Annotated in this window: 33 protein-coding genes and 3 pseudogenes; 13 read left to right on the top strand and 23 right to left on the bottom strand. The window is 72.8% G+C overall.

Annotation, left to right across the window (positions count from 1 at the left end; genetic code table 11):
* Window positions 1-298: 298 nt before the first annotated feature.
* The 3 genes from ACIQ9G_RS32740 to thyX all read right to left on the bottom strand — a co-directional run bounded on the left by ACIQ9G_RS32740 (window position 299) and on the right by thyX (window position 4,001).
* Window positions 299-1,984: a ribonuclease J gene (locus ACIQ9G_RS32740; protein WP_403616934.1), complete on the bottom strand. Its 1,686-nt coding sequence runs from the start codon at window positions 1,982-1,984 to the stop codon at window positions 299-301.
* Between the two features lie 169 nt (window positions 1,985-2,153).
* Window positions 2,154-3,053 carry a 4-hydroxy-tetrahydrodipicolinate synthase gene (dapA, locus tag ACIQ9G_RS32735; protein WP_403616931.1) on the bottom strand — a complete coding sequence of 300 codons (900 nt, stop codon included), beginning with the start codon at window positions 3,051-3,053 and terminating at the stop codon, window positions 2,154-2,156.
* Between the two features lie 204 nt (window positions 3,054-3,257).
* Window positions 3,258-4,001, bottom strand: coding sequence for an FAD-dependent thymidylate synthase (thyX, locus tag ACIQ9G_RS32730; RefSeq protein ID WP_392196490.1), 744 nt, complete (start codon window positions 3,999-4,001; stop codon window positions 3,258-3,260).
* Window positions 4,002-4,150: 149 nt separating this feature from the next.
* Between thyX and ACIQ9G_RS32725 the strand changes: the two genes are divergently transcribed.
* A complete protein-coding gene (locus ACIQ9G_RS32725; RefSeq protein ID WP_403616929.1) occupies window positions 4,151-4,390 on the top strand; it encodes a hypothetical protein in 240 nt (79 codons plus the stop codon).
* Between the two features lie 145 nt (window positions 4,391-4,535).
* Window positions 4,536-5,090: a hypothetical protein gene (locus ACIQ9G_RS32720; RefSeq protein ID WP_403616927.1), complete on the top strand. Its 555-nt coding sequence runs from the start codon at window positions 4,536-4,538 to the stop codon at window positions 5,088-5,090.
* An 86-nt stretch (window positions 5,091-5,176) separates the two neighbouring features.
* Here the strand turns inward: ACIQ9G_RS32720 and ACIQ9G_RS32715 are convergent, their stop codons facing one another.
* The 5 genes from ACIQ9G_RS32715 to rpsO all read right to left on the bottom strand — a co-directional run bounded on the left by ACIQ9G_RS32715 (window position 5,177) and on the right by rpsO (window position 10,703).
* On the bottom strand, window positions 5,177-5,635 hold the full coding sequence (locus ACIQ9G_RS32715; protein ID WP_403616925.1) for a hypothetical protein: 459 nt from the start codon (window positions 5,633-5,635) through the stop codon (window positions 5,177-5,179).
* A 14-nt stretch (window positions 5,636-5,649) separates the two neighbouring features.
* Window positions 5,650-6,402 (bottom strand): 4-hydroxy-tetrahydrodipicolinate reductase, encoded by a 753-nt coding sequence (gene dapB, locus ACIQ9G_RS32710; protein WP_403616923.1) that lies wholly within the window; start codon window positions 6,400-6,402, stop codon window positions 5,650-5,652.
* A 23-nt stretch (window positions 6,403-6,425) separates the two neighbouring features.
* Window positions 6,426-7,805, bottom strand: a complete 1,380-nt coding sequence (locus ACIQ9G_RS32705) for a M16 family metallopeptidase (RefSeq protein ID WP_403616921.1) — start codon at window positions 7,803-7,805, stop codon at window positions 6,426-6,428.
* Window positions 7,802-10,021: a polyribonucleotide nucleotidyltransferase gene (locus tag ACIQ9G_RS32700; protein ID WP_392196467.1), complete on the bottom strand. Its 2,220-nt coding sequence runs from the start codon at window positions 10,019-10,021 to the stop codon at window positions 7,802-7,804. The genes ACIQ9G_RS32705 and ACIQ9G_RS32700 overlap by 4 nt, the downstream gene beginning before the upstream one ends.
* A 394-nt stretch (window positions 10,022-10,415) precedes the next feature.
* A complete protein-coding gene (rpsO, locus tag ACIQ9G_RS32695) occupies window positions 10,416-10,703 on the bottom strand; it encodes a 30S ribosomal protein S15 (protein ID WP_403616919.1) in 288 nt (95 codons plus the stop codon).
* Between the two features lie 283 nt (window positions 10,704-10,986).
* On the opposite strand from rpsO, the gene ACIQ9G_RS32690 reads away from it, so the two are divergent.
* Window positions 10,987-11,280 (top strand): DUF397 domain-containing protein, encoded by a 294-nt coding sequence (locus tag ACIQ9G_RS32690; protein WP_356193190.1) that lies wholly within the window; start codon window positions 10,987-10,989, stop codon window positions 11,278-11,280.
* Between the two features lie 94 nt (window positions 11,281-11,374).
* Here ACIQ9G_RS32690 and ACIQ9G_RS32685 read toward each other — a convergent pair whose 3' ends face one another.
* Window positions 11,375-12,868 carry a PQQ-binding-like beta-propeller repeat protein gene (locus ACIQ9G_RS32685; RefSeq protein ID WP_403616916.1) on the bottom strand — a complete coding sequence of 498 codons (1,494 nt, stop codon included), beginning with the start codon at window positions 12,866-12,868 and terminating at the stop codon, window positions 11,375-11,377.
* Between the two features lie 544 nt (window positions 12,869-13,412).
* Between ACIQ9G_RS32685 and ACIQ9G_RS32680 the strand changes: the two are divergent.
* Window positions 13,413-13,541: pseudogene (locus ACIQ9G_RS32680) on the top strand (SCO5717 family growth-regulating ATPase); the annotation flags it as partial.
* A gap of 71 nt (window positions 13,542-13,612) precedes the next feature.
* Here the strand turns inward: ACIQ9G_RS32680 and ACIQ9G_RS32675 are convergent.
* Window positions 13,613-13,810, bottom strand: a complete 198-nt coding sequence (locus tag ACIQ9G_RS32675; RefSeq protein ID WP_403616940.1) for a hypothetical protein — start codon at window positions 13,808-13,810, stop codon at window positions 13,613-13,615.
* Between the two features lie 187 nt (window positions 13,811-13,997).
* On the opposite strand from ACIQ9G_RS32675, the gene ACIQ9G_RS32670 reads away from it, so the two are divergent.
* The 6 genes from ACIQ9G_RS32670 to ACIQ9G_RS32645 all read left to right on the top strand — a co-directional run bounded on the left by ACIQ9G_RS32670 (window position 13,998) and on the right by ACIQ9G_RS32645 (window position 24,270).
* Entirely contained in the window at window positions 13,998-17,708 is a 3,711-nt protein-coding gene (locus ACIQ9G_RS32670; RefSeq protein ID WP_403616937.1) for an AAA family ATPase, read from the top strand.
* A gap of 332 nt (window positions 17,709-18,040) precedes the next feature.
* Entirely contained in the window at window positions 18,041-19,960 is a 1,920-nt protein-coding gene (locus ACIQ9G_RS32665) for an ABC transporter substrate-binding protein (RefSeq protein WP_403616914.1), read from the top strand.
* A 50-nt stretch (window positions 19,961-20,010) separates the two neighbouring features.
* Window positions 20,011-21,084 carry an ABC transporter permease gene (locus tag ACIQ9G_RS32660; RefSeq protein ID WP_403616913.1) on the top strand — a complete coding sequence of 358 codons (1,074 nt, stop codon included), beginning with the start codon at window positions 20,011-20,013 and terminating at the stop codon, window positions 21,082-21,084.
* On the top strand, window positions 21,081-21,998 hold the full coding sequence (locus tag ACIQ9G_RS32655) for an ABC transporter permease (RefSeq protein WP_403616910.1): 918 nt from the start codon (window positions 21,081-21,083) through the stop codon (window positions 21,996-21,998). Before ACIQ9G_RS32660 ends, ACIQ9G_RS32655 begins: the two co-directional genes overlap by 4 nt.
* Complete coding sequence (locus ACIQ9G_RS32650) at window positions 21,995-23,269, top strand: ABC transporter ATP-binding protein (protein ID WP_403616908.1); 1,275 nt, start codon at window positions 21,995-21,997, stop codon at window positions 23,267-23,269. The genes ACIQ9G_RS32655 and ACIQ9G_RS32650 overlap by 4 nt, the downstream gene beginning before the upstream one ends.
* Window positions 23,266-24,270 (top strand): ABC transporter ATP-binding protein, encoded by a 1,005-nt coding sequence (locus ACIQ9G_RS32645; RefSeq protein WP_403616905.1) that lies wholly within the window; start codon window positions 23,266-23,268, stop codon window positions 24,268-24,270. Before ACIQ9G_RS32650 ends, ACIQ9G_RS32645 begins: the two co-directional genes overlap by 4 nt.
* A 44-nt stretch (window positions 24,271-24,314) precedes the next feature.
* On the opposite strand, the gene ACIQ9G_RS32640 is transcribed toward ACIQ9G_RS32645, so the two are convergent.
* The 9 genes from ACIQ9G_RS32640 to rimP form a co-directional block, all read right to left on the bottom strand.
* Entirely contained in the window at window positions 24,315-25,271 is a 957-nt protein-coding gene (locus tag ACIQ9G_RS32640; protein WP_403616902.1) for a bifunctional riboflavin kinase/FAD synthetase, read from the bottom strand.
* 133 nt (window positions 25,272-25,404) lie between these two features.
* A complete protein-coding gene (locus ACIQ9G_RS32635; protein WP_403616899.1) occupies window positions 25,405-29,766 on the bottom strand; it encodes a serine protease in 4,362 nt (1,453 codons plus the stop codon).
* Between the two features lie 250 nt (window positions 29,767-30,016).
* Window positions 30,017-30,922, bottom strand: coding sequence for a tRNA pseudouridine(55) synthase TruB (truB, locus tag ACIQ9G_RS32630; RefSeq protein WP_403616897.1), 906 nt, complete (start codon window positions 30,920-30,922; stop codon window positions 30,017-30,019).
* A complete protein-coding gene (gene rbfA, locus ACIQ9G_RS32625; protein ID WP_402440356.1) occupies window positions 30,919-31,371 on the bottom strand; it encodes a 30S ribosome-binding factor RbfA in 453 nt (150 codons plus the stop codon). The genes truB and rbfA overlap by 4 nt, the downstream gene beginning before the upstream one ends.
* Before the next feature lie 82 nt (window positions 31,372-31,453).
* A complete protein-coding gene (locus ACIQ9G_RS32620; RefSeq protein ID WP_189880714.1) occupies window positions 31,454-31,747 on the bottom strand; it encodes a DUF503 domain-containing protein in 294 nt (97 codons plus the stop codon).
* Window positions 31,748-31,982: 235 nt separating this feature from the next.
* Window positions 31,983-35,042 carry a translation initiation factor IF-2 gene (infB, locus tag ACIQ9G_RS32615; protein WP_403616892.1) on the bottom strand — a complete coding sequence of 1,020 codons (3,060 nt, stop codon included), beginning with the start codon at window positions 35,040-35,042 and terminating at the stop codon, window positions 31,983-31,985.
* Between the two features lie 198 nt (window positions 35,043-35,240).
* Window positions 35,241-35,522, bottom strand: a complete 282-nt coding sequence (locus tag ACIQ9G_RS32610) for a YlxR family protein (protein WP_403616890.1) — start codon at window positions 35,520-35,522, stop codon at window positions 35,241-35,243.
* 135 nt (window positions 35,523-35,657) lie between these two features.
* A complete protein-coding gene (gene nusA, locus ACIQ9G_RS32605; protein WP_402440348.1) occupies window positions 35,658-36,644 on the bottom strand; it encodes a transcription termination factor NusA in 987 nt (328 codons plus the stop codon).
* 2 nt (window positions 36,645-36,646) lie between these two features.
* Window positions 36,647-37,144, bottom strand: coding sequence for a ribosome maturation factor RimP (gene rimP, locus ACIQ9G_RS32600; protein ID WP_403616886.1), 498 nt, complete (start codon window positions 37,142-37,144; stop codon window positions 36,647-36,649).
* A gap of 206 nt (window positions 37,145-37,350) precedes the next feature.
* Between rimP and ACIQ9G_RS32595 the strand changes: the two genes are divergently transcribed.
* From ACIQ9G_RS32595 to ACIQ9G_RS32585, 3 genes are all read left to right on the top strand, one after another.
* The gene (locus ACIQ9G_RS32595; protein WP_403616883.1) at window positions 37,351-37,950 is read left to right on the top strand and encodes a hypothetical protein; all 600 of its coding nucleotides are present in this window, start codon (window positions 37,351-37,353) and stop codon (window positions 37,948-37,950) included.
* A 31-nt stretch (window positions 37,951-37,981) separates the two neighbouring features.
* On the top strand, window positions 37,982-38,446 hold the full coding sequence (locus ACIQ9G_RS32590; protein WP_403616881.1) for a ferritin-like domain-containing protein: 465 nt from the start codon (window positions 37,982-37,984) through the stop codon (window positions 38,444-38,446).
* 112 nt (window positions 38,447-38,558) lie between these two features.
* Window positions 38,559-39,491 carry an aminoglycoside phosphotransferase family protein gene (locus ACIQ9G_RS32585; protein ID WP_403616878.1) on the top strand — a complete coding sequence of 311 codons (933 nt, stop codon included), beginning with the start codon at window positions 38,559-38,561 and terminating at the stop codon, window positions 39,489-39,491.
* A gap of 189 nt (window positions 39,492-39,680) precedes the next feature.
* On the opposite strand, the gene ACIQ9G_RS32580 is transcribed toward ACIQ9G_RS32585, so the two are convergent.
* The 4 genes and pseudogenes from ACIQ9G_RS32580 to ACIQ9G_RS32565 all read right to left on the bottom strand — a co-directional run.
* A complete protein-coding gene (locus ACIQ9G_RS32580) occupies window positions 39,681-41,387 on the bottom strand; it encodes a proline--tRNA ligase (RefSeq protein WP_403616875.1) in 1,707 nt (568 codons plus the stop codon).
* 104 nt (window positions 41,388-41,491) lie between these two features.
* Entirely contained in the window at window positions 41,492-42,061 is a 570-nt protein-coding gene (locus ACIQ9G_RS32575; RefSeq protein ID WP_403616872.1) for a GNAT family N-acetyltransferase, read from the bottom strand.
* A gap of 54 nt (window positions 42,062-42,115) precedes the next feature.
* A pseudogene (locus ACIQ9G_RS32570) lies at window positions 42,116-42,965 on the bottom strand (GNAT family N-acetyltransferase).
* Window positions 42,966-43,095: 130 nt separating this feature from the next.
* Window positions 43,096-43,249 (bottom strand): annotated as a pseudogene (locus tag ACIQ9G_RS32565) (4-hydroxy-3-methylbut-2-en-1-yl diphosphate synthase); the annotation flags it as partial.

Here is a 43,249-nt window from a genome sequence, read left to right as displayed (position 1 = left end):
GGGCTTTCCTCCGGGCGCTTCCCTTCGGTCTTGCGTTTCCGACTCTATCAGATCTTTCCGACCCGATTTCCTCGGTGCTTTCCAGGTTCCCGCTTTCGCGTTTCCCTTTCCGGCGGTTCCGACTTTATCAGAGGTTCTGAGCCGGTTTTCCCGCCCCTCCGGGAGCGTCCTCCGGAGCGCACGAGGCGTCCCGGGGTTCCCGTCCTGGCGGAGCCGTAAACGTACTGGAGCGGGGAGCCTCGATGCAAATCGAGGCTCCCCGCTCCTAGTTCAGGCGTACGAAGGATCGAACGCCGTGTCAGACCTCCACGACGACCGGGAGGATCATCGGCCGGCGCCGGTAGGTGTCCGACACCCACTTGCCCAGCGTGCGGCGGATGAGCTGCTGCAGCTGGTGGACCTCCGCGACGCCCTCCCGGCCCGACCGCTCCAGCGCTTCGGAGATCTTCGGGACGACGTCACCGAAGGCGGAGTCGTCGATGCCCGAGCCGCGGGCCTGGATGTGCGGACCGCCGGTGATCTTGCCCGTGGTGGAGTCCACCACCACGAAGACCGAGATGATGCCCTCGTCGCCGAGGATCTTCCGGTCCTTCAGGGCGGGCTCGCCGACATCGCCGACCGAGAGGCCGTCGACGTAGACGTAACCGGCCTGGACCTTGCCGGAGATCCTGGCCTTGCCCTCGACGAGGTCGACGGTCACACCGTCCTCGGCGATGACGATGCGGTCGTGCGGCACGCCGGTCATGGCGCCGAGTTCGGCGTTGGCGCGCAGGTGGCGCCACTCGCCGTGCACCGGCATCAGGTTCTTCGGGCGGCAGATGTTGTAGAAGTACAGCAGCTCGCCGGCCGAGGCGTGGCCCGAGACGTGCACCTTGGCGTTGCCCTTGTGGATGACGTTGGCGCCCCAGCGGGTCAGGCCGTTGATGACCCGGTACACCGCGTTCTCGTTGCCCGGGATGAGCGACGAGGCCAGGATCACCGTGTCGCCCTGGACGATGCGGATCTGGTGATCGCGGTTGGCCATGCGGGACAGAGCCGCCATCGGCTCGCCCTGCGAGCCCGTGCAGACCAGCACGATCTCGTGGTCGGGCAGGTCGTCCAGGGTCTTGACGTCCACCACCAGGCCCGGCGGGACCTTCAGGTAGCCGAGGTCGCGGGCGATGCCCATGTTGCGGACCATGGAGCGGCCGACGAAGGCGACCCGGCGGCCGTACTCGTGGGCCGCGTCCAGGATCTGCTGGATGCGGTGGACGTGGCTGGCGAAGCTCGCCACGATGATCCGCTTGCGCGCGCCGCCGAAGACCTGCCGCAGCACGTTGGAGATGTCGCGCTCGTGCGGGGTGAAGCCGGGCACCTCGGCGTTCGTGGAGTCGCTGAGGAGGAGGTCGATGCCCTCCTCGCTGAGCCGGGCGAACGCGTGCAGGTCGGTCAGCCGGCTGTCCAGCGGCAACTGGTCCATCTTGAAGTCGCCGGTGTGCACGGCCATGCCCGCGGGGGTGCGGATGGCGACGGCGAGGGCGTCCGGGATGGAGTGGTTGACGGCGACGAACTCGCAGTCGAAGGGGCCGACGCGCTCGCGGTTGCCCTCGGCCACCTCGAGCGTGTACGGGCGGATGCGGTGCTCCTGGAGCTTGGCCTCGATCAGGGCGAGGGTCAGCTTGGAGCCGATCAGCGGGATGTCCGGCTTCTCGCGGAGCAGGTACGGGACGCCGCCGATGTGGTCCTCGTGCCCGTGGGTGAGGACGATGCCCTCGATGTCGTCGAGACGGTCCCGGATCGACGTGAAGTCCGGCAGGATCAGATCGATTCCGGGCTGCTCCTCCTCGGGGAAGAGCACTCCGCAGTCGACGATCAGCAGGCGGCCGCCGTACTCGAAGACGGTCATGTTCCGGCCGATCTCGCCGAGGCCGCCGAGCGGGGTGACCCGCAGGCCTCCTTCGGGGAGCTTCGGGGGTGAACCGAGTTCAGGATGCGGATGACTCAAAAGACTCTCCTCAACCACGCACGCCACGTACCGGCGGGCACGTGGCGTGGGTGACGTTCGTGCATGAGCAGTTGTCGTTGTGGATCGCGGGCACCGGTGGTCCCGCCTCTTCAGTTGTGGAGCCCGGTGGGGAACCGGGCGGTGCGAGGGATCTCGCGAAGTCTTGTTGTCAGAGCTGTACCCCGCCTGCGGCAAGATCGATCTTGAGCTGCTCGGTCTCTTCGGGAGTGAGCTCGATCATGGGCGGCCGGAGCGGTCCGCCGGGCAGTCCGCTCAGGGCGAGCGCGGCCTTGGTGGTCATGACGCCCTGGGTGCGGAACATGCCGGTGTAGACGGGGAGCAGCTTCTGGTGGATCTCGGTGGCCTTCTGCACGTCGCCGGAGGTGTACGCCTCGACGAGGGCGCGCAGGTCCGGGGTGACGACGTGGCCGACGACCGACACGAAGCCGACCGCGCCGATGGAGAGCAGCGGCAGGTTCAGCATGTCGTCGCCGGAGTACCAGGCGAGGCCGGAGCGGGCGATGGCCCAGCCGGCGCGGCCGAGGTCGCCCTTGGCGTCCTTGTTGGCCACGATCCGCGGATGCTCGGCCAGGCGGACGAGCGTCTCGGTGTTGATGGGCACGCCGCTGCGGCCCGGGATGTCGTACAGCATGACGGGCAGCCCGGTGGCGTCCGCGATGGCCGTGAAGTGCCGGTACAGGCCCTCCTGCGGGGGCTTGTTGTAGTACGGCGTGACGGTCAGCAGGCCGTGGGCGCCGGTCTTCTCGGCGGCGCGGGCCAGCTCGATGCTGTGCTGGGTGTCGTTGGTGCCGACGCCGGCCACGATGTGCGCGCGGTCTCCGACGGCCTCCAGGACCGCCCGTACGAGGTCCGCTTTCTCCGCGTCACTGGTGGTGGGGGACTCGCCGGTGGTGCCGTTGATCACCAGGCCGTCGTTGCCTGCGTCCACCAGGTGGGTGGCGAGCCGCTGCGCGCCGTCGAGGTCGAGTGCGCCGTCCGCCGTGAAGGGCGTGACCATGGCGGTGAGGACCCGCCCGAAGGGGGTCTGCGGAGTCGAGGTCGGAGCCATGGGTAACACGCTACTCGCTGCTCACTGCGGGGTCTGCCCTCGGGTCGGGCGACAAGTCGTGACAAGGATGGAGCCCGGCACTGCCTGCTCGGGGGTTCAAGCAGTGCCGGACCCGTTTGATCAGGCTAGATGAACTTCACTAAATGCCGCAATACGGACACTTCGCGCGGCTGACCCGTACATCTGTACCGGCCCGGAAAGCACTTACGGCGCGACCCGTCCGTTGGCGTTGAAAGCGGCGTAGGTGAGCGGCATGAGCTCGGCCCACGCGGCCTCCATCCGCTCGCCGACCATCTCGATCTCCCGCTGCGGGAAGGACGGCACCTGGGCCAGCTCGTGCTGGGTGCGCAGGCCGAGGAAGTGCATCAGCGAGCGGGCGTTGCAGGTGGCGTACATCGACGAGTACAGGCCCACCGGGAGGACCGAACGGGCGACCTCGCGGGCGACGCCGGCTTCGAGCATCCGGCGGTAGGTCCGGTAGGCGTCGCGGTAGGAGTCCTCCATGGCCCGCCCCACGAGCTCGTGCTGCTCGGGGGTGCCCTCCACGAAGACGTACTTGCCCGGGCGGCCCTCCTGCACCAGCTTGCGGGACTCGCCCGGCACGTAGAAGACCGGCTGGAGCTCCCGGTAGCGGCCGGACTCCTCGTTGTAGGACCAGCCCACGCGGTGCCGCATGAACTCGCGGAAGACGAAGATCGGCGCGCTGATGAAGAAGGTCATCGAGTTGTGCTCGAAGGGGCTGCCGTGGCGGTCCCGCATCAGGTAGTTGATCAGGCCCTTCGAGCGCTCCGGGTCCTTGTTCAGCTCGTCCAGGGACTGCTCACCGACCGTGGAGACGCGGGCCGCGAACAGCACGTCGGAGTCGGCCGCGCTGTGTTTCACCAGTTCGACGGTGACGTCGCTACGGAGATCGATCTTGAAGTCGTCGTCGGGGGTCACGGTTCGCAGGGCCTTCCGGTCTCGTCGCTTGAGGACGCCACTCTACGTTCGGCGCCGGGCCGCGATGAAGTCGGTGAAAGGGGGCACCCCGGTGGTCCTTCGTTCGTCTGTATCGGTGAGAATGACTCGTTCGATCCGTGAAGGGAGAAGCACCCCAGATGTCCCGTCGGCGTGAGCCCGTCCCGTTCGCCTTCGTCTCCGAGGCCGACAGGTTCCGCAGCAATGTCACCCCGCCGCCCCGCGAGCGGGCGTCCGTCGGCCGCATAGCCGGTCGCTGCCTGTTGGGCCTCACCATCGTCGCCGGTCTCGTGGGGTCTCTGATCCTCGGGATGCCGGCTCTGTCGATCAGTCACTCCCCCGCCCAGACACCGCAGTCCCAGGCGTCCCCCGGGCACTGAGCGGGCCATGACCGCCCGGCCGGCCGTCCGGCGCGGCCCGTGCGGAGCGGAGGGCACCGGCTCGGCCCCCGTGGGTGGTGAGCGGGGACACAGGCGGATAACCTCACCGGGCACAGCCCACGCATGGAACGAGTGAGGACCCGCCGTGCCCCTGCCCTTCCTGACGGCCGACCGTGCCTTCGACACCGCGGACGACGTCGCGCTGCCGTTCGACGATCGCGAGCGCTGGCGGCGCCCCTACCGGCCCGGCCCGTGGCGGGTGGGCTCGGCCGCCCTCCTGCTGCTGCTCGCCTCGTTCGTGCTGTTCGCGGCGGTCGTCATCGCGCTGACCGCCAGTGTGTCCGAGGCCGGGTTCTGTTTCGGTGTCGCGCTGGTGGTCATCGCCGGGGCGCTGCGGCTGCTGCGCATGGGCGTGTGGGTGAGCCCGCGTGGACTGCGCCAGGTCTGCTTCCTCGTCAGCCGTACGACGCCGTGGGCGCGGGTCGTCAGCGTGCGCACGGTGCAGCAGCCGGTGCGCTGGCTGGGGCTGCCGCGCACGGTGCAGGGCCAGGCGCTGGTGCTGGTCCGCGGGGACCGCGCCGACGGTGACGCACCGCCGCTGCTGACCACGCACAACGCCGACTTCCTGGGCCGCGTCGAGGCGTTCGACCGGGCGGCGGACGCGGTGGAGGCGTGGGCCGAGGAGCAGCGGCACGGCTGACACGTGGGTGACACAGCTGGGCCCGGACCGCGTGTGCGGTCCGGGCCCAGCGGCGTCACCGCGGCCGGCGGCGGGGTGCGCGAGCGTCAGGCGGCCTCGACCGGCGGCTTGCCGTCGTGCAGGGCGATGGCCCGCTGCATCGCCTTGCGGGCACGGGGGGTGTCTTGGGCGTCGTGGTAGGCGACGGCGAGGCGGAACCAGCTGCGCCAGTCGTCGGGGGACGCCTCCGTCTCGGCCTTGCGCCGGGCGAAGACCTCGTCCGCCGAGTCGCGGTCGATACGCCCGCCGGGCGTGCGCCGCAGCTCGTCGACGGGCAGGCCGCCCTCGGCGTCGAGTTCGGCGGCGAGCCGGTTGGCGTTGCGGACGAACTGGGTGTTCTTCCACAGGAACCACAGGCCGATCACCGGGAGGACCAGCACGGCGATCCCGAAGGTGACGGTCACCGGCGTGCCGGACTCGATGAGCATGACGCCGCGGCTGCCGACCAGGACGAAGTAGAAGACGAGGACGGCAGCCGTGACGAGGTAGGTGATCTTCGCGCGCATGAGGGGCTCGGGGCTCAGTTCAGGTCGAGGAAGTGTTCCAGGCCGAAGGTCAGCCCCGGAGTGGTCACCACGCGGCGCACGCCGAGCAGGATGCCCGGCATGAAGCTGCTGTGGTGGAGGGAGTCGTGCCGGATGGTGAGGGTCTCGCCCTCGCCGCCCAGCAGGACCTCCTGGTGGGCGAGCAGGCCGCGCAGCCGCACGGCGTGCACGGGCACCCCGTCGACGTCGGCGCCGCGGGCGCCCTCCAGGGCGGTGACGGTCGCGTCCGGCGCCGGGGCCGAGCCCGCCCGGGCCCGGGCCTCGGCGATGAGCTGGGCGGTGCGGGTGGCGGTGCCGCTGGGGGCGTCGGCCTTGTTCGGGTGGTGCAGCTCGACGACCTCGACCGACTCGAAGTACGGCGCCGCGATCTGCGCGAACTTCATGGTCAGCACGGCCCCGATGGAGAAGTTCGGGGCGATGAGCACCCCGGTCTCCGGGAACTGCGCGAGCCAGCCCTTCAGCTGCGCGAGGCGGTCGTCGGTCCAGCCGGTGGTGCCGACGACGGCGTGGATGCCGTGCCGGACGCAGAAGTCCAGGTTGCCCATGACCGAGGCGGGGGTGGTCAGCTCGACGACCACCTGGGCGCCGGTCTCCACCAGGGTCTCCAGCTTGTCCTCCCGGCCGAGGGCGGCGACCAGTTCCATGTCCTCGGCGGCCTCGACCGCTCGTACCGCCTCGGATCCGATCCGGCCCTTGGCACCGAGGACCGCCACGCGCAGCTTGCTCATCTGTTGCTTCCTTACCGGAGGGATTAGGCGACGGCGTCGTGCAGACGGGAGGCCTGCTTGTCCTTCAGCGGGCCGATGACCGACAGCGACGGGCGCCGGCCCAGGACGTCCCGGGCGACCGCGCGGACCTCGTCGGGGGTCACCGCGGCCATCTTGGCCAGCATGTCGTCGACGGACATCTGATCGCCCCAGCACAGCTCACTCTTGCCGATACGGTTCATCAGCGCACCCGTGTCCTCCAGGCCGAGGACCGTGGAACCCTGCAGCTGACCGATGGCGCGGCCGATCTCCTCGTCGGACAGGCCGTGCTCGGCGACGTGGTCGAATTCGTCGCGGCAGATCTTCAGCACGTCGTGCACCTGGCTCGGGCGGCAGCCCGCGTACACGCCGAACAGGCCGCAGTCGGCGAAGCCGGAGGTGTAGGAGTACACGCTGTAGGCCAGGCCGCGCTTCTCCCGGACCTCCTGGAACAGCCGGGAGGACATCCCGCCGCCGAGGGCGGTGTTCAGCACGCCGAGGGCCCAGCGGCGGTCGTCGGTGCGGGGCAGGCCGGGCATGCCGAGGACGACGTGCGCCTGCTCGGTCTTGCGGCCGAGCAGCTCCACCTTGCCGGCCGTGCGGACGCTGCGGTGGCCCTCGCGGGGGCCGATGGGCGCGGCGTCGAGGTCCCCGAGGGCTCCCGCCTTCTCGAAGGCGGCGCGGACCTGGCGTACGACCTTCTGGTGGTCGATGTTGCCGGCGCAGGCGACGACGAGGTGGGTCGGGTCGTAGTGCTTCCTGTAGAAGCGGCGGATGCGGTCGGCGGTGAGCGCGTTGACCGTGTCGACCGTGCCGAGGACCGGGCGGCCGAGCGGGTTGTCGCCGAACATGGTGTGCGCGAACAGGTCGTGCACGCAGTCGCCGGGGGCGTCCTCGGTCATCGCGATCTCCTCGAGGATCGCGCCGCGCTCGACGTCGACGTCCTCCTCCTGGATCAGCGAGCCGGTGAGCATGTCGCAGACGATGTCGATGGCGAGCGGCAGGTCGCTGTCGAGCACGCGTGCGTAGTAGCACGTGTACTCCTTCGCCGTGAACGCGTTCATCTCGCCGCCGACCGCGTCCATGGCGGCGGAGATGTCCAGGGCGGACCTGCGTCCGGTGCCCTTGAAGAGCAGGTGCTCCAGGTAGTGCGTGGCGCCGTTGAGCGAGGGGGTCTCGTCGCGGGAGCCGACGTGGGCCCAGATGCCGAAGGTGGCCGAGCGCACGGAGGGCTGGGTCTCGGTGACGATGCGCAGGCCTCCGGGGAGGGTTGTCCTGCGGACGGTGCCGATGCCGTTGGTGCCCTTGATCAGGGTTTGGGTACGGGCGACGGCCCGCGCCTCCGGAGAGGTGCGGGCCGTCGCCTTGAAGCCACGGGACGTCACTGGTCGGCGTCGTCCTTCTTCTCTTCGCTGCCTTCCTCGCCCTCGATCACCGGGACGAGGGAGAGCTTGCCGCGGGAGTCGATCTCGGCGATCTCGACCTGGACCTTCTGGCCCACGCCGAGGACGTCCTCGACGTTCTCCACGCGCTTGCCGCCGGCGAGCTTGCGGATCTGCGAGATGTGCAGCAGACCGTCCTTGCCGGGCAGCAGGGAGACGAACGCACCGAAGGTGGTCGTCTTGACGACCGTACCGAGGTAGCGCTCGCCGACCTCGGGCATCGTCGGGTTGGCGATGCCGTTGATCGTGGTGCGGGCGGCCTCGGCGGACGGGCCGTCGGCGGCACCGATGTAGATCGTGCCGTCGTCCTCGATGGTGATCTCGGCGCCCGTGTCCTCCTGGATCTGGTTGATCATCTTGCCCTTGGGGCCGATGACCTCGCCGATCTTGTCGACCGGGATCTTCACGGTGATGATCCGCGGCGCGTTGGGGGACATCTCGTCCGGCGTGTCGATCGCTTCCATCATCACGTCGAGGATGTGGAGGCGGGCGTCACGGGCCTGCTTGAGGGCGGCGGCCAGGACGGAGGCCGGGATGCCGTCCAGCTTGGTGTCGAGCTGGAGGGCGGTGACGAACTCCTTGGTGCCGGCGACCTTGAAGTCCATGTCGCCGAAGGCGTCCTCCGCACCGAGGATGTCGGTGAGGGTGACGTAGTGCGTCTCGCCGTCGATCTCCTGGGAGATCAGGCCCATGGCGATACCGGCGACCGGGGCCTTCAGCGGCACACCGGCGTTCAGCAGCGACATGGTGGAGGCGCAGACCGAGCCCATCGACGTCGAGCCGTTGGAGCTGAGGGCCTCGGAGACCTGGCGGATCGCGTAGGGGAACTCCTCGCGCGCCGGCAGGACCGGGACCAGGGCGCGCTCGGCGAGGGCGCCGTGGCCGATCTCGCGGCGCTTGGGGGAGCCGACGCGGCCGGTCTCGCCGGTGGAGTACGGCGGGAAGTTGTAGTTGTGCATGTAGCGCTTGCGGGTCACCGGGGAGAGGGTGTCCAGCTGCTGCTCCATGCGGAGCATGTTCAGCGTGGTGACGCCCAGGATCTGGGTCTCGCCACGCTCGAACACGGCGGAGCCGTGCACCCGCGGGATGGCCTCGACCTCGGCGGCCAGGGTGCGGATGTCGGTGACACCGCGGCCGTCGATGCGCTTCTTCTCCTTGATGACGCGCTCACGGACCAGGGTCTTGGTCAGCGAGCGGTACGCGGCGGAGATCTCCTTCTCGCGGCCCTCGAACTTCGGCAGGAGCTTCTCGGCGGCGAGGGCCTTGATGCGGTCCAGCTCGCTCTCGCGCTCCTGCTTGCCGCCGATGGTGAGCGCCTGCGCGAGCTCGGAACGGACGGCGGCGGTCAGCGCCTCCAGGACGTCGTCCTGGTAGTCGAGGAAGATCGGGAACTCGGCGGTCGGCTTGGCGGCCTTGACGGCGAGGTCCGACTGCGCCTTGCAGAGCACCTTGATGAAGGGCTTCGCGGCCTCGAGACCGGCGGCGACGACCTCCTCGGTGGGGGCCTCGGCGCCGCCCTTGACCAGCTGGATCGTCTTCTCGGTGGCCTCGGCCTCGACCATCATGATCGCGACGTCGCCGTCCTCCAGGACGCGGCCGGCGACCACCATGTCGAAGACGGCGTCCTCGAGCTCGGTGTGCGTCGGGAACGCGACCCACTGGCCGTTGATCAGCGCGACGCGGACGCCGCCGATCGGGCCGGAGAAGGGCAGGCCGGCCAGCTGCGTGGACGCGGACGCGGCGTTGATCGCGACGACGTCGTACAGGTGGTCGGGGTTGAGCGCCATGATCGTGGCGACGACCTGGATCTCGTTGCGCAGGCCCTTCTTGAAGGACGGGCGCAGCGGGCGGTCGATGAGGCGGCAGGTGAGGATCGCGTCCTCGGAGGGGCGGCCCTCACGGCGGAAGAAGGAACCGGGGATCTTCCCGGCCGCGTACATGCGCTCCTCGACGTCGACCGTGAGCGGGAAGAAGTCGAGCTGGTCCTTGGGGTTCTTGGAGGCGGTGGTGGCCGACAGCACCATGGTGTCGTCGTCCAGGTACGCCACGGCGGAGCCGGCGGCCTGCTTGGCCAGGCGGCCCGTCTCGAAGCGGATGGTACGGGTGCCGAAGGAGCCGTTGTCGATGACGGCCTCGGCGTAGTGGGTCTCGTTCTCCACTAGCGTTTTCTCCGTTACATGTCGTCTTTTGTCCCGTCCGGCCCGTGTGGCCGGGGGACGGTGGCGGAGAAGCGCTCCGTCTGGTGCGGGCCGGTCTTCGATCGAAGCACCCGGGGCTCGCTTCCCCCCGGGGGCCACTACCGAGGACCGGCGGCGGCGAGGTGCGCTTCTCCTCGTTCGTGGTGCGTGACCACGCCTGGCCCGGGACGGGCAGGCCCTGTCACGCCGTGTCCTGCGTCGTGCGTTGTGCTACCACACTACAAAGTGCCGGTGACACTCCGCACGTTTCCGCACGTACGGCCGGGTTCTCCGCGTCCGCGGCGGCCGGCCTTTCCCTGCGTACGGCAAAGGGAGCGGCTCCCTGTCTCCCGGGAACCGCTCCCTTCACGGCGTCCTACTTGGCGCCCGCCGCACCGCGGCGGATGCCGAGGCGGTCGACCAGCGCACGGAAGCGCTGGATGTCCTTCTTGGCGAGGTACTGCAGCAGCCGGCGGCGCTGACCGACCAGGATCAGCAGACCACGGCGGGAGTGGTGGTCGTGCTTGTGGGTCTTGAGGTGCTCGGTCAGGTCGGAGATCCGACGGGACAGCAGAGCGACCTGGACCTCGGGGGAGCCGGTGTCACCCTCCTTGGTACCGAACTCGCCGATGATCTGCTTCTTCGTAGTGGCGTCGAGCGACACGCGTACTCCTCATAGTCTGTGAGTGGCCACCGAGTGCCCCCGGTCTGCTTCTCGGGAGAACTTCCATGACTCGGAAGGCGGGGATCCGCTGGGCGCGGCCTCCAGGGCCTGCAGGGGCTACCTGCGAGGGCTCCGGGGGCGCGTACACAAACGGCCGTCACTCAGGGTACCAGGCGGTTGCGGGCCGCTTCGCCGCACTCCCGGCAACCGCGCTGGTGGGGGCACGGCGCGCACTAGGGTGAGCGGTCGGACCGTACGGACGTCGGGAAGGGGTCGCTGCGCGATGGCGGAGACGGAAGCGGAGATCAAGGCACGCAAGGAGCGGGAGCGCGACGAGCTGTACGCCCTCGACATCTCGGGCGTGGAGTGGCACTGCGCGCCGGGCACGGAGGAGCACGAGGAGCGCGTCGAGATCGCCTACCTTCCCGAGGGCGCCGTCGCCATGCGGTCGTCCCTCGACCCGTCGACGGTGCTGCGTTACACGGAGGCCGAGTGGCGGGCGTTCGTGCTCGGCGCGCGCGACGGGGAGTTCGACCTGGAGCCGGCGCCGCACAACGGGGGGCTCGCGGCGGAGTGAGCGCCGCACGGGGCCCGATGCGGTGAGACGGGACCGGATGCGGTGAGGGGGGTGGCACGCGTGCGTGCCACCCCCCTCTCCCTTAGGGCGCACTTCAGTGCTTCAGCCCGGCGCTCGCGTAGCCGGCCAGCGACAGCACCTTGGCCTTGGGCTTGTCGTCGTCGCGCTCCAGTTCCCGCGGGGCGAAGAACATCCGGCCCTTCTCCACGACGATGTCCGTCTGCTCCGGATCACTCAGCTCGTAGGCCTCGTCCTCCGGGAGCTGGAAGAGGAGGTACGGCGTCTCCCTGTCCGTGCGCGGGTTCCAGCGGACCAGGGCCGCCGGGGCGAGGGAATCGGCGCCCGCACGGTAGATCAGGAGGTCGTCCCCGCTCATCCGCACCGGAACGACCGCCTGGAACTCACGGCCGTCGAACTTGCCCCGCGTCCGGCCCGTCTTCAGGTCGAACGCCACGATCCAGCCGGCCGGCTGACCGATGGCGATGTTCTCCTTGCTCATGACGTAGGCCTGGGTCCGGCCCACGACCATGCCGTCGCAGGCGTCGACCACGCCGAAGAAGCGCGAGAAGGCGTACCGGGAACCGCACTTGGCGTCGTAGCCGTTCAGGGAGATGGTGGCGAGGTGCCGGCCCTGTCCGTCGAGGGTGATGAGGTCGGTCACCATGGTGTCGCCGGCCGCGACGGCGAGCACGGGCGGCTCGGCGGAGGGCAGGAAGACGTCGTCGATCCCGGTGGCGACCTTGTACGTCCACAGGGTCCGGCCGGTGCGCGGATCGAGCTTCTGCACCTTGTAGGTGGTGTCGGGCGCCTCTCCGCAGGCGGCCAGGGCGAGCAGCGCGCGGCCGCCCGCGAAGCCCTTGTCCTCGCACTGGGACGTGGTCGTGCTGTTCCAGAGCTGCTTGCCGCTCTTCATGTCGTACGCCACCGAGCCTCGTCCCCAGGCCACCGCGACGACGCCCTTGGTCAGGGTGAGGCCGGTGTTGGTGACGTAGGCGAAGTCGGCCGCGGGCATCTTCCGCTGCCACAGCTTCTTGCCGGTGTTCAGGTCGAGGAACACCACCTGGTCGCAGACGCCCTTGTCGCTCGCGGCCTCGCCCTTGGGCGGCTGGATCACGACCGCGGTACGGCCGTCGGCGGTCACGTCCCGGCTCGTGGCACAGAGGTGGCCGCCCAGTTCGAGCTTCCAGGCCGTCTCGTCGTCGTCCGAGGTGAGCTTGTAGCCCTCGACACGGTTGGCGACGCCCCGGGCGACGATCTTGTCGGTGGCCCAGGTGCCGGGCGCGTAGCGCGGGTCCTTGCCGAGGTTCTCCTCGTAGTGCTCGATGATCTCCCGGCCTTCGGGCGAGGAGGACGCCCTCTCGGCCGTCTCCCGCACCTCGTCCGGGCTCTGGGCGACGGCTGCCGCCCTGCCGTCGTCCGGCGCGCCGGCGTCCCCCGCGGACGACAGGAGCCGGACGCCGGCGCAGAGCGCGGCGATCAGGACGACGGCCAGGGCGCCGCCCAGGAGCCGGAGGCGGCGTCTTCTGCGGGCCTGGTCGGCCGCGACCGCGGACTGGGTGTAGACGGAGGGGGGTGGGCCGAAGCTCACGCGAAGGGTTCCCTTTCTGACAGGAACGGGCGCACGGGTGCCGTCCCGGGGCTCCGGGGAGGTTCCGGGGCGTGGTGGGGGGTGCGGGCGCGCTCGCCGGTCCGTGCGCGGGACGGGGCCCTACTATGCCGGTCGCCCCACGGTGGTCGACGAACGGGGCGTGCGATGGGGCGGGTTGACCGCTCAGGACCTCAAGGCTCCTGCGTGTCGGGCCGGTTGGATCCAGTTCGGTCACGTCTCTTCACCTTCCGCCCTACTTGTTCACGTTGCTGACGCACGCTGTCCGGTTTGTTCGCCGATACGGGCTGTGTACGGCAGTTGCGGGCGGGTTGTGACGGAGTGGGCGACCGCTGAGAGCGGACAGGCCTGCCGGGGTGAGCCCGGTGGTGATTAGGCTGGTACCGGGCGCGATGGCAGAACCCGTGGACCGGGTGTCGTCGTCCGGGGGGAGCCGGTGGATCGGACGACCTCGAACGACCGAGGACGACGAGAAATGGTCGCCCCAGCACGGCATTGAGGGTGCTCGACCACACCAGGAGGAACTGTGAGCAGCGATCGGGACGGGAACCGCGGGGGCTGGGCCACGCCCGGCGACGACCAGCCCGACGCGGCGTCCGCCGTCGAGACGACCGGCGAGTTCACCATCGACTACGCGCCGCCTGCCTGGTACACGCAGAACGCGTCGGGTGGGCCGGGAACCGGATCGGGATCCGGTTCTGGAACCGGATCGGGACCGGGGGCCGATCAGCGGGGTGGTGCGGGGGACGGAGCGTCCTCCTCGGGGGGCTCGGCCGCGCCCGGGTCCGCGGCCGGGTCCGCGGCCGGGTCCGCGGCCGGCGGTGCTGCCGGGCCTGGCGGATCCGGTGTGCCGAGGCCGCCGAGCGGGCCGGTGCCGGGGCTGACGCCGCCGCCCCATGCGATCGCGCCGGGCGCGCCGTTCACGCCTCCTCCCCCGCCCCCGCCCGCGCCGGGTGCGCCCTTCACACCGCCGGCTCCCGCGCCGGGGGCGCCGTACTCGCCTCCGCGACCCGCACCCGGGGGCGCCTTCACGCCGCCGGCTCCGGCGCCCGGTGCTCCGTACACGCCGCCCGCCGCCCCTCCGGCGCCGTCCGCCGGGGGGCCCGTCGCCGTGCCCAGGCTGCCCATGGGCAGCGGGTTCGAGCCGCAGTCCGGGCAGCCGGGGGCTTCCGGCGGAGCGTCCGCCGCAGAGGGTGCGTCCCCGGCCGCGGTCCCCGGCATTGCGGTGAGCGGCTTCCAGTCGCAGTGGTCCGCCGCCCCGGCCGGCGAGGAGAAGGCCGAGGGACAGGCGGAGGAGAAGGCGGAGGAACCCGGTCAGCAGCATGAGCAGGGTGCGGAGTTCGGGGCCGGTGACCTCGAAAGCGGTGCCACCATGCGGTTCTCCGCCGTCGCCCTGAAGCGGGAGATCGCGGAGCGGGCGGCAGCGGCCGAGGGTTCGCCGGAGCCCGCCGACGAGCAGGGCGAGGCCTCGGAGACGAATGGCGCAAACGCCGGGGACGAGCCCGATCGTGACGATGTGACGAGCGACGCCGATGTGGCCGTCCTTCCGGGCGGTTCTGATGCCGAGTCAGGTTACAAGTCCGGTTCCGATTCCGGGGCGGTCGGCTCGCACCTTTCGGCTGAAGAAGAGGCAGGGACGGAAGAAGACGCGACGGACGACGAGGTCGCGGCGCGTGAAGTGCCCGCGGGCGAGGAGTCCGTCGACGAGGAGCCCGGCCACACCGAGGCTGCGGCTGACGGGGAGACCGAGGCCGAGGTTGCGGCCGAGGTCGAGGCCGACGAGACCGTGACCGACGAGGCCGGGGCGGGGGACGGCTCCGCCGTGGATGCCGAGCCTGCCGACGTCGTGCCCGTCGAGGACCAGTCCGTGGACGGCGCGTCCGAGGACGCGGTCGCCGCGGCGGCCGAGGACACCGCCGAGCCGCAGGACGCGGAGCACGAGAACGCCGTTCCGTACGACGCCGAGCCCCAGGACGCCGCTCCGCAGGGCGCGGACCCCAAGGAAACCGAGGTCCGGGACGCGGAGCCGCAGGACGCGGGGGCTGAGGACGCGGAGCCCCAGGACGCTGTTCCGCCGGTCGCCGCCGAGGCGCCTCAGGGCACGCCTGCCGCTTGGGGGCCGCCGCCGGTGCCGCAGGGGGCGGTGCCGCCACTGCCGCCGTCGTACCAGCCCGCCGCGCCCGCATCGGCCGCCCACTGGCCCGCCCAGCCGCAGCCAGGAGACGCGCAGGACCAGCCTTCCGTACCCGGGCAGCAGCCGCCCTACCAGCCTCAGGCGCCGATGCCCGCGCCCGCCGCCTGGAACGCGCCGTCCGCTCCGGACTCCGCCCCGCAGGCCGGGTACGGCTTCCCCCACCCCGGCACCCCGGCCGCACAGCGGCCCCCGGTCCAGCCGCCCGCCCCGGTCGCCAACCCGCAGGCCGGATACGGCTTCCCGCAGCCCGCGGCCGCCACCCCGGGTCCGGCCGCACCGCCGGCCCAGCCCACACCTGCCGCTGCGGACCCTGCCGCGCCGGCCGCCCAGCCGTCGTCCGCCGGCCACGCCGGTGGACCGATCCAGGACGCGGCAGCGGCAGGACAGCCGTTCCCCGGGCAGCACGATCCCGGCCGGCCGAACGGTTACGGCTTCCCGCCGCCCCCGGCCGCTCCTGGCGCCCCTAGCGCGTCCAACCCGTTTGCACAGCAGGACGGTTACGGCTTCCCGCAATCGCCCCCGGCTCCCTCCACTCCGGACCAGCCGGCCACCCCGGGCGTGCCCACCCCGCCCGCACAACCCGGCGGTTACGGCTTCCCGCAGGCCCCCGGCACTTCCGCCCCGCACGCCCAGCCCGGCGGCTACGGCTTCCCGCAGTCGTCCCCGGCCCAGCCCGCGCCGGACCAGCCCGGTGCTCCGGGCACCGCGGGCGCGCCCAGCGCGCCCAACCCGCCCGTACAGCAGGCTGGTTACGGCTTCCCCCAGGCGGCCCCCGCCCAGCCCGCGCCGGACCGGCCGGCCTCCCCCGGTGCCCCGGGATCCCCGGCTGCTCCGGCCGCCCCCGGTGCCCCCAACCCTCCTGCGCAACCGAGCGGTTACGGCTTCCCGCAGGCCCTGGGCATTCCCACCCCGCCCGCCCAGCTCGGCGGCTACGGCTTCCCCCACGCCCCCGGCGCGGAGAACGCGAACGCCCCCGGCGTTCCCAACCCGCCAGCCCAGCATGCCGGTTACGGCTTCCCGCAGGCGCCGGGCCAACCCGGTGGTGCGCCGTCTCAGCAGGCCGCCCCGCAGCAGCCGGTCGACCCCCGTCTGGGGGCCGCCTGGCCGCAGCCCATGCAGCACGATCAGCGGCAACCGACCAACCCCGGTGCCGCGCCGCTGGGTTACACCGCGGCCGTGGAACTGTCCTCCGACCGGCTGCTCAACAACAAGAAGCAGAAGGCGCGCAGCGGGCGTCCGGCCGCCGCGGGGGGCCGGTTCAAGCTCGGCGGGAAGAAGGAGGAGGCCGAGCGGCAGCGGAAGCTGGAGCTGATCCGCACGCCGGTGCTCTCGTGCTACCGGATCGCGGTGATCAGCCTCAAGGGCGGTGTGGGCAAGACGACCACGACCACCGCGCTGGGCGCGACGCTCGCCACCGAGCGGCAGGACAAGATCCTCGCCATCGACGCCAACCCGGACGCCGGCACCCTCGGCCGCCGCGTGCGCCGGGAGACCGGGGCCACCATCCGTGACCTCGTCCAGGCGATCCCGTACCTCAACTCGTACATGGACATCCGCCGGTTCACCTCCCAGGCGCCCTCCGGCCTGGAGATCATCGCCAACGACGTCGACCCGGCCGTGTCCACCACCTTCAACGACGAGGACTACCGCCGCGCGATCGACGTCCTCGGCAAGCAGTACCCGATCGTTCTCACCGACTCCGGCACGGGGCTGCTCTACAGCGCCATGCGCGGGGTGCTCGACCTGGCCGACCAGCTCATCATCATCTCCACCCCGTCCGTCGACGGTGCGAGCAGTGCGAGTACGACGCTGGACTGGCTGTCCGCCCACGGGTACGCCGACCTCGTCGCGCGCTCCCTCACCGTCATCTCGGGTGTGCGCGAGACCGGCAAGATGATCAAGGTCGACGACATCGTCTCCCACTTCGAGACGCGCTGCCGGGGCGTCGTCGTGGTGCCCTTCGACGAGCACCTGGCCGCCGGCGCCGAGGTCGACCTCGACATGATGCGGCCGAAGGTGCGGGAGGCGTACTTCAACCTCGCGGCGATGGTCGCCGAGGACTTCGTCCGGCACCAGCAGTCGCACGGGCTGTGGACGTCGGACGGCAACCCGCCGCCGGTGGCGGCCCCGCCCATGCCCGGTCAGCCCCTGCCCGCTCAGGCGTACCCCGGTCAGCCGTACCCCGGTCAGGCAATCCCCGGGCAGCCCGCTCCGGGGCAGCCGCCCGTGCAGGGACAGCCGGTCCCGGGTCAGCCGCCGATCCCCGGCCAGCCCGGTCCGTACGCGCACCCGCAGCAGCCCGGCCAGCCGGGCCGGCCGGCCCCGGGACAGCCCTACCCGCAGCAGCCCGGCCAGCCCGTCCCGGGGCAGCCGTACCCCGGCCAGCCGCAGGCCCAGCCCGGTCAACCGCAGCCGCAGCCCTACTACGGCGCGCCCGCGCCGGAGCAGCCGTACCCGCAGCAGCCCGGCGGACCCGCTGCCCCGGACCAGCCGTACCCGCCGCAGTCGGGCCACTCCGCGCCGCATCCCCAGCACCCCGGCCGGCCGCAGCCCCCGCAGGGGCAGCAGTACCCGCAGGGGCAGCAGTACCCGCAGGGGCAGACCCCGCCTCCGCCGCCCCAGCAGTGAATCCTGCGGCCCGGTCCGGGCCGCACCCGCTCCAGGCCCGCGCCGTTTCTCTCGGCGCGGGCCTTCGCGCGTTCGCGTCCCTTACCGGCGGGAATCGGCCGCCACGCCCTCACCAGGACGGCTTCAGTGGTCTCGACCAATGGGAGCGACACCACGGTCAACGCGTTGTTTCCGCAGGCCACATGGGGTTTGACGTACCGTTGACTCGCGCAGACTGCCGCTGATAGACACTCACTTCATTCCCGCCGGCGCCACCCGATCAAGCCCGTTCGAGCCCGCCCCGCGGAAGGCGCAAACCGTCTTCCGCGGGCGATGACGCGAGGTCACCGAGCATGAACACAGACGATCAGCACGGCAGAGGACGTACCGGCCGCCGCCCGAGGAGCAGTCGGCTGCTCGCCGCCGCGGGCGCCGCCGCCCTCCTCCTCTCGGCCGGCGTCGCGGCCCCGGCGGCCTCGGCCACGCAGCAGCAGGCCCGGGCCGCCGCGGCGAGCGGCCGAGGAGAACGGAGCGAGGGCGGGCAGAGCCGGAACGCACAGGGTGACAAGGTGCTCACCGTCGCCGTGGCACAGAGCGTCGACTCCCTCAGCCCGTTCCTGGCGGTGCGGCTGCTCAGCACGAGCATCCACCGGCTGATGTACGAGTACCTGACCAACTACGACCCCAAGGACGGGCATGTCGTCCCGGGCCTGGCGACCGCGTGGAAGTCGTCGCCGGACAAGCTGACCTGGACGTATACGATCCGCGGGAACTCCAAGTGGTCGGACGGCCGGCAGGCCACCGCCGAGGACGCCGCGTGGACGTTCGAGAAGATGATGACCGACGAGGGCGCGGGCACCGCCAACGGCAGCTTCGTCGCCAACTTCGAGAAGGTCACCGCGCCCAGCCCCACCCAGCTGGTGATCCGGCTGAAGAAGCCGCAGGCCACGATGACGGCGCTGGACGTGCCGATCGTGCCCAAGCACGTGTGGGAGAAGGTCGGGGACTTCTCGAAGTTCAACAACGACAAGAGCTTCCCGATCGTGGGGAACGGGCCGTTCGTCCTCACCTCCTACAAGCCCGACAGCTATGTGCGGCTGAAGGCCAACAAGAGCTTCTGGCGCGGCGCGCCCAAGTTCGACCAGCTGGTCTTCCGGTACTACAAGGACCAGGACGCGGCCGTCGCCGCGCTGCGCAAGGGCGAGGTCTCCTTCGTCGCGGGCTCCCCCTCCCTGACGCCCGCTCAGGCAGCGTCGCTCAAGGGCGAGAAGAACATCCACGTCAACGACGCGCCCGGCCGCCGCTTCTACGCCCTCGCCACCAACCCGGGCGCGCGGGCGAAGAACGGCAAGAAGTTCGGTGACGGCGACCCGTCCCTGCTGGACCAGCGGGTGCGGAACGCGCTGTTCATGGCGGTGGACCGCAGGACGGTCGTCGACAAGGTGTTCCAGGGCCACGCGGTCGAGGGGCAGGGCTACATCCCGCCGCGTTTCTCGTCGTACTTCTGGAAGCCCTCGGCGAGCCGGAGGCTGGCCTACGACCCGGCCGGGGCGGCCCGACTCCTCGACGAGGCGGGCTACAGGAAGAACGCCGACGGCAAGCGCGTGGGCAAGGACGGCAAGCCGCTGAACTACCGCGTGCTGTGCCACGCCACCGACCCGAACGACAAGGCGGTCGGCAAGTACCTGCAGGAGTGGTGGGGCAAGCTCGGCATCGGCGTACGGCTCGACTGCCTGGACAACGTCACCGACCCCTGGCTGGCCGGCAAGTACGATCTCGCCTTCGACGGCTGGTCCGTCAACCCCGACCCCGACTTCGTGCTCTCCATCCACACCTGCGGGGCGCTCCCGGCCACGCCCAAGGACACCGGCGCCACCGACAACTTCATCTGCGACAAGACGTACGACGGGCTGTACGCCCGGCAGCTCGCCGAGTACGACCCGGCCAAGCGGGCCGGTCTCGTCAAGCAGATGGAGTCGCGGCTGTACGACCTCGGGTACATGAACGTCATGGCCTACCCGAACGCGGTCGAGGCGTACCGCACGGACCAGATCGAGTCGATCACCACCATGCCGTCGAAGGCGGGCAACATCTACGGCCAGGACGGCTACTGGGGCTGGTGGTCCGCCGTTCCGGCTAACGCCGGTGATTCCTCCGGCGGTTCCACCTCGACCGGCGTCATCATCGGGATCGTCGCGGGCGTCGTCGTGCTCGTCGGCCTCGCGGGCGTCCTCGCGATGCGCCGCCGCGCCACGGCCGAGGACCGTGAGTAGGGGGCGCCGGGAACGGGACCGCGGACGGGCCGGAGGACGAGTGAGGTCAGATGACCGCTGAAGCGACACCCGCGCTGGTCGAGCCCGGCGCCGCCGACCCGGGGAAGGCCGGGCCGGCGGCGGGCCGCGGACCGCGGGCGCGCACCACCACCGCCTATCTGCGGTACGTGGCGGGCAAGCTGGCCGGCGCGGCCGTCTCGCTGCTCGCCGTGCTGGTCACCAGCTTCTTCCTCTTCCGGCTGATCCCGGGCGACCCGGTGAAGTTCATGACCGGCGGCCGGCCGGTCTCGGCGGAGCAGATCGCCGTCTACCGGCGTGAGTTCGGCCTCGATCTGCCGATGTGGCGGCAGTTCACGGGCTACTGCGGCAAGGCGCTGACCGGGGACCTGGGGACCTCGTACCAGTTCCGGGCCCCCGTCATCGACAAAATCACCGAGGCGCTGCCGAACACTCTGCTGCTCACCGGCACGGCCTTCGTCCTCTACACGGCGCTCGGTGTCCTCCTCGGCACCCGTTCGGCCTGGCGCAACGGCCGGCTCGGCGACCGCCTGAACACCGGTCTGGCGCTGACCCTCTACTCCATCCCGTCGTTCTGGCTGGGGCTGCTCCTCATCATCGTGCTGTCCGTCGGGGTGGGCCCGGTCCCGGGCCTGTTCCCGACCGGCGGCATGGAGTCGGGCGGCGAGGAGGGCTTCGCGTACGTGCTCGACGTCGCCCACCATCTCGTCCTGCCGGTGCTCACCCTGGTGGCGGTGGAGTACGGGCAGACCTTGCTGGTCACCCGGTCGGCGCTGCTGGACGAGATGGGCAGCGACTATCTGACCACCGCGCGCGCCAAGGGGCTGCGGGACGACCTGGTGCGCCGCCGGCACGCGGTGCCGAACGCGCTGCTGCCGACCGTGACGCTGATCTTCGTCAATCTCGGCCGGACCGTCGCCGGGGTGATCCTGGTCGAGACCGTGTTCTCCTGGCCGGGTCTGGGCGGGCTGTTCTACCAGGCGCTCAGCGTGCCGGACCTGCCGCTGGTGCAGGGGCTGTTCTTCGTGTTCGCCTCCGCGGTGATCGTGATGAACACCCTGGCCGACCTCCTGTATCCGCTGCTCGATCCCAGGGTGGGCCGATGACCGCCGAGACCGCCACGACCACCCCGGGCCCGCGCGCCCTGGCCCGGCAGCGCCGCCGCGCCTCGGCCGCCCGCTTCTGGCGGCAGTACCGCACCCACCGCGCGGGCGTGTTCGGGCTCGCCGCGCTCCTGCTGTTAGCGCTGGTCGCGCTGACCGCGCCGTGGACGGTCGGATCGGACGTGCAGAGTGTGACGGACGCGCCCGGCCGGCCGTTGGAGAGTCCGAGTGCGCGGTTCCCGCTGGGCACCGACCAGTTCGGGCGCGGTCTGCTCGGCCTGGTGATCTGGGGCTCGCGGGTGTCGCTGCTGGTCGGGCTGCTCGCGGCGGTGCTGTCGGTGGCGATCGGGGCGCTCATCGGGATCACCGCCGGGCACTTCCGCGGCTGGTACGCGACCGTGATGATGCGGATCACCGACTGGTTCCTGGTGATGCCGACGCTGGTGCTCGCCATCGCGCTGGCGACCGTGCTGTCCCGTTCGCTCGGCACGATCGTGCTGGCGATCGGGGTGACCACCTGGCCGACGACCGCCCGGCTGGTGCGGGCGCAGACGCTGGCGGTGGAGTCACGGCCGTACATCGAGCGCGCGAAGGCGCTGGGCGGCGGGCACGGGCACATCATGGCCCGCCATGTGCTGCCCAACGTCATGCCGCTGGTGCTCGCCCAGACCACACTGATCATCTCCTCCGCGATCCTCGCCGAGGCCACGCTCGCGTTCCTCGGGCTCGGCGATCCGACCGTCGTCTCCTGGGGCGGGCTGCTGCAGGACGCCCGGGAGGCGGGCGCGGTCAGTTCGGGCGACTGGTGGTACCTGGTGCCGCCGGGCATCGCCATCGCGGCCGTCGCGCTGGCGTTCACCCTGTGCGGGCGCGCGGTCGAGTCCGTCCTCAACCCCAGGCTGGGGGTGTCCCGTTGAGCCTGCTCGACGTCAGGAACCTGGCGGTCACCTATCCGGGCGGGGCCGCCGCGGTGCGCGGGGTGGACCTGCGGCTCGCCGCGGGCGAGAAGCTCGGCATCGCGGGTGAGTCCGGGTGCGGCAAGTCCACGCTGGCACTGGCGCTGCTGCGGCTGCTGCCTGCGGCCACCCGGGTCACCGGGGAGATCCTGCTCGACGGCGAGGACGTACTGACGATGAAGTGGGGCCGGGTGCGCGCGGTGCGCTGGGCCGGGGCCTCCATCGTCTTCCAGGGCGCGATGCACTCCCTCAACCCCGTGCACCGCGTCGGCGACCAGATCGCCGAGCCGATCCTGCTGCACCGCGGGGCGAGCCCGGCGGGCGCGAGGAGGAAGGCCGGTGAGCTGCTGGAGCAGGTGGGCCTGCCGGCGGCGCGCGGGAGCGCGTACCCGCACGAGCTGTCCGGCGGGCAGCGGCAGCGCGTGATGATCGCCATGGCGCTGGCCTGCGACCCGCGGCTGATCGTCGCCGACGAGCCCACCACGGCCCTCGACGTGATGATCCAGGCCCAGATCCTCCGTCTGATCGAACGGCTGGTCAGCGAGCAGGACCTGGGTCTGATCATGATCAGCCACGATCTGGCCGTGCTGGCGGACACCTGCGACCGGCTCGCGGTGATGTACGCGGGCCGGGTGGTCGAGGAGGGCCCGGCCCGGCAGGTGCACGAGGACGCCCGGCACCCCTACGGCAGGGCCCTGTCGGAGGCCTTCCCGCGGATCGGCGACCCGGCGTCGCGCTTCGCGCCCCGCGGTCTGCCGGGCGACCCGCCGGACCCGTCCGCGCTGCCGTCCGGCTGCGCCTTCCATCCCCGCTGCCCCGCCGCCCTGGACGTCTGCGCCACCCAGGACCAGGCCCTGCGGGCGGCGGGAGCGGGGCGCCGGGCGGCCTGCGTACACGTGACGCCCGGCACGGGCGAGTCCGGGGCGGGGGCGGTCACGGGCCGCGGCGCGGGGGCGGTCACGGGCGAACCCGGCGCGGGTGCGGCCGCAGGCGGATCCGGTGCGGGTGTGATCGCGGGCGGCTCCGGCGCGGACGCGGTCGCAGACGGCTCCAGCGCGGGTGCGGTCGCAAACGGATCCAGCGCGGGCGCGGTCGCGGGCGAACCCGGGGTGGGGGCGGTCGCGGAAGCGGGCGCGGGACCGGGGGGAGGCGCGGGCGCGCGAGCGGGCTCGGGCGCGGAGGACGAGCCGGAAGCGGGCGCTGATGCCGAAGTGAGGAGCAGTACGCCATGACCACTCCATCGCTGCTGAGCGTCCAGGGCCTGCACATCACTTTTCCGGGGCGGCACGGGGCGCCGCCCGCGCGCGCCGTGGACGGCGTGGATCTCGACATCCGGCCCGGCGAGATCGTGGCGCTGGTCGGCGAGTCGGGCTGCGGCAAGACCACGCTGGCGCGCTCGCTCCTCGGGCTGGTCCCGCCGACCGCGGGGCGCGTCACCTTCGACGGGGCGCCGCTCGCCCTCTCCGCCCGCGCCCTCAAGGCGTACCGCAAACGGGTGCAGCTGGTGCTCCAGGACCCGAGCGGCTCGCTCAACCCGCGGCACACGGTGTACGACGCCGTGGCCGAGGGCCTGCGCGTCCACGGGTACGGCGGTGACGAGCGGGCGGCGGTCGCCGAGGCGCTCTCCCGGGCCGGACTGCGGCCGCCCGAGCGCTTCTTCCTGCGCTACCCGCACGAGCTGTCCGGCGGGCAGCGGCAGCGGGTGGTCATCGCGGGCGCCCTGGTCCTCGAACCCGAACTCGTCGTGGCCGACGAGCCGGTGGCCTCCCTGGACGCCTCGGTGCGGGGTGAGATCCTCGCCCTGCTGCTGCGGCTGCGCGCCGAACTCGGCCTGTCCGCGCTGGTGGTGACCCATGACCTGGGGCTCGCCTGGAACATCGCCGACCGGGTGGCGGTGATGTACCTCGGCCGGATCGTGGAGACCGGCGAGGTGGAACAGGTCCTGACGGCTCCCCGGCACCCCTACACCCAGGCGCTCCTGTCGGTGCTGCCCGAGGCCCCGGGCGACCCGGTCGTCCTCACCGGCGAGCCCCCTGACCCCTCCCGCATCCCCTCCGGCTGCCGCTTCCACGCGCGCTGCCAGGTCCTGGCGAGCGGGGAGGCCGCCCGCGCGGGGGTCGCGGACGCGTGCCGCGGCCAGGACCCGGACGTCCTGACCGGCTCCGGCGAGGCGCAGGTGGCCTGCCACTGGGCCCATGCGCGGACACCGGCGCCCCTGCCTCAGGCTCGCTGAAACAGGGGCTGAAGGCTTGGCGACGCAGGGGCTGGGACGGGTTTCTAGGCCTGCTGCTCGTCCGTGGCGATGATCTCGCGGCACTTCTTGACGTCCTCGGCCATGGTGTCGAGGAGGGCGTCCAGGGACTCGAAGCGGGCCTGGCCACGGACGTAGGCCAGGAAGTCGACGGCGACGTGCAGGCCGTAGAGGTCGAGGCCGACACGGTCGATGGCGTACGCCTCCACCGTGCGCTCGGTGCCGTCGAACTGCGGGTTCGTGCCCACGGAGATCGCGGCGGGCATCGCCTCGCCCTGGGCGTGCAGATAACCCGCGTACACCCCGTCGGCGGGGATCGCGGTGTGCGGGAGCGTCTCCACGTTGGCCGTGGGGAAGCCCAGCTCGCGGCCGCGCTGGGCGCCGCGCACGACCACGCCCTCCACCCGGTGCGGGCGCCCCAGGATCTCGCGGGCGCCCCGCACGTCGCCCTCGGCGACCAGGCGCCGGGTCAGGGTCGAGGAGAAGGGCTCGCCGCCGCCCGCCTCACCGGTGACGTACAGGTTGACGACCTCGACCTCGAAGTCGTAGATCCCGCCCTGCTCGACGAGGTACTCCACGTTGCCCGCCGCCTTGTGGCCGAAGCGGAAGTTCGGGCCCTCGACGACCGCCTTGGCGTGCAGCTTGTCGACCAGCACCTTCACCACGAAGTCGGCCGGGGACAGCTTCGAGAACTCGGTGGTGAACGGCAGGATGAGCACCGCGTCCACCCCCAGCTCGGCCATGAGTTCGGCGCGCCGGTGGTGGGGGGCCAGCAGCGGCGGGTGGCTGCCGGGGCGGACCACCTCGCTGGGGTGCGGGTCGAAGGTGACGACCACACACGGGATGCCGAGCTCGCGGGCCCGTTCCACGGCGTGCCGGATGATCAGCTGGTGCCCGCGGTGGACTCCGTCGTAGGAGCCGATGGTGACGACGCTGCGCCCCCAGTCCTGGGGGATGTCCTCCAAGCCACGCCAGCGCTGCACTGTGACCGCTCCTCGTCGAACCCGTGTCCGTCTTGCCTAGGTTGCCTGTCCGCAGGTCTAAGGGTGCCATGTCCCGCGTCCCCGGCCCGCACCGGCATGGTGGCTGTGACGGGGCGCACGTGTCCGTACACCGTCATACGGGGACGCCGGTGCCCGCCAGGTTCTCGATCGTGCGGCGGGCGCTGGGTCCCACCAGCGCGGCCCAGTCCTGCGGCACCTCGGTCAGCCAGCCAGCCATGCGCGCCGCGAACCCGGGGACGTGGCGGCTCACCTCCACCAGGCCGCGGTCGAACACGGTCGCGCCCTCGGGGGTGCGGCCGAGGAGCAGTCCGGTGCGGTGGACGAGGGCGCGGAGGTCCTCCTCGGCGGTGGGCGCGGCGGCGTGCAGCACCGCGTCCAGGACGGCGGGCTCCCGCTCGTGGGCCAGCAGGAAGTCGAGCAGTTCCCGGCGCAGGGGGCGGGAGGCCGGGGCGCCGGGGGTGGCGAGGACGGCCGCCAGGGCCGCCCGCAGCCGTTCCGGACCGCCGTCCAGGAGGCCCGTGACCAGGGGGAAAAGCACCGCGCGGACGGCGGGACCGTGGTCGAGGCGCCGGTCGACGCAGGCCGCCACCTGGCCGGCGATCTCCGGCCGCCGCCCCGCCGTCTCGCGGAGCAGGCCGACGACCCGGAGGACGAGCGGGGGCGTCGTGACGCCGACCAGGGTGCGCAGCGCCTCGGGGGCGTCGGGCCCCCGGCGCAGACGGTCGCCGAAGGCGGTGAGGACCGCCTCGGGGTGGGTCGTCAGGGCGGGTGCCAGCGCGCTCGGCGGGAGGTGCGCGTCGCCCGCCGCGAAATACCCGAGCGCCTGCGGCAGGTGGCGGGAGCGGGTGTGCGGGTCACGGACGAGGAGGGCGAGCGCGGCGCCGTGCAGCGCGGTGTCGGTGGGGCGGGCGAGCAGGGCGAGCGCGGCGTGGCGCAGCGGCTCGCGATCGGCGTCGGCGCGCGCGTGCGGTGCGGCGCGCAGGCCGTGGGCGGCCGCCGCGGCGCGCCGGACGGGGCGTTCGTCGTGCGCCCAGCGCTCCACGGCCCGGCACAGCGCGGACGTCTCCTCCTCGGCGAGGACGGTCAGCAGTTCCTCGGCGCGCGGGTGCGCGGACGCGGCGAGGGCCTCGGTGAGGTCGTCCAGGGCGCGGTGGCGGTGCGTGTGCAGCAGCGCCTGCGCGGCCGTGGCCACGGTGGCGTGCGGCGTCGCGGGCAGCGGCCGCTCGTCGTCGAACCAGCGGGTCAGGTGCGGTTGTACGGCGGTGGGGTCGGCGGCGAGGAGCTGTGCGGCGGCGTCGAGGTAGCGCGGCGTGCCGCTGCCGTGCGGGGCGTCGTCGGCGAGCAGGAGGCGTCGCAGCAGGTCGCAGCGGTCGGCGTCGGGCAGGGGCAGCGCGGTCCAGAAGCCGGGGCCGAAGCCGCGCGGGACGGGCCGGCCGATCTCCCGCCAGGCCACGATCCGCTCGGCGAGCAGCCGCAGCACCCTGGCGTACGGGGTCGCGTCGGGGACGCGCAGCAGGACCCCGGCGAGCAGCCGGGAGGCCCACCAGGAGTGCGGGTCGTGGTCGAGGGCGCACAGCAACTCCTCCAGCCGGACCGCCAGTCGGGGGGCGCCGTGCTGGCGGGAGAGGAGGAGCAGGGCCTGGACGACGGGGCCGATGCGGTGGTGCGGGGCGGGCAGGGGGTGCGGGGCGCCGGGGGTGTGAGCGCGGTGCACCAGGACGCGCAGGGCCTCGTCCAGGTCGAGGTGCGTGCCCTGGATCCAGTCGGCGAGTTCCTCGTGCGCGAAGCGGTAGCCGCCGCCCGCGGGGACGAGGAGGCCCTCCGAGAGGACGGCGGACGCCCAGCCGGTGCCGCCGCCGAGACGGGCGGGGGCGGGGCCCCAGGGGAACACCTCCTCGAACGACGCCCGGTCCAGCTCGCCCTCGCCGGGGCCGAGGCAGCGGCGGGCGGCCTCGTGGACCTGGCCGGCGACCTTCGCGGCGAGGCGGCGGACGGAGGTGGCGGGGAGGGCGCGAGGGGTGCCCTTGCCGCGTGGTCCGAGGGGGTCGGTTCCGAGGGGGCCGGTTCCGAGCGGGCCGGGGCGTCCGCCCGCGCCGTTCTCGGCGGCCAGGCGGACGGCGATGCGCAGGCACATCAGGTCGAGGTGGGCGGAGAGGACGTCGTGGCGGTCGATGCGGGTGCCGTGGGCGGTCTGATGCGTCTCGGCGGTCTGATGCGTCTGACCGGTGTGGATGGTGCTGGTGGTGCGGGCGGTGCGGATGCTGTGCGCGGCGTCCGGCAGAGCGGCGCGGCTGGTGTGCGCGGCGTCCGGCAGAGCGGCGCGGATCTCCGAGAACAGCCGGAGGGTGAGGGGGTGGCGGGCGTCGGCGGCTTCCAGGACGCAGTCCGGAATGCCGTAGCGGGAGCGAGCCTCGCGGGCCTCGTCGGGGGTGAGGTCGCCCAGGCGCAGGCAGGACGGGAGGTGGCCGGGGGCCTCGGGGCCGGCCGGGGCGTGCAGCAGGTCCGCCGGGAACCGGGCGCCCGCGTCCTCCCAGTACTCCTCCCGGCACGCCACCACCAGGCGCGCCCCCGACTGCCGCAGCCAGCGCGCGGTTCCCTCGCTCCACTCGGACAGGCGGTGGGACAGGTCGAGGGGCATCTCCTCCGGACCGTCGAGGAGGAGCAGAAGGGGGCGGCCGCCGGCGCGGGCGAGGTGGGCGAGGCGCTCGGGGGTGAGGTCGGTGAGCTCGACCGGGAAGGGCGCCCGGGAGGCCGCGACGATCCGGGCCGCCCGGTCCAGCGCCCGGCGCGCCGCGTCGGCGACCGAGGTGTCGGCGCCCGCCAGGTCGGCGCCACGCAGCCACAGGGTGGGCGCCGGTTCGGCGCCGTGGGAGCGGCGGGCGGCGAGGGCCGCGAGTTCCGTCGTACGACCGCAACCAGGGGCGCCGACGAGGCCGAGAACCCTGGCCGGCCCCTCGGTGAACACGGCCAACTCCCGCACCACATCCGGGCGTTCCACCGGCACGGCCGCCCGCCCGGCCACCGGCACCACGACCGCCCGCCCGGTCACCGGCACTACGGCCGCCCGGACCTGCGGGGGCACCCCGGCGGGCCGCCCCGACTCCCCCGCCACGAGAGGCACCGCCCCGAGAGGCACCGCATCGCTCCGCCCGCCGGAGCCGACCGTGCCGAGATGCCCCTCGACCCACATGTGGCGCCCCGCACCCACGGAACCTTCAGGCGCCGCCCCGGCAGACTCTCCCGGCCCCGCCCACCGCACACGTGCCGCATCCCCGCACCCGGCGCGCACCGCCCCGACGGACCCGTCCAGCCCCACCCACCGCATACCGGTGAGATCCTGTCCCGCCCCCCTCGTCCCGCCCGGCCCCGCCGGGCCGGAGCCCGTGTCGTCCGCCGCCAGGTCCGGGGCGGCGGCCGAGCCGGAGACCGGGACGGCCTCGCCCAGCGGCCGGAGCGGGCCGTCCGGGCCGGTGCGTTCCGGGCCGCCCGGCCCGGAACGCACCACGCCATCAGGAGCCGCCTCCCGCCACGCGGCCTCCGCTTCCTGCCGGCCGGGAGGCGTGGTGGCCGTCGGGGGCCCGTCCTGGCCCACCGAGGTGGCGGTGAGTTCGAGGACGCCCGCCAGGTTCAGGTCGGCGCCGTACGCGGGGACCGTGGCGGCGTTGCGGGTGAGCAGCTCGGCGAGGGGGCCCTCGGTGGCGGGGCGCAGCGGCACCGCGAACCCGGCGTCCCGCTCGCCGGAGCGCAGCGCGGTGCCGAGCACGGCGACCACGGCGCCGGTCGCGGCGTCGAGCACCGGTCCCCCGGCCGCGCCGCCGCCGAGCCGGAGCGCGTCCCGTCCGGCGGTGCCGATCGCCAACTCCAGTGCCCCGTCGAGGAGATGGAAGCCGTCGATGGTGGTGTAGGTGGCGGGGGCCGGACCCAGTACCCGGGCCTCGCGCCAGCGGCCGGCGGCGATCCGGACGTAGGTGCCCGTCTCGACGCCGTCCCGCACGGTGACGGGGAGCGGCTCCACGTCCAGGCCCTCGGTGCGGACCAGGGCGAGGCCGAGACCGGGCAGGGGGACGATGTGATCCGCGGTCACCACGCAGGTCCGGTCGCCGCCGGGGGTGTGCAGGACGAGGCCGGACAGACCGTCGACGCTCTCGTGGCTGGTGATCACCGTGCCGTGGTGGTCGGCGGCGAAACCGGTGCCGCGGGGTCGTCCGGCGAGGTCGCGGATCCGTACCAGGCAGCGGTCCAGGAGACGGTCCCGGGCCTCCTGGGCCCGCTCCCGGGCCTCGTCCGCCTCACGATCCGCTTGCCCCGTCCGGGAGTCCCGATCGGCGTCCCCCGTCCGGGAGTCCGGATCGGCGTCCCCCGTCCGGGAGTCCGGATCGACGTCTCCCGTCCGGCGGCCCTGGTCGGGGTCCCGCCTCGGGACCTCCGGCGTGCGGCGGCCCGTCCCCCTCGCCCGCGGGCCACGTCCCGTCATGGTGGAACCTCCCGCCGTACCTCGTACCTCGTGCTCCGTGTCCGACGGTAGGCGCGCGATGATCAGCGGGGTAGATCACTTCGCGAACGCGCCCCCTCACGCTCCCTCGGTTCACTCCGAGCGCCCGCACGGTCGGGTGAATGGGCGGGGGCGGATGGATACACCCTAGAGGGGTGGGGGAACCGAGGGGGGACCGTGGAGCGGCGGCTGTGAAACCCGTGATCGCCGCTCCACGGGCGGAGCGACCGGATCAGCCGAAGACGGCCAGGCTCTTCGCCTTGCCCCGGTGCTCCTCGACGAGCGCGAGGAGACGGCCCTCGGGGTCGAAGACGGCCACGGGACCGGCGCCCGTGTACTCGTCGGGCATCTCCAGGCGCACGCCGTTGGTGAGCAGCCGGGCGCGCCGGGCGTCCACGTTCCACCGGGGGAAGGCGGCCGTGGCCGCCTCCGCGATCGGCATGACCGTCAGCTCCTGCTGGAGCTGGTCGAGCGTCTTGGCTGCGTCCAGCTTGTAGGGGCCCACGCGGGTGCGGCGCAGAGCGGTGAGGTGGCCGCCGACACCGAGGTCGGCGCCCAGGTCGCGGGCGAGGGCGCGGATGTAGGTGCCGGAGGAGCAGACCACCGAGACCACGAGGTCGAGCACGGGCGTGCCGTCCTCGGCGGCGGCGTCGCGGATGTCGTGGACGCGGAAGGAGGAGACGGTGACCGGCCGGGCCGGGATGTCGAACTCCTCGCCCTCCCGGGCCCGCTTGTACGACCGTACGCCGTCGATCTTGATGGCGCTGACCTTCGACGGCACCTGCATGATGTCGCCGGTCAGCTTGGCGATGCCGGTGTCGACGGCCTCGCGGGTCACAGCGGAGGCGTCGGCGGAGGAGGTGATCTCCCCCTCGGCGTCGTCCGTGACCGTGTTCTGCCCGAGCCGGATGGTGCCGAGGTACTCCTTCTCGGTCAGCGCGAGGTGGCCGAGGAGCTTGGTGGCCTTCTCCACGCCGAGGACGAGGACCCCGGTCGCCATCGGGTCGAGGGTGCCGGCGTGGCCGACGCGGCGGGTCCGGGCGATCCCGCGCATCTTGGCGACCACGTCGTGCGAAGTGAAGCCCGACGGCTTGTCGACGATGACGAGGCCGTCGGGCGGGGTGGGCTTGCTGGTCATTCTGCGGTGTCGTCCGTCTCGTCGGCGGAGCCGGGCTTCCGGTACGGGTCCGCCTCCCCGGCGAAGGACTTGCCCGTGGCGGTCTCGCGCACCTGCGCGTCGGAGGCGCGCGCCCTGTCGAGGAGGTCCTCGATGTTCCGGGCGGTGTCCGGCAGGGCGTCGGCGACGAAGGTGAGGGTGGGCGTGAACTTCACGCCGGCCGCGCGCCCGACCTCGGACCGAAGGACGCCCTTGGCGCTCTCCAGGCCGGCGGCCGCCGCGTCCCGCTCCTCCTCGTCCCCGTAGACCGTGTAGAAGACGGTCGCCTCCCGCAGGTCGCCCGTGACCCGGGTGTCCGTGATGGTGACGTGCGAGCCGAGCCGCGGGTCCTTGATCCCGCGCTGCAGCTTCTGGGCCACCACCTCTCGGATGAGGTCCGCCAGCCTTTTCGCCCGCGCGTTGTCGGCCACTGGTCCGTCTCCCGTTCTTTCTTCTTCTGCGTTCTGTGGTCTGGCGATGAAACGATCTCGACTCCTCCGGCGGACCGGCGGTCTAGTCGTCCTCGCCGTGGAAGCGCCGCCGGACGGACAGCAGCTCCACCTCGGGGCGGCCGGCGACCAGCCGCTCGCACCGGTCGAGTACGTCGGTGAGGTGCGCCGCGTCGCCGGAGACCGCCGCGAGTCCGATGACGACCCGCCGGTGGAGGTTCATGTGGTCCACCTCGGCCGCGCTCACCGCGTACTTGCGCTGAAGCTCGGCGACGATCGGGCGGACGACGGAGCGCTTCTCCTTCAGCGAGTGGACGTCGCCGAGGAGGAGGTCGAAGGACAGAGTCCCCACGTACATGTGTGTACCCGGTTCACCCGCCGGTACGGGGTCGATGGTCCTGCCGTCGGAATGGGCAGGGACATCAAGAACGGTACCGCGAACCCGGCCGGTGACTCGACGAGGTTTTCTCCCCCCGTCGGGCGCTCCGGACGGGCCCTGGCGGACCGATGCCGTGTCCGGGGGCGGCCCCCCGGACACGCCCGCGCCGGCCGGCGGGGAGCAAGCCCCGCCGGCCGGCGGCAGACCGCGGCCGTTACACTCGCGGCTTCTCGCGCATCTCGTACGTCGCGATGACGTCGTCGACCTTGATGTCGTTGAAGTTTCCGAGGTTGATACCACCCTCGAAGCCTTCGCGGATCTCGGTGACGTCGTCCTTGAAGCGACGCAGACCGGAGATGTTGAGGCTCTCCGCGACGACCTTGCCGTCGCGGATGAGGCGCGCCTTGGTGTTGCGCTTGACCTCGCCGGAGCGGATGAGAACACCCGCGATGTTGCCCAGCTTGGACGACTTGAAGACCTCGCGGATCTCCGCCGTACCGAGCTCGACCTCCTCGTACTCCGGCTTGAGCATGCCCTTGAGGGCCGCCTCGATCTCCTCGATCGCCTGGTAGATGACCGAGTAGTAGCGGACGTCCACGCCCTCGCGCTCGGCCATCTGCGCCGCGCGGCCGGCCGCGCGGACGTTGAAGCCGATGACGATGGCGTCCGAGCCCATGGCCAGGTCGATGTCCGACTCCGTGACCGCACCGACGCCGCGGTGCAGAACGCGGATGTCGACCTCTTCGCCGACGTCCAGCTGGAGCAGCGAGGCCTCGAGGGCCTCGACCGAACCGGAGGCGTCACCCTTGATGATCAGGTTCAGCTGCTGGACCTCGCCGGCCTTGAGCACCTTGTCCAGGTCCTCGAGGGAGACACGGCGCGTGCGCTTGGCGAAGGCGGCGTTGCGCTCACGGGCGGCACGCTTCTCGGCGATCTGACGGGCCGTACGGTCCTCGTCGACCACCAGGAAGTTGTCACCCGCGCCCGGGACGTTGGTCAGGCCGAGGACCTGGACCGGCGTCGACGGACCCGCCTCGGCGACGTTGTTGCCGGTGTCGTCGAGCATGGCGCGGACGCGACCGTAGGCGTCGCCCACGACCATCGTGTCGCCGACCCGCAGGGTGCCTCGCTGGACGAGGACCGTCGCCACGGCACCGCGGCCGCGGTCGAGACGGGACTCGATCGAGATGCCCTGCGCGTCCTGGTTCGGGTTGGCCCGCAGGTCGAGCGAGGCGTCCGCCGTGAGGACGACGGCCTCGAGGAGGCTGTCGATGTGCAGACCCTGCTTGGCGGAGATGTCGACGAACATGGTGTCGCCGCCGTACTCCTCGGCCACCAGGCCGTACTCGGTCAGCTGACCGCGCACCTTGGTCGGGTCGGCGCCCTCGACGTCGATCTTGTTGACCGCGACGACGATCGGGACCTCGGCGGCCTTGGCGTGGTTGAGCGCCTCGACCGTCTGCGGCATGACGCCGTCGTTGGCCGCGACGACCAGGATCGCGATGTCGGTCGACTTCGCACCACGGGCACGCATGGCGGTGAACGCCTCGTGACCCGGGGTGTCGATGAAGGTGATCTTGCGCTCTTCGGCGTTGACCTCGGTCGCGACCTGGTAGGCACCGATGTGCTGGGTGATGCCGCCGGCCTCGCCCGCGATGACGTTCGTCTTGCGGATGGCGTCGAGGAGGCGGGTCTTGCCGTGGTCGACGTGACCCATGACGGTGACGACCGGCGGACGGATCGCCAGGTCCTCCTCGTCGCCCTCGTCCTCGCCGAACTCGATGTCGAAGGACTCGAGCAGCTCGCGGTCCTCCTCCTCAGGGCTGACGATCTGAACCGTGTAGTTCATCTCGCCGGCGAGGAGGTGCAGCGTCTCGTCGGAGACCGACTGCGTGGCCGTGACCATCTCGCCGAGGTTCATCATGACCGCGACGAGGGACGCCGGGTTGGCGTTGATCTTCTCCGCGAAGTCGGTGAGCGACGCACCGCGCGACAGGCGAATGGTCTCGCCGTTGCCGCGAGGCAGCATCACGCCGCCGACCGACGGGGCCTGCATGGCCTCGTACTCCTGACGGCGCTGCCGCTTCGACTTGCGGCCGCGGCGCGCGGGACCACCGGGACGACCGAAGGCGCCCTGCGTGCCACCACGGCCACCCGGACCACCGGGACGACCGCCGAAGCCGGGACGGCCACCGCCGCCACCGGGACCACCCGGACGGCCGGCGAAACCGCCGCCACCGCCACCGGGACCGCCGGGACGGCCGGCGAAGCCACCGCCGCCACCACCGGGACGACCCGCGAAGCCGGGACGGCCACCGCCGCCACCACCGGGACGACCGCCGCCACCGGGACCACGGCCGCCGGGACCGCCGCCACCGGGACGCGGACCCGCGGCGGGACGCTGCGGCATCATGCCCGGGTTCGGACGCGGGCCGCCGGGACGCGGGGCACCGCCCTGCGGACGGGGCATGCCGCCCGGCGTCGGACGGGAACCGCCCGGAGCCTGCGGACGGGGACCGCCACCGGCCGCACCCTGCGGACGGGGGCCGCCCTGGCCGCCGCCCTGCGGACGCGGCGCGCCGGGCGCACCGGGACCGCCGGGACGCGGGGCGCCGCCCGGACGGGGCGCCTGCGGGCGCGCCATGCCGGTGGAGCCACCGGAGGTGAAGGGGTTGTTGCCCGGACGGGGACCGGCCGGACGGGAACCCGGACGGCCCTGGCCGCCGGGACGCGGGGCCTGACCGCCCGGACGGGGGGCGCCGGGACGCGCGCCCTGGCCGCCGCCCTGACCCTGACCCTGACCGGGGGCCGGACGGCCGCCGGGCTTGGGGGCGCCGGGACGGGCACCCGGACGCTGCGCCGGGGCGGCCGGAGCCGCCGGCGGTGCCGTGAACTCGGGCGCGGCCGGGGCCGGAGCCGCCGGGGCGGGACGCGGCGCGGGGCGCGGGCCCGGCGTCGGGCGCGGACCCGGGGCCGCCGGAGCCTCGGTCCGCTCGGCCGCGGCGGGCTTGGGCGCCGCCGGGCGCGGAGCGGCCGGACGGGCGGCCTGCGCCGGAGAGGGGGCGGCCGGCTTCGCCGGGGACGCCTTGCGGGTGGTGGACTTGCCGCCGCCGTTGCCCTGCTGGAGGGCATCGGTCAGCTTGCGTACTACGGGCGCCTCGATCGTCGAGGACGCCGATCGGACGAATTCACCGAGTTCCTGGAGCTTGGCCATGACGACCTTGCTCTCGACACCGAACTCCTTGGCGAGTTCGTAGACCCGGACCTTAGCCACTTCGCTCCTTTTAGGTCCGGGTTGCGGCCGGACCGTCGCTAGTTCATGGGCGTACTCATCGCGTACTCATCGAGTGCTCATCGCAATCTCGACCTGCTTTCGACTCGCGAGGTACCAGCCGCACGGGGTTCCGCGCGGACGTCTTCCTTGCCGTGTTGCCTGCCCGGCCCGACGGCCGAGCCGGCAGCGGGCTGCCTTTCAGCAACCTTGTGCCTGCTCGACGTACTGGCGCAACGCCATTACGTCGAGCGGTCCCGGGGCGCGCAGCGCCCGCGGAAACGCCCGGCGGCGTACTGCCTGGTCGAAACAGACCAGGACGGGGTGTACGTACGCACCCCGGCCGGGCAGCGTACCGCGAGGATCGGGGACGCATTCGCCCTCGACCGCCACGGTCCGCAACAGTTCGTTCTTGGCCGCTCGCTCCCGACACCCCACACAGGTGCGTTCAGGGCATACGCGGGCACGCGTCCGGCCAGACACTCCTCAGTCTACCTCCCCGCAGCAACCTCACCCCTTCGGGGTAAGGATCGAACATCGCTGCGTATGAACCTGTCGTGATCTGAGCGTCCTGCGGCCCGGATCCATTCCCCACTCCCGGGTGAACCCCGGGGAGCGTCAGTCGGCCGCCTGCTCGGTGTCCGGGCGGATGTCGATGCGCCATCCGGTGAGCCGGGCCGCGAGCCGGGCGTTCTGCCCTTCCTTGCCGATCGCCAGCGACAGCTGGTAGTCCGGCACCGTCACCCGGGCCGACCGGGTCGCCAGGTCGACGACCTCGACCTTGGAGACGCGGGCCGGGGACAGCGCGTTCGCGACCATCTCGGCCGGGTCGTCCGACCAGTCGACGATGTCGATCTTCTCGCCGTTCAGCTCGCCCATCACGTTGCGCACCCGGCCGCCCATGGGGCCGATGCAGGCGCCCTTGGCGTTCAGGCCCGCACGGGTGGACCGGACGGCGATCTTCGTGCGGTGACCGGCCTCGCGGGCGATCGCGGCGATCTCGACGGAGCCGTCGGCGATCTCCGGGACCTCCAGCGCGAAGAGCTTCTTCACCAGGTTGGGGTGGGTGCGGGAGAGCGTCACCGACGGCCCTCGCACGCCCTTGGCCACCCGGACCACGTAGCTGCGCAGCCGCATCCCGTGCGGGTAGGTCTCGCCCGGCACCTGCTCCTGCACCGGCAGGATGGCCTCCAGCTTGCCGATGTCGACCAGCACGTTCTTCGGGTCGCGGCCCTGCTGCACCACACCGGTGACGATGTCGCCCTCGCGGCCGGCGTACTCGCCGAGCGTCGCGTCGTCCTCGGCGTCGCGCAGCCGCTGCAGGATCACCTGCTTGGCGGTGGTGGCGGCGATACGGCCGAAGCCGGACGGGGTGTCGTCGAACTCCCGGGGCTCCTGACCCTCCTCGAGGTCCTCGGGGTCCTCCTTCGCCCACACGGTCACGTGCCCGGTCTGCCGGTCGAGCTCCACGCGCGCGTGGCGGCGGCTTCCCTCGGTGCGGTGGTAGGCGATGAGGAGGGCCGACTCGATCGCCTCGACCAGCAGGTCGAAGGAGATCTCCTTCTCCCGGACCAGGCCCCGCAGGGCGCTCATGTCGATGTCCACGGCTACGCCTCCTCTTCCTTCTTGTCCTTGCGGCTGAACTCGACCTGCACACGTGCCCGGTCCACGTCGGGGAAGGCAAGTCTGCGGGTGGTGGCCTTGCGGCCCTTCACTCCGGGCACTTCGAGGTCGAGGCCTTCGTCGTCGACCTGGAGAATCCTGGCCACCAGCTCGTCGCCCCCGGCCAGCTGGAACTTCACCAGCCGGCCCGTGGCACGCACGTAGTGCCGGTGTTCCGTGAGGAGGCGCTCCGCGCCCGGGGTGCCGACCTCGAGGGTGTACTCGCCCTCGCCCATCGCGTCCGTGTCGTCGAGCGTCGCCGAGAGCGCGCGGCTCACATCGGCGATCCGGTCCAGATCGGCCCCGCTGTCGGAGTCGACGACGACGCGCAGCACACGCTTGCGTCCTACGGAGTCCACGGCGATCTCTTCGAGATCCAGGCCCTGGGATGCGACGAGCGGTTCCAGCAGTTCCCGCAGCCTCTCGCTCTGGGTGGTGCTCATCCGGGTGACTCCTCGGCCGCGTGTGCTGTTGTGGGATGGTCGCGTGTCTGGTGAAAGGGTATCCGGTCCCAAGGGGTGTTGCCGTCCACCTGGTCAGGGGTGGTGCCGCTGATCGGTGCCCGGTGGGGGCGCGGGTACGGTGATCATGCGCGAGCCGCCTGCGCCGGCCCGCCGGTTCCCGTACGCACTCCCCGAGGACGTCTGCCGTGCCGTTCCCCTCAGCCTCGCGCGCCCTCCTCGGGCCGCGCAGAAGGAGTCTGCTCGCCTCCGCGGCGGGGGCCGCCCTGCTCGTGGGCTGCTCCGCCGGATCCGACGCGGCCGGCGACGGCCCGTCGTCGGCCGACCGGGCACGCGCGCGTGCCGCCCGGGACAGTCAGGCGCTGGTGGAGCGGTACGACGCCGTGATCGCCGCGCATCCGGCGCTGGCGGCGCGGCTGCGACCGCTGCGGGCGGAGGTGGCGGCCCACCGGGACGCCTTCGGCGGCGCCGCGACGGCGTCCCCGGGGGCCGAGGAGTCCCGCGCGGCGGCCGGGTCGCGGCCCACCGCCGGTGCCACGGCGGAGGGCGGGGACGTGGCGTCCTCCTCCGCCGCGCCGTCCGCCTCGGTGCCGGGCGCGACGGGCGTCCCGGGCGTGCCGGGCGACGCGAAGGAGGCGCTGGCGCAGCTCGCCGCCGCCGAGCGGTCGCTCGCGGACCGGCGGGCCCAGGCGCTGCTGCGGGTACCCGGGGAGCTGGCCCGGCTGCTGGCCTCGGTGGCGGCGGCCGGGGCGGCGCACGCCTATCTGCTGACCGAGGGCGACCGATGAGCGGGGCGACCCCGCCGACGGAGGATGACCGATGAGCGAGGCGAAGGAACAGCGCGTGCGGGCACTCCAGGCCGCGCTCGCCGCGGAGCACGCCGCCGTGTACGGCTACGGCGTCGTCGGCGGGCGGATCGGCGAGGGGCGGCGCGCGGAGGCGCGGGCGGCGTACGACGCCCACCGGGCGCGGCGGGACGCGCTCGCACGCGAGGTGCGGGACCTGGGCGGCCGTCCGGTGGCCGCGGCCGCCGCGTACGCGCTGCCGTTCGCGGTGCCGGACGCGCCGGCGGCGGCCCGGTTCGCCGCCGAACTGGAGGAACGCGTCGCCGCGGTGTACTCGGACCTGGTGCGGGCCACCGAGGGCGGGGGGCGGCGCGAGGCGGCCGGGGCGCTGCGGGAGGCGGCGGTCCGGGCGGTGCGCTGGCGCGGGGGGAGCGTAGCCTTCCCTGGTCTCGCCGAGCGGGCCGGCACCGCCACGGCATCGGCCGCGCCGACCGGGTGACACCGGCGGTGGAACGCGGGCTCACGGCTCGCTCACGGCGCAGGACGGGGACAGGAGGCGCCCTCGGCGCACGGTGACAGGGAACGCGGTCCACGAAGGGATTGACTCGCGCATGGCTTTCGAACCGCCGCAGCGTCTGGTGCGGGCACTCGGTGAGACGGCACCGGACGGTGACGACTGGCTGGAGAAGCTGCCCGAGCTGGCGCAGCAGGCCGTCGCGCAGCGCGAGTTGAGCGTCGAACGGGTGCAGGTGCCCGGGGGGCGCAGCAGCCTGGTCGTGCTGGTGCGCACGGTGGACGGGACGCCTGCCGTGCTCAAGCTGGCCCCGCCCCGGGCCCGTCCGGAGAGCGAGCGGGCGGCGCTGGCGTACTGGGGCGGGCGGGGTGCCGTACAGCTCCTGGAGCCCGGGCCGCCGTCCGGCTCCGGCGCGGAGGACGCCTCGGGCGCCGGGGGCGCGCTGCTCCTGGAGCGGCTGCATCCGGACGTGTCGGTGCGGTCGCTGCCGGAGGCCAAGGCGCTGCTGGAGGCGGCGGGCACGCTGCGGCGGCTGTGGATCGGGCCTCCGGGCCCGCATCCCTTCGAAACGGTCGCCGAGCGGACCGGTAGGCAGGCCCGGGCGATGCGCGCGAGCGCCGACGCGGACGCCGCCGTGGCGCCGCTGGTCGACGCGGCGCTCACGGCCCGCGAGGAACTGCTGGCCGCGCCGCCGGAGCACCTGCTGCTGCACGGCACCTTCCGGCAGAGCAAGGTTCTCGCCGGGGACCGGATGCCGTGGCTGGCGGTGGGCCCCGACCCGGTGGTCGGCGAGTGCGCCTTCGACCTGGCGCGGCTGGTGCGGGACCGGGTGGAGGACCTGATCGCCTCGCCGTCGGGCGCCGCGACGACCCGGCGGCGGATCAAGCGGCTCGCGGAGTCCCTGGAGGTGGACCAGGAGCGGCTGCGCGGCTGGACCCTGTTCCGCGCCGTGGAGTCCGGCGTCCGCGCGGGCCGCGTGGGCCGCCCCCAGGACGCCGAACTGCTGCTGGAGTTCGCGACCTGGCTGTGAGCCGCCGCCGGGCGGCGACCGCCCCGCGGTGCCGGGTCGGCGGACACGGCTCCGCAGGCGACCCACGGCGGGGCCGCCCGCCCCGCCCGCCCGGGGCGGGCCGTAGCGGACAGTCGGTCAGGACGGCCCGCGGCCCGGGCAGGGCACACCCCTCACGGCAGGCCGCTCACGACGTGGGCGGCAGGCGGGTCAGGACGCCGACGTGAGGCGGGTGATCGCTTCCTCGACGGACAGTTCCTCGCGCTCGCCGGTGCGGCGGTCCTTCAGTTCGACGACGCCCTCGGCCGCGCGTCGGCCGACGACCAGGATCTGGGGTACGCCGATGAGTTCGGCGTCCGTGAACTTCACGCCCGGGGAGACGCCGGCGCGGTCGTCGACCAGGACGCGGACACCGGCGGCGGCCAGCTTCTGCGAGACCTCGAGGGCCAGCTCGGTCTGGAGCGCCTTGCCCGCGGCGACCACGTGCACGTCGGCCGGGGCGACCTCCCGCGACCAGACCAGGCCCTTGTCGTCGGCGTGCTGCTCGGCGAGAGCCGCGACCGCGCGGGAGACGCCGATGCCGTAGGAGCCCATGGTGACCCGGACCGGCTTGCCGTTCTGGCCGAGGACGTCGAGCTTGAGGGCGTCGGTGTACTTGCGGCCCAGCTGGAAGATGTGGCCGATCTCGATGGCGCGGTCCAGCTTGAGGCCGGTGCCGCACTTCGGGCAGGGGTCGCCCTCCTGGACGACCACCACGTCGACGTACTCGCCGACCTCGAAGTCGCGGCCCACGACCACGTTCTTCGCGTGCGTGTGCTCCTTGTTGGCGCCCGTGATCCAGGCGGTGCCCGGCGCCACGCGCGGGTCGGCGATGTACCTGACCTTCTCCAGGCCCTGCGGGCCGACGTAGCCGCGGACCAGGTCGGGGCGGCCGGTGAAGTCCTCGGCGGTGACCAGCTCGACGGCGGCCGGGGCGAAGTGCGCCTCGACCTTGTCCATGTCGACCTCGCGGTCACCGGGCACGCCCACCGCGACGATCTCGCCGTCGACCTTGACCAGCAGGTTCTTCAGGGTGGCGGAGGCCGGGACACCGAGCGAGGCGGCCAGCGTCTCGATGGTGGGGGTGTCCGGGGTCGGGATGTCCTCGGCCGCGGGCACGCCGGAGGCGTCGACCGGCTTCAGCTCGTAGCCGACCGCCTCCGTGTTGGCGGCGAAGTCGCAGTTCGGGCAGTCCGCGAAGGTGTCCTCGCCGGCGCCGGCCGGGGCGAGGAACTCCTCGGACTTGGAACCGCCCATCGCGCCCGCGGTGGCCGCGCAGATCCGGTAGTCCAGGCCGAGGCGCTCGAAGATGCGCTGGTAGGCCTGGCGGTGCAGGGCGTAGGACTCGGCCAGGCCCTCGTCGGCGGTGTCGAAGGAGTAGGAGTCCTTCATGAGGAACTCGCGGCCGCGCAGGATGCCCGCGCGGGGCCGGGCCTCGTCGCGGAACTTCGACTGGATCTGGTAGAGGATCACCGGCAGGTCCTTGTAGGAGGACGCCTGGTCCTTCACCAGCAGGGTGAAGATCTCCTCGTGGGTGGGGCCGAGCAGGTAGTCGCCGCCCTTGCGGTCCTGCAGGCGGAACAGCTCGGGGCCGTACTCGTCCCAGCGGCCGGTCGCGTCGTAGGGCTCGCGCGGCAGGAGGGCGGGCAGCAGCACCTCCTGGGCGCCGATGGCGTCCATCTCCTCGCGGACGATCCGCTCCACGTTGGACAGGACCTTCTTGCCGAGCGGCAGCCAGCTCCAGATCCCGGCGGCGGTGCGGCGGACGTAGCCCGCGCGGACGAGCAGCTTGTGGCTGAGGACCTCGGCGTCCGCCGGGTCGTCGCGCAGCGTCTTCGCCATCAACTGGGACATGCGCTGGACCGGTGCGTTCGCCATGGTTCTCGTACTCCTGCCGATCGGGCCCCCGCTCGGGCGCGACCGGGAGCGGGGAAGGTGATGGCTAGGAGGTTAGCCGGGCTTGCCGTGCCGGTGGAAATCGGTTATCGGCGGCGCAACGGGAGCGGGGCGCCCATGACGGCGTAGGGCATCGGGGCGCTGGGGAACATCACCCGCCGGGCCAGGTCCTCGTAGCCCAGGGAGTGGTAGAGGCCGCGGGCCGGGCTGTCGGTGTCGATCGCGGAGAGGATCGAGCGGGGCTCGGTGGCGCTGTCGGTGATGGTGGTGATCAGGGTGCGGCCGATGCCGCGGTCCTGGTACGCCGGATGGACGTGCAGTTCGGTGATCACGAAGGAGCCGTCGAGCCAGTCGTCGTGACCGCGGGCCCGCAGATAGGGCTCGACGACGGTGGACCACCAGTGGGCGCGGTCGTTGGGCATCCCGTAGACGAAGCCGACGAGCCGTCCGTCGGGGGTGGTGGCGCCCAACGCTCGGGCCCCCGGATACGTCATGTGGCGCAGCACGATCTGGCGGCGTACGGAGATCTCGTCGGCGCCGAGTCCGAAGGCGACCGCCTGCACGGCGAGCGCCTCGTCGATGCGGGCCGGCAGGTCGAGGGGGCCGATCACGACGTCGTCGGGGCGGCGGTGTCCGTGACCGGGAATGTGGGACATGCCGGGGAGACTACAGGGCCCGCACCGGCCTCAGGACAGCACAGTTGCCCCGGACTAGAACAGAATGCTCATGAACGCGCCGACCTCCTGGAAGCCCACCCGCCGGTACGTCCGCCGCGCCACGGTGTTGAAGTCGTTGACGTAAAGGCTCACCACCGGGGCCACGTCGGCCAGCGCGTACCGCAGCACCGCCGCCATCCCGGGGGCCGCGAGGCCTCCCCCCCCGGTACTCCGGGGCCACCCACACGCCCTGGATCTGGCAGGCCTGGGGGGTCGCCGCACCGATCTCGGCCTTGAAGACGACCTTGCCGTGCTCGTCGAGGCGGGCGAAGGAACGGCCGGAGCCGACGAGTTCGGCGACCCGGGCCTGGTAGAGCAGGCCGCCGTCGCCGGCCAGCGGGGAGACTCCGACCTCCTCGGTGAACATCGCCACGCACGCCGGCATGATCGTCTCCATCTCGTCCTTGCGGATGCGGCGGACGTAGGGATCCGGGGCGACGTCGGAAGACAGGCGGTCGGTGACCATCAGCGGCTGGTGGGAGCGGATCTCGCGGGCCGGGCCCCAGGAGGGCTCCAGCAGCCGCCACAGTTCCGCGGTGGGCTCGGCGGGGCCGACGATCGAGGAGCAGCGGCGGCCGGCCCGCCGGGCCCGGTCGGCGAAGGCGCGGATCGCGCGGGGTGTGGCGCAGATGGGGACCAGGTTGGCGCCCGCGTAGCACAGGGACGTGAGCATCCCGTCCTCGTACCAGCCCCACATCTCGCCGCCGAGCCGCCACGGATCCAGCCCGGCGACCTGCACGCGGGACGACACGAAAGCGTTCACGACCGGCTCGCGGTCGAGGACGGCGAGCGCGGCGTCCAGGTCGCTCGGTTCGAGCACCCGTGAGGTGGTCTGGGTCAACACGTGCGGGGCCTCACGCTGGGGATTCGCTGGTCTCCGCACTGTACCTGCCGGCTCCGGGCGGCGCCGCCCCCTCGGGTGCCCCCCGGGGAGGGGGCCGTGGTGACGGCGGCGGGCGGGGTGAAGACCGTGGTCAGCCCGCGACGGAGACGGAGGGCTCGCCGGAGACGGCTCCGTCGGCCTCCATCCGCGCGGCCAGCTTCATGGCCTCCTCGATCAGGGTCTCCACGATCTTCGACTCCGGAACGGTCTTGATGACCTCGCCCTTGACGAAGATCTGCCCCTTG

The sequence above is a fragment of the Streptomyces sp. NPDC096152 genome, assembly GCF_044763235.1.
Taxonomy (GTDB): domain Bacteria; phylum Actinomycetota; class Actinomycetes; order Streptomycetales; family Streptomycetaceae; genus Streptomyces.
This window is presented reverse-complemented; position numbering and strand designations above follow the sequence as displayed.

What these genes read in the sequence shown, in the direction of transcription:
- ACIQ9G_RS32575 (WP_403616872.1), bottom strand. Translation starts at nt 42,061, where the DNA reads ATGTCCCACATTCCCGGTCACGGACACCGCCGCCCCGACGACGTCGTG.
- dapB (WP_403616923.1), bottom strand. Translation starts at nt 6,402, where the DNA reads ATGAGCAAGCTGCGCGTGGCGGTCCTCGGTGCCAAGGGCCGGATCGGA.
- ACIQ9G_RS32590 (WP_403616881.1), top strand. Translation starts at nt 37,982, where the DNA reads ATGAGCGAGGCGAAGGAACAGCGCGTGCGGGCACTCCAGGCCGCGCTC.
- ACIQ9G_RS32645 (WP_403616905.1), top strand. Translation starts at nt 23,266, where the DNA reads ATGACCACTCCATCGCTGCTGAGCGTCCAGGGCCTGCACATCACTTTT.
- ACIQ9G_RS32660 (WP_403616913.1), top strand. Translation starts at nt 20,011, where the DNA reads ATGACCGCTGAAGCGACACCCGCGCTGGTCGAGCCCGGCGCCGCCGAC.
- ACIQ9G_RS32690 (WP_356193190.1), top strand. Translation starts at nt 10,987, where the DNA reads ATGGCGGAGACGGAAGCGGAGATCAAGGCACGCAAGGAGCGGGAGCGC.
- ACIQ9G_RS32585 (WP_403616878.1), top strand. Translation starts at nt 38,559, where the DNA reads ATGGCTTTCGAACCGCCGCAGCGTCTGGTGCGGGCACTCGGTGAGACG.
- rimP (WP_403616886.1), bottom strand. Translation starts at nt 37,144, where the DNA reads ATGAGCACCACCCAGAGCGAGAGGCTGCGGGAACTGCTGGAACCGCTC.
- ACIQ9G_RS32620 (WP_189880714.1), bottom strand. Translation starts at nt 31,747, where the DNA reads ATGTACGTGGGGACTCTGTCCTTCGACCTCCTCCTCGGCGACGTCCAC.
- ACIQ9G_RS32580 (WP_403616875.1), bottom strand. Translation starts at nt 41,387, where the DNA reads ATGGCGAACGCACCGGTCCAGCGCATGTCCCAGTTGATGGCGAAGACG.
- ACIQ9G_RS32715 (WP_403616925.1), bottom strand. Translation starts at nt 5,635, where the DNA reads ATGCGCGCGAAGATCACCTACCTCGTCACGGCTGCCGTCCTCGTCTTC.
- ACIQ9G_RS32655 (WP_403616910.1), top strand. Translation starts at nt 21,081, where the DNA reads ATGACCGCCGAGACCGCCACGACCACCCCGGGCCCGCGCGCCCTGGCC.
- truB (WP_403616897.1), bottom strand. Translation starts at nt 30,922, where the DNA reads ATGACCAGCAAGCCCACCCCGCCCGACGGCCTCGTCATCGTCGACAAG.
- ACIQ9G_RS32665 (WP_403616914.1), top strand. Translation starts at nt 18,041, where the DNA reads ATGAACACAGACGATCAGCACGGCAGAGGACGTACCGGCCGCCGCCCG.
- ACIQ9G_RS32635 (WP_403616899.1), bottom strand. Translation starts at nt 29,766, where the DNA reads ATGACGGGACGTGGCCCGCGGGCGAGGGGGACGGGCCGCCGCACGCCG.
- dapA (WP_403616931.1), bottom strand. Translation starts at nt 3,053, where the DNA reads ATGGCTCCGACCTCGACTCCGCAGACCCCCTTCGGGCGGGTCCTCACC.
- ACIQ9G_RS32725 (WP_403616929.1), top strand. Translation starts at nt 4,151, where the DNA reads ATGTCCCGTCGGCGTGAGCCCGTCCCGTTCGCCTTCGTCTCCGAGGCC.